At 62.9% G+C, this 54085-nt stretch carries 57 protein-coding genes and 3 pseudogenes (2 of these 60 cut by a window edge); 21 read left to right on the top strand and 39 right to left on the bottom strand.

Features of this window, described 5'->3' with window-relative positions; all coding sequences use genetic code 11:
* Both xseA and HJC00_RS03515 read left to right on the top strand, forming a co-directional pair.
* On the top strand, positions 1 to 1521 hold the 3' portion of the coding sequence (gene xseA / locus HJC00_RS03520; protein WP_210629527.1) for an exodeoxyribonuclease VII large subunit. It extends 60 nt beyond the left edge of the window; only the last 1521 of its 1581 coding nucleotides appear in the window; its start codon lies beyond the left edge, outside the window; it ends in the stop codon at positions 1519 to 1521.
* A 2-nt stretch (positions 1522 to 1523) separates the two neighbouring features.
* A complete protein-coding gene (locus HJC00_RS03515) occupies positions 1524 to 2114 on the top strand; it encodes an NAD(P)H-dependent oxidoreductase (RefSeq protein ID WP_210629526.1) in 591 nt (196 codons plus the stop codon).
* 169 nt (positions 2115 to 2283) lie between these two features.
* Here HJC00_RS03515 and HJC00_RS03510 read toward each other — a convergent pair whose 3' ends face one another.
* Positions 2284 to 2781 carry a MarR family winged helix-turn-helix transcriptional regulator gene (locus HJC00_RS03510; protein ID WP_221122707.1) on the bottom strand — a complete coding sequence of 166 codons (498 nt, stop codon included), beginning with the start codon at positions 2779 to 2781 and terminating at the stop codon, positions 2284 to 2286.
* A gap of 82 nt (positions 2782 to 2863) precedes the next feature.
* Here HJC00_RS03510 and HJC00_RS03505 point away from each other — a divergent pair, with 82 nt between their 5' ends.
* Positions 2864 to 3775: an EamA family transporter gene (locus HJC00_RS03505; protein ID WP_221163622.1), complete on the top strand. Its 912-nt coding sequence runs from the start codon at positions 2864 to 2866 to the stop codon at positions 3773 to 3775.
* Here HJC00_RS03505 and HJC00_RS03500 read toward each other — a convergent pair.
* Positions 3723 to 4976, bottom strand: a complete 1254-nt coding sequence (locus HJC00_RS03500) for an aminopeptidase (protein ID WP_210629523.1) — start codon at positions 4974 to 4976, stop codon at positions 3723 to 3725. The two genes, HJC00_RS03505 and HJC00_RS03500, sit on opposite strands and share 53 nt — an antisense overlap.
* Before the next feature lie 252 nt (positions 4977 to 5228).
* Positions 5229 to 5912: a glutathione S-transferase family protein gene (locus HJC00_RS03495; protein WP_210629522.1), complete on the bottom strand. Its 684-nt coding sequence runs from the start codon at positions 5910 to 5912 to the stop codon at positions 5229 to 5231.
* 79 nt (positions 5913 to 5991) lie between these two features.
* Here HJC00_RS03495 and HJC00_RS03490 point away from each other — a divergent pair, with 79 nt between their 5' ends.
* Complete coding sequence (locus tag HJC00_RS03490; RefSeq protein WP_210629521.1) at positions 5992 to 6435, top strand: MarR family winged helix-turn-helix transcriptional regulator; 444 nt, start codon at positions 5992 to 5994, stop codon at positions 6433 to 6435.
* On the opposite strand, the gene ybaK is transcribed toward HJC00_RS03490, so the two are convergent.
* The 3 genes from ybaK to HJC00_RS03475 all read right to left on the bottom strand — a co-directional run bounded on the left by ybaK (position 6436) and on the right by HJC00_RS03475 (position 8415).
* Entirely contained in the window at positions 6436 to 6909 is a 474-nt protein-coding gene (gene ybaK, locus HJC00_RS03485) for a Cys-tRNA(Pro) deacylase (protein ID WP_221145727.1), read from the bottom strand. It lies immediately after the preceding gene.
* 3 nt (positions 6910 to 6912) lie between these two features.
* A complete protein-coding gene (locus tag HJC00_RS03480) occupies positions 6913 to 7263 on the bottom strand; it encodes an ArsC family reductase (protein WP_210629519.1) in 351 nt (116 codons plus the stop codon).
* A 90-nt stretch (positions 7264 to 7353) separates the two neighbouring features.
* Positions 7354 to 8415: a succinylglutamate desuccinylase/aspartoacylase family protein gene (locus HJC00_RS03475; RefSeq protein ID WP_221163621.1), complete on the bottom strand. Its 1062-nt coding sequence runs from the start codon at positions 8413 to 8415 to the stop codon at positions 7354 to 7356.
* A 290-nt stretch (positions 8416 to 8705) separates the two neighbouring features.
* Between HJC00_RS03475 and HJC00_RS03470 the strand changes: the two genes are divergently transcribed.
* The gene (locus HJC00_RS03470; protein WP_210629517.1) at positions 8706 to 9269 is read left to right on the top strand and encodes a methylated-DNA--[protein]-cysteine S-methyltransferase; all 564 of its coding nucleotides are present in this window, start codon (positions 8706 to 8708) and stop codon (positions 9267 to 9269) included.
* Between the two features lie 31 nt (positions 9270 to 9300).
* Here HJC00_RS03470 and HJC00_RS03465 read toward each other — a convergent pair whose 3' ends face one another.
* Genes HJC00_RS03465 through HJC00_RS03455 form a run of 3 tightly spaced genes read right to left on the bottom strand, consistent with a single transcriptional unit; the run spans position 9301 to position 11343 of the window.
* Complete coding sequence (locus HJC00_RS03465) at positions 9301 to 10035, bottom strand: SDR family oxidoreductase (protein ID WP_210629516.1); 735 nt, start codon at positions 10033 to 10035, stop codon at positions 9301 to 9303.
* 38 nt (positions 10036 to 10073) lie between these two features.
* Complete coding sequence (locus HJC00_RS03460; protein ID WP_221153582.1) at positions 10074 to 10925, bottom strand: oxidoreductase; 852 nt, start codon at positions 10923 to 10925, stop codon at positions 10074 to 10076.
* 43 nt (positions 10926 to 10968) lie between these two features.
* Positions 10969 to 11343, bottom strand: coding sequence for an Atu4866 domain-containing protein (locus HJC00_RS03455; protein ID WP_221145731.1), 375 nt, complete (start codon positions 11341 to 11343; stop codon positions 10969 to 10971).
* A 126-nt stretch (positions 11344 to 11469) separates the two neighbouring features.
* On the opposite strand from HJC00_RS03455, the gene HJC00_RS03450 reads away from it, so the two are divergent.
* The 3 genes from HJC00_RS03450 to HJC00_RS03440 all read left to right on the top strand — a co-directional run bounded on the left by HJC00_RS03450 (position 11470) and on the right by HJC00_RS03440 (position 13947).
* Positions 11470 to 12366 (top strand): LysR family transcriptional regulator, encoded by an 897-nt coding sequence (locus HJC00_RS03450; RefSeq protein ID WP_210629513.1) that lies wholly within the window; start codon positions 11470 to 11472, stop codon positions 12364 to 12366.
* Positions 12367 to 12508: 142 nt separating this feature from the next.
* Complete coding sequence (locus HJC00_RS03445; RefSeq protein ID WP_221145733.1) at positions 12509 to 13363, top strand: helix-turn-helix domain-containing protein; 855 nt, start codon at positions 12509 to 12511, stop codon at positions 13361 to 13363.
* Between the two features lie 38 nt (positions 13364 to 13401).
* Positions 13402 to 13947 (top strand): YbhB/YbcL family Raf kinase inhibitor-like protein, encoded by a 546-nt coding sequence (locus tag HJC00_RS03440; protein ID WP_210629511.1) that lies wholly within the window; start codon positions 13402 to 13404, stop codon positions 13945 to 13947.
* 116 nt (positions 13948 to 14063) lie between these two features.
* On the opposite strand, the gene HJC00_RS03435 is transcribed toward HJC00_RS03440, so the two are convergent.
* Entirely contained in the window at positions 14064 to 14594 is a 531-nt protein-coding gene (locus tag HJC00_RS03435) for a dihydrofolate reductase family protein (RefSeq protein WP_221163620.1), read from the bottom strand.
* Positions 14595 to 14701: 107 nt separating this feature from the next.
* Between HJC00_RS03435 and HJC00_RS03430 the strand changes: the two are divergent.
* A pseudogene (locus HJC00_RS03430) lies at positions 14702 to 15329 on the top strand (GyrI-like domain-containing protein); the annotation flags it as partial.
* A gap of 25 nt (positions 15330 to 15354) precedes the next feature.
* Here the strand turns inward: HJC00_RS03430 and guaA are convergent.
* From guaA to HJC00_RS03415, 3 genes are all read right to left on the bottom strand, one after another.
* Positions 15355 to 16917, bottom strand: a complete 1563-nt coding sequence (gene guaA, locus HJC00_RS03425; protein ID WP_210629509.1) for a glutamine-hydrolyzing GMP synthase — start codon at positions 16915 to 16917, stop codon at positions 15355 to 15357.
* Between the two features lie 112 nt (positions 16918 to 17029).
* Positions 17030 to 17668, bottom strand: a complete 639-nt coding sequence (locus HJC00_RS03420) for a 5'-methylthioadenosine/S-adenosylhomocysteine nucleosidase (protein ID WP_011423682.1) — start codon at positions 17666 to 17668, stop codon at positions 17030 to 17032.
* On the bottom strand, positions 17665 to 18114 hold the full coding sequence (locus tag HJC00_RS03415; protein WP_064707699.1) for a PaaI family thioesterase: 450 nt from the start codon (positions 18112 to 18114) through the stop codon (positions 17665 to 17667). The genes HJC00_RS03420 and HJC00_RS03415 overlap by 4 nt, the downstream gene beginning before the upstream one ends.
* A gap of 241 nt (positions 18115 to 18355) precedes the next feature.
* Here HJC00_RS03415 and HJC00_RS03410 point away from each other — a divergent pair, with 241 nt between their 5' ends.
* Positions 18356 to 19432: a DUF2252 family protein gene (locus HJC00_RS03410; RefSeq protein WP_221153583.1), complete on the top strand. Its 1077-nt coding sequence runs from the start codon at positions 18356 to 18358 to the stop codon at positions 19430 to 19432.
* On the opposite strand, the gene HJC00_RS03405 is transcribed toward HJC00_RS03410, so the two are convergent.
* From HJC00_RS03405 to HJC00_RS03365, 9 genes are all read right to left on the bottom strand, one after another.
* The gene (locus tag HJC00_RS03405) at positions 19414 to 20511 is read right to left on the bottom strand and encodes a DUF1513 domain-containing protein (protein ID WP_221145745.1); all 1098 of its coding nucleotides are present in this window, start codon (positions 20509 to 20511) and stop codon (positions 19414 to 19416) included. The two genes, HJC00_RS03410 and HJC00_RS03405, sit on opposite strands and share 19 nt — an antisense overlap.
* 4 nt (positions 20512 to 20515) lie before the next feature.
* Positions 20516 to 21616 carry an imelysin family protein gene (locus HJC00_RS03400; protein WP_210629506.1) on the bottom strand — a complete coding sequence of 367 codons (1101 nt, stop codon included), beginning with the start codon at positions 21614 to 21616 and terminating at the stop codon, positions 20516 to 20518.
* Positions 21616 to 23391, bottom strand: coding sequence for a di-heme oxidoredictase family protein (locus HJC00_RS03395; RefSeq protein WP_259672184.1), 1776 nt, complete (start codon positions 23389 to 23391; stop codon positions 21616 to 21618). Before HJC00_RS03395 ends, HJC00_RS03400 begins: the two co-directional genes overlap by 1 nt.
* A 43-nt stretch (positions 23392 to 23434) precedes the next feature.
* Complete coding sequence (locus HJC00_RS03390; protein WP_221153585.1) at positions 23435 to 24709, bottom strand: imelysin family protein; 1275 nt, start codon at positions 24707 to 24709, stop codon at positions 23435 to 23437.
* A 202-nt stretch (positions 24710 to 24911) separates the two neighbouring features.
* Entirely contained in the window at positions 24912 to 26201 is a 1290-nt protein-coding gene (locus tag HJC00_RS03385; protein ID WP_221163619.1) for an RsmB/NOP family class I SAM-dependent RNA methyltransferase, read from the bottom strand.
* A 143-nt stretch (positions 26202 to 26344) separates the two neighbouring features.
* Positions 26345 to 26707, bottom strand: a complete 363-nt coding sequence (locus tag HJC00_RS03380) for a septal ring lytic transglycosylase RlpA family protein (protein ID WP_184457978.1) — start codon at positions 26705 to 26707, stop codon at positions 26345 to 26347.
* Between the two features lie 398 nt (positions 26708 to 27105).
* The gene (locus HJC00_RS03375; RefSeq protein ID WP_221163618.1) at positions 27106 to 27975 is read right to left on the bottom strand and encodes an SDR family oxidoreductase; all 870 of its coding nucleotides are present in this window, start codon (positions 27973 to 27975) and stop codon (positions 27106 to 27108) included.
* Positions 27975 to 29126 carry a tRNA epoxyqueuosine(34) reductase QueG gene (gene queG, locus HJC00_RS03370; protein ID WP_221163617.1) on the bottom strand — a complete coding sequence of 384 codons (1152 nt, stop codon included), beginning with the start codon at positions 29124 to 29126 and terminating at the stop codon, positions 27975 to 27977. The genes HJC00_RS03375 and queG overlap by 1 nt, the downstream gene beginning before the upstream one ends.
* A gap of 12 nt (positions 29127 to 29138) precedes the next feature.
* Positions 29139 to 29831, bottom strand: coding sequence for a glutathione S-transferase family protein (locus HJC00_RS03365; RefSeq protein ID WP_210629501.1), 693 nt, complete (start codon positions 29829 to 29831; stop codon positions 29139 to 29141).
* 258 nt (positions 29832 to 30089) lie between these two features.
* Between HJC00_RS03365 and HJC00_RS03360 the strand changes: the two genes are divergently transcribed.
* Positions 30090 to 30887, top strand: a complete 798-nt coding sequence (locus HJC00_RS03360) for an undecaprenyl-diphosphate phosphatase (RefSeq protein WP_210629500.1) — start codon at positions 30090 to 30092, stop codon at positions 30885 to 30887.
* 232 nt (positions 30888 to 31119) lie between these two features.
* On the opposite strand, the gene HJC00_RS03355 is transcribed toward HJC00_RS03360, so the two are convergent.
* From HJC00_RS03355 to dnaN, 8 genes are all read right to left on the bottom strand, one after another.
* Positions 31120 to 31272 (bottom strand): hypothetical protein, encoded by a 153-nt coding sequence (locus tag HJC00_RS03355; RefSeq protein ID WP_041678526.1) that lies wholly within the window; start codon positions 31270 to 31272, stop codon positions 31120 to 31122.
* Positions 31273 to 31600: 328 nt separating this feature from the next.
* On the bottom strand, positions 31601 to 32581 hold the full coding sequence (locus HJC00_RS03350; protein WP_210629499.1) for a complex I NDUFA9 subunit family protein: 981 nt from the start codon (positions 32579 to 32581) through the stop codon (positions 31601 to 31603).
* A 110-nt stretch (positions 32582 to 32691) separates the two neighbouring features.
* Positions 32692 to 32979 (bottom strand): DUF1330 domain-containing protein, encoded by a 288-nt coding sequence (locus HJC00_RS03345; protein WP_221145761.1) that lies wholly within the window; start codon positions 32977 to 32979, stop codon positions 32692 to 32694.
* Between the two features lie 25 nt (positions 32980 to 33004).
* Positions 33005 to 33712, bottom strand: a complete 708-nt coding sequence (gene pyrF / locus HJC00_RS03340; RefSeq protein ID WP_210629497.1) for an orotidine-5'-phosphate decarboxylase — start codon at positions 33710 to 33712, stop codon at positions 33005 to 33007.
* A complete protein-coding gene (locus HJC00_RS03335) occupies positions 33691 to 34299 on the bottom strand; it encodes a histidine phosphatase family protein (RefSeq protein ID WP_221163616.1) in 609 nt (202 codons plus the stop codon). Before HJC00_RS03335 ends, pyrF begins: the two co-directional genes overlap by 22 nt.
* Position 34300: 1 nt before the next feature.
* Positions 34301 to 34900, bottom strand: a complete 600-nt coding sequence (pmtA, locus tag HJC00_RS03330) for a phospholipid N-methyltransferase PmtA (RefSeq protein WP_210629495.1) — start codon at positions 34898 to 34900, stop codon at positions 34301 to 34303.
* Between the two features lie 96 nt (positions 34901 to 34996).
* Positions 34997 to 35902, bottom strand: a complete 906-nt coding sequence (locus HJC00_RS03325; protein WP_221163615.1) for a DUF72 domain-containing protein — start codon at positions 35900 to 35902, stop codon at positions 34997 to 34999.
* A gap of 56 nt (positions 35903 to 35958) precedes the next feature.
* Positions 35959 to 37077 (bottom strand): DNA polymerase III subunit beta, encoded by a 1119-nt coding sequence (gene dnaN / locus HJC00_RS03320; RefSeq protein WP_004673935.1) that lies wholly within the window; start codon positions 37075 to 37077, stop codon positions 35959 to 35961.
* Positions 37078 to 37336: 259 nt separating this feature from the next.
* On the opposite strand from dnaN, the gene rsmI reads away from it, so the two are divergent.
* From rsmI to HJC00_RS03295, 5 genes are all read left to right on the top strand, one after another.
* Positions 37337 to 38254 (top strand): 16S rRNA (cytidine(1402)-2'-O)-methyltransferase, encoded by a 918-nt coding sequence (gene rsmI / locus HJC00_RS03315; RefSeq protein WP_221163614.1) that lies wholly within the window; start codon positions 37337 to 37339, stop codon positions 38252 to 38254.
* Positions 38244 to 38612 carry a YraN family protein gene (locus HJC00_RS03310; RefSeq protein ID WP_210629492.1) on the top strand — a complete coding sequence of 123 codons (369 nt, stop codon included), beginning with the start codon at positions 38244 to 38246 and terminating at the stop codon, positions 38610 to 38612. Before rsmI ends, HJC00_RS03310 begins: the two co-directional genes overlap by 11 nt.
* Positions 38613 to 38729: 117 nt before the next feature.
* The gene (locus HJC00_RS03305) at positions 38730 to 39233 is read left to right on the top strand and encodes a cupin domain-containing protein (RefSeq protein WP_210629491.1); all 504 of its coding nucleotides are present in this window, start codon (positions 38730 to 38732) and stop codon (positions 39231 to 39233) included.
* Positions 39234 to 39320: 87 nt separating this feature from the next.
* Positions 39321 to 40268, top strand: coding sequence for a glutathione synthase (gene gshB, locus HJC00_RS03300; protein WP_210629490.1), 948 nt, complete (start codon positions 39321 to 39323; stop codon positions 40266 to 40268).
* 154 nt (positions 40269 to 40422) lie between these two features.
* On the top strand, positions 40423 to 41955 hold the full coding sequence (locus HJC00_RS03295; RefSeq protein WP_221153590.1) for a YifB family Mg chelatase-like AAA ATPase: 1533 nt from the start codon (positions 40423 to 40425) through the stop codon (positions 41953 to 41955).
* Positions 41956 to 42071: 116 nt separating this feature from the next.
* Here HJC00_RS03295 and cysK read toward each other — a convergent pair whose 3' ends face one another.
* From cysK to HJC00_RS03280, 3 genes and pseudogenes are all read right to left on the bottom strand, one after another.
* Positions 42072 to 43034, bottom strand: a complete 963-nt coding sequence (gene cysK, locus HJC00_RS03290; RefSeq protein WP_221145771.1) for a cysteine synthase A — start codon at positions 43032 to 43034, stop codon at positions 42072 to 42074.
* 145 nt (positions 43035 to 43179) lie between these two features.
* Positions 43180 to 43798, bottom strand: a pseudogene (locus HJC00_RS03285) (LysE family translocator).
* A gap of 114 nt (positions 43799 to 43912) precedes the next feature.
* On the bottom strand, positions 43913 to 44812 hold the full coding sequence (locus tag HJC00_RS03280) for a DMT family transporter (protein ID WP_210629486.1): 900 nt from the start codon (positions 44810 to 44812) through the stop codon (positions 43913 to 43915).
* A gap of 112 nt (positions 44813 to 44924) precedes the next feature.
* Here HJC00_RS03280 and HJC00_RS03275 point away from each other — a divergent pair, with 112 nt between their 5' ends.
* Complete coding sequence (locus HJC00_RS03275; RefSeq protein WP_221145774.1) at positions 44925 to 45389, top strand: Lrp/AsnC family transcriptional regulator; 465 nt, start codon at positions 44925 to 44927, stop codon at positions 45387 to 45389.
* A 111-nt stretch (positions 45390 to 45500) separates the two neighbouring features.
* On the opposite strand, the gene HJC00_RS03270 is transcribed toward HJC00_RS03275, so the two are convergent.
* On the bottom strand, positions 45501 to 46244 hold the full coding sequence (locus HJC00_RS03270) for a hypothetical protein (RefSeq protein ID WP_259672183.1): 744 nt from the start codon (positions 46242 to 46244) through the stop codon (positions 45501 to 45503).
* Between the two features lie 56 nt (positions 46245 to 46300).
* A complete protein-coding gene (gene dut / locus HJC00_RS03265; protein ID WP_221145776.1) occupies positions 46301 to 46771 on the bottom strand; it encodes a dUTP diphosphatase in 471 nt (156 codons plus the stop codon).
* Between the two features lie 90 nt (positions 46772 to 46861).
* Between dut and HJC00_RS03260 the strand changes: the two genes are divergently transcribed.
* Positions 46862 to 48445, top strand: a complete 1584-nt coding sequence (locus tag HJC00_RS03260; protein WP_221099727.1) for a peptide chain release factor 3 — start codon at positions 46862 to 46864, stop codon at positions 48443 to 48445.
* 33 nt (positions 48446 to 48478) lie between these two features.
* On the opposite strand, the pseudogene HJC00_RS03255 reads toward HJC00_RS03260, so the two are convergent.
* Positions 48479 to 48754: pseudogene (locus tag HJC00_RS03255) on the bottom strand (HlyD family type I secretion periplasmic adaptor subunit); the annotation flags it as partial.
* 618 nt (positions 48755 to 49372) lie between these two features.
* On the opposite strand from HJC00_RS03255, the gene HJC00_RS03250 reads away from it, so the two are divergent.
* From HJC00_RS03250 to HJC00_RS03240, 3 genes are all read left to right on the top strand, one after another.
* A complete protein-coding gene (locus HJC00_RS03250) occupies positions 49373 to 49639 on the top strand; it encodes a BON domain-containing protein (protein WP_221163613.1) in 267 nt (88 codons plus the stop codon).
* Between the two features lie 130 nt (positions 49640 to 49769).
* Positions 49770 to 50165, top strand: coding sequence for a DUF1236 domain-containing protein (locus HJC00_RS03245; RefSeq protein ID WP_221153594.1), 396 nt, complete (start codon positions 49770 to 49772; stop codon positions 50163 to 50165).
* 101 nt (positions 50166 to 50266) lie between these two features.
* Positions 50267 to 51040: a DUF1236 domain-containing protein gene (locus HJC00_RS03240; protein ID WP_221163612.1), complete on the top strand. Its 774-nt coding sequence runs from the start codon at positions 50267 to 50269 to the stop codon at positions 51038 to 51040.
* A 296-nt stretch (positions 51041 to 51336) separates the two neighbouring features.
* On the opposite strand, the gene HJC00_RS03235 is transcribed toward HJC00_RS03240, so the two are convergent.
* The 3 genes from HJC00_RS03235 to HJC00_RS03225 all read right to left on the bottom strand — a co-directional run.
* The gene (locus tag HJC00_RS03235; RefSeq protein WP_221163611.1) at positions 51337 to 51738 is read right to left on the bottom strand and encodes a GFA family protein; all 402 of its coding nucleotides are present in this window, start codon (positions 51736 to 51738) and stop codon (positions 51337 to 51339) included.
* 10 nt (positions 51739 to 51748) lie between these two features.
* A complete protein-coding gene (locus tag HJC00_RS03230; RefSeq protein ID WP_210629479.1) occupies positions 51749 to 53275 on the bottom strand; it encodes a S10 family peptidase in 1527 nt (508 codons plus the stop codon).
* Between the two features lie 88 nt (positions 53276 to 53363).
* Positions 53364 to 54085: the 3' portion of an MFS transporter gene (locus tag HJC00_RS03225; RefSeq protein WP_210629478.1), read on the bottom strand. Its footprint extends 568 nt past the window's final position; 722 of the gene's 1290 nt are visible here — the last part of the coding sequence; the start codon falls outside the window, past its right edge; the stop codon is at positions 53364 to 53366.

The following is a 54085-nucleotide window of genomic DNA, read 5'->3' as shown; positions in this document are numbered from 1 at the left end:
CTTTCCGGCTCGATCAAGCGCACCGTCGAAACCGCCTTCGATCAGGTTCGCGTGCGCGGCGAAATATCCGGCTATCGGGGTCCGCACTCCTCCGGCCACGCTTATTTCGCACTGAAGGACGATCGCGCCCGTATCGACGCCGTTATCTGGAAAGGCACTTTCTCGCGGCTGAAGTTCCGTCCTGAGGAAGGCATGGAGGTGATCGCCACCGGCAAGGTCACCACTTTTCCCGGCTCCTCGAAATATCAGATCGTCATCGAGACACTGGAGCCGGCAGGCGCCGGCGCGCTGATGGCGCTGATCGAGGAGCGCAAGCGCAGGCTCGGCGGCGAAGGCTTGTTCGATGCGGCCCGGAAGAAGCGGCTGCCCTTCATGCCGCATGTGATCGGCGTCGTCACCTCGCCGACCGGCGCCGTCATCCGCGATATCCTTCACCGCATCTCCGACCGGTTTCCCGTGCAAGTCCTCGTCTGGCCGGTGAAGGTGCAGGGGGAGGGATCCGGCGAGGAGGTGGCGAACGCCATCCGCGGCTTCAACGCGCTGGACCCCGCCGGCGCCATTCCGCGTCCGGATGTGCTGATCGTCGCGCGCGGCGGCGGCAGCCTGGAAGATCTCTGGAGTTTCAATGACGAGATCGTCGTGCGCGCTGCTGCCGAAAGCCGCATACCGCTGATCTCGGCCGTCGGCCATGAGACCGACTGGACGCTGATCGACTATGCCGCCGATGTGCGCGCTCCGACGCCGACCGGGGCGGCGGAGATGGCTGTGCCCGTCAAGGCGGAGCTCGAAGCGCAGGCGGCCGCACTTGCCGCCCGCCTGCAGGGTTGCATGAACCGGCAGATGGATCAGCGCCGCCAGTCCGTCCGTAGTCTGATGCGGGCATTGCCCTCGCTTGATCAGCTTCTCGCCTTGCCGCGCCGCCGCTTCGACGAGACGGCGGCCGGCCTCGGCCGCGGGCTGGAACTCAACACCATCAACAAGCGTCGCGGCTTCGAGCGCATCGCCTCGCATCTCCGCCCGGATGTGCTCTCCAATCGCATCGCCGAGCGACGCCAGCTTCTGAGCGAGCGCATGGCGCGGGCCGAGCGCACCGTCGAGCGCCTGGTCGATCGCTCGAAGTCCCGCATTGACCGCGCCGAGGCCATCCTCGCCTCGCTGCCGGCCCGGCTGAAGACCGAGACAGACCGCAGTCGCGAGCGGCTCGGCAACCTTTCGCGCCATGCCGATACGGCGATCCGCCACCAGCTGACGCGCGGCCGCGCCGAGCTCTCCGCGCAGGACCGCGTGCTGCAGTCGCTCTCCTACAAGAACGTGCTGAAGCGCGGCTACGCCGTCATTCGCGACGAGGACAACAGGCCGGTCTCGCAGGCGGCCGCACTTTCCGCCGGCATGGGCATCGCCATCGAATTTGCCGACGGCCGTGTCGGCGCAATGACCACGGAAGGCAGCATCTCGCCTGGCGGCGCCAAGAAGCGCAGCACAAAACCGGCGGAACCGACGAAGCAGGGAAGCCTGTTCTAACGATGCGGATCCTGCTGGTGCTCGCCCATCCCTTGTCGGACAGTTTTGCTGCCGCGGTGGCGCACACGGCTCGCCAAGCGCTGGAAGCTTCCGGTCATGCCGTCGATCTGCTCGATCTCTATGCCGAGGATTTCGATCCACGACTCTCCGAGGCCGAGCGCCGTGCTTACTTCGATATGCCCTACGACACCTCTGATGTGGCCGATATCGTTGCCCGGCTGAAGGCGGCCGATGGTCTCGTCCTCGTCTTTCCGCAGTGGTGGTTCAATTTCCCAGCCATCCTGAAAGGCTTCTTCGACCGCGTCTTCGCGCCAGGTGTGGCCTTCACGCATGACGCCGCTGGCGGCCGGATCGTGCCTGAGCTCACCAATATCAGGCTGCTCTATGCGCTGACGACGACGGGCTCGCCCTGGTGGCTGGTGCATCTCTATATGGGCGATCCCGTTCGCCGCCTGCTGAAGCGCGGTATCGCCAACTTCTGTTCGAGGAAGCTTATCTTCCGCATGCTGAGCCTCCACGATATGGACCGCGCCACGGAATCCAGGCGCAGGGCGCATCTGGAGCGTGTCAGCAAGGCGCTCGCCGCCATCTAAAGAGCCTTTCCTGGTCAGATTGAAGCATTCTGCCGGAGGGCTGAAACGGGCCGGCTGATCGACCGGCCGGCTTGGCCGTAGAGCTTGGCTACGACGCGCGCCGGCCGGTCGACCATCCGACTCCGTTTGAGCCAACAGAATGCTTCAATCTGACCAGGAAAGGCTCTTATTATTCGAAATCCGCGAGGAATTTCTTCAGCAGTCGGTCAAACTCGGCCTTGTCCTCGGCCGTCAGGTTGCGCGTCAGCCGCTGCTGGTTGGCGACATGCGCGCCGACCGCCTCTTCGACGGTCGCAAGCCCCTTTTCGGTCAGCGCGATCAGGACGCTGCGCCGATCCTGCGGATTGACGATGCGCTCGACCAGGCCCGCCTTCTCCAGCTGGTCGATCCGGTTCGTCATCGTGCCGGAGCTGACCATGGTCATTTCCAGGAGCTCGCCCGGCGAAAGCCGATGAGGTGCGCCGGAGCGGCGAAGTGTGGCCAGCACGTCGAAGGCCGAGGTGGAAAGCCCGTGCTTCATGAGCATGGCTTCGACTTCGCGGCCGAGATGGGTGCCGAGGCGTTTCAGGCGCCCGAGGATGCCCATCGGCTCGACGTCGAGATCCGGCCGCTCGCGCCGCCATTGCGCCAGAATCCGGTCGACGTGATCTTGCTTCGCTTCACCCATGTGGGATGGATACCACTGCATACCTTGACGTCAAGATAAATTGCGTTATGTTCGAATTTATCTTGATGTAGAGATTCTTGAGATGAAGACAAATTCTCGATACTTGGCGGACGTGCTGACGACCGCTGTCGCCCCCGCTATCTGGGGCAGCACCTATTTCGTCACCACATCCTTCCTGCCCCAGGGCTATCCGTTGACGGTCGCTCTGCTGCGCGCCCTGCCGGGGGGCCTGCTTCTGCTACTGATTGTTCGGAAGCTGCCGACGGGCGTCTGGTGGGGCCGCGCCTTCCTTCTCGGGGCGCTGAACTTCTCGTTCTTCTGGGCGATGCTGTTCGTCTCCGCCTACCGGCTGCCCGGCGGCGTTGCCGCGACCGTCGGTGCCGTGCAGCCGCTGATCGTCATCGCCCTGTCGCGGCTTTTCCTCGGCAAGCCGGTCCGGCCACTTGCCGTGCTGGCGGGTCTTGCCGGCATGGCCGGGGTCGCGCTGCTGGTGCTGACGCCGAAGGCGAGCCTCGATCCCGTGGGCGTCGCCGCCGGTATCGCCGGCGCGGTTTCGATGGCGTTCGGCACCGTGCTGTCACGGCGCTGGGCGCCGCCGGTGTCGAACCTCACCTTCACCGCCTGGCAACTGTCGGCAGGCGGTATTCTCTTGGTACCCTTTGCGCTCTTCCTGGAACCGGCGCTGCCGTCGCCGAACATCGCAAACATTGCCGGCATTGCCTATCTCGGTCTGGTGGGTGCGGCTTTCACCTATCTGCTCTGGTTCCGCGGCCTGTCGCGCGTCGAGCCCTCGGCGATTTCCTCGCTCGGCTTTCTGAGCCCTGTGGTCGCGACCCTGCTCGGCTGGCTGGCGCTCGGCCAGAGCCTGACGCCGGTGCAGATCGCCGGTTTCGCCCTGGTGCTTGCCGGCGTCTGGCTCAGTCAGCGCAAGGTGATGCCGCTCAGGCCCATTCGCCCTGCCGCATCACCGGGACCCGCGAGCCGTCCGGTGTGATGCCGTCGATATCGACCTTGTTGGAGCCGATCATCCAGTCGATGTGGATCAGGCTGGAATTGCCGCCCTGCGCCTTGATCTGCTCCTGGCTGAGGGTCGCGCCGTTGAGGAAGCACTTGGAGTAGCACTGGCCGAGCGCGATGTGGCACGAGGCGTTTTCGTCGAACAGCGTGTTGTAGAACAGGATGCCGCTCGCCGAGATTGGCGAGGAATGCGGCACGAGCGCCACTTCGCCGAGCCGGCGCGCGCCCTCATCGGTATCGAGCACCTTGTTCAAGACCTCTTCGCCGCGTGACGCCTTGGCTTCGACGATCCGCCCGCCTTCGAAGCGCACCTGGATATTGTCGATCAGCGTGCCCTGATGCGACAGCGGTTTGGTGCTCGAGACATGACCTTCGACCCGCAATGCATGCGGCGTGGTGAACACCTCTTCGGTCGGAATATTCGGATTGCAGGTAATGCCGTTCTTCGCGGTGGAGGCGCCGCCGTGCCATTCATGTCCGTCGGCGAGGCCGACCGTCAGATCGGTGCCCGGCCCCCGGAAATGCAGCGAAGCAAAACGCTCGCCGTTCAGCCAGGCGGAGCGCTTGGCGAGATTGGCATTGTGCTCCGCCCAGGCGGCGACGGGGTCGCTGACATCGACACGCGAGGCAGCAAAGATCGCCTTGGCGAGCTTGGCGATCGCGATCGGCTCCGGGTCGTCGGGGAAGACCACCTTGGCCCAGGAGGGGTTGGGATAGGAGACGATGTTCCAGTTGATGTCGAAATTCGAGATCTTTTCCAGCGCCGGCTTATAGGCGGTGGAGGTGGCGCGATTGGCGCGGCCGACCTTGCCGGCATCCTGTTCGGAAAGCAGCATCGGGTTGTCGCCGGCGACGGCCAGGCGGGCCGCCCCGTTGGCATAGGCCTTGGCCATGCCCTCGTAGAGCCAGTCGGAGGCGCGGTCGAAGCTCTCGTCACTGCCATATTGGAAGCGCGCCAGCGTCGTTTCCTCGTCGGAGTAGAAGGCGCTCACCAGCCCGGCGCCGGCCTGATAAGCGTGTTTGGTGATGAGGCGGACAAGCGGCAGCGCCACGACAGGCGCGGTGATCACCAGGTCCTGGCCCTTCTGCAGCTGCAAACCGACCTTGACGGCGACTTCCGCGAGCTTCTCGAGCTTGACGGGATCAACGGTGTTCTGGCTCTGGGGCATGAAAGTCATGATTCAACCTGCCTTCTGTCATCGACGCTAGAGCAATTCCAGGAAAAGTGCGATGCGGTTTTCTCAGGCAAAGCGCAAAGCGCTTTTGCCGGGAATTGCGTAAACAAAAGAGTAGAGCGGTTCTGCGCTTCCGTGAAAGCTGAACCGCTCCAAGAGGCTGAAAGACTTAGACCCGTTTGCGGCGAAAATGAAGCGCGCCGCTGCCGATTCGAAACCGGCCGGCGCGATGCCCGACCGGTTTCAGCGCAAGCGTCAAGCCGCGGCAGGCAGGCCGAGCAGGATCGACTTGTGCTTGTCGAGGAATTCCATCAGCCGCTGCGGATAATCTTCGCCGACGGCGTCTTTCACGCTTCGCCGTTCGCCGAGCGCGCTCCGCCAGCGCGTCACCCGTTCAAGCCCCGCGAAGATGCCGCTATCTCCCAGCCTGTCGAAAACATCGAAATACCGAAAGATCGGCGCGAAAACGGCATCGACGAGGCTGAAGCTGCTGCCGGAAAAATAAGGTCCGTCCGCGAGTGCTCCTTCGAGCGTCGTGAACTTGGCGATCAGCATCTTGCGCTTGGCCTCCAGCTGTTCCGCGTCCGTGGCGGTTTCATAGCCCCAGAGATCGGAAAGCACGGATGAGCCGAATTCCATCCAGCCGCGATGGCGGGCGCGGGCAAGCGGATCGGCAGGATGCAGGGCGGGCCCCGGCTGCGTCTCCTCCAGATATTCGCAGATGACGCTGCTTTCGAAGAGGACGGCCTCGCCGCCTTCTTCGTCCTCGATCCTCAGCAGCGGCACCTTGCCGAGCGGCGAGATCTGCAGGAACCAGTCCGGCTTGTTGGCAAGGTCGATGTTGATGCGCTCGAAGGGAACACCCTTTTCGCGAAGTACGATGGCGGCGCGTTGCACATAGGGGCAGAGATGGTGGCTGATGAGGGTAAGCCTGCTCATGAACGTCTCCTCGTTTTAATAGATGCATTTGCATATAATAGCGCTTGCGGCCTTATGCAAGATAAATGTATTTGCATCTATGATGGAAAAGACAACGAAGCTGAGCGAAGCCGCCACCTCTGCCTGGATCAGCATCATGCGCGCCGGCGAACGGCTGCTCGCCGCGATCGAAGCCGATCTGAAAACGGCCGGCATGCCGCCGCTTGCCTGGTATGACGTGCTGTGGGAATTGGCGCGCTCGAAAGACGGCAAGCTGCGGCCCTACGAGATCGAGGAGCGAACCTTGCTGGCGCAGTATAATCTTTCCCGGCTGATCGACCGGCTGGAAAGAGAGGGCCTGGTCCGGCGCGAGGTCTTCGCCGAGGACGGCCGTGGGCGCTGGGTTGTGATTACCGATGCCGGCCGAACGCTTCGCACACGGATGTGGGCTGTCTATGCGGCAGCGATCGAGGCCCATGTCGGCAGCAAGCTTGCCGAAGACGAGGCGAAGGCGATTTCCGGTCTACTCGCGCGTTTCCTCTAATCAGGCGATCAATGATGCACCGACCGCTTTCAACGCTCTCAGCGCATCTTTCGGATCAAGCCGCACCTGCAGCCCGCGCTGTCCGCCATTGATATAGACCAGCGGTTCGGCGAGAGCGGTTTCCTCGATCGCCGTCGGCACGGCCTTCCTCTGGCCGAAGGGACTGATGCCGCCGACATGGTAGCCGGTCAGCCGCTCGGCATCGGCCGGCTTCATCATATTGGCCGACTTGCCGCGAAAGGCGCTGGCGAGCTTCTTCATGCTGACCTCGCGATCCGAAGGCACCACGACGCAGACCGGCTTGCCGTCCACCTCGGCCATTAGCGTCTTCAGCACCCGCTGCGGCGCCTCAGCAAGGGCTTCCGCCGCCTGCAGCCCGACGCGCTCCGCGCCCGGGTCATAAACATAGATGTGGATGGTGAAGGCGACGCCTGCCTGGGAAAGAACCTGTGTCGCGCGCGTGGTCTTGGACATTGCTCAGCGCCCGAATATATCCGCGTAATTCTCCGGCTTGAAGCCGATCACCAGCTTGCCTTCGGTCTCCAGCACCGGCCGCTTGATCATCGACGGCTGGTCGAGCATCAGCGCGATCGCCTTTTCCCGGCTCAGATTCTCGCGCTCGGCATCGGGCAGTTTGCGAAAGGTGGTGCCGGCGCGGTTGAGCACCGCATCAAGGCCGGCCTGGTCGATCCAGGCTTCGAGATGGGGGCGGTCGATGCTGAACGCCTTGTAATCGTGAAACTCATAGGCGACGCCGTGTTCTTCCAGCCAGCTGCGGGCTTTCTTCATCGTGTCGCAATTCTTGATCCCATAGATGGTGACGGCCATGCCCGATCGTTCTCCCTGTGATGGCAGCGGGATAACATGCGCGAGAGACGGCGCAAATGCCGCCCGGCATTTATCCCGGGCACCGTTTGTTCAACTCTCCAGCGTGCCGGCCTTGCGTGCGGCCTTGCTCGGCCTGGCGCAGACGATCTTCATCAGGTCGCCGCGCCGGCGCACCAGCCGATCCGAGGTTCGGGTCAGGACCAGCCCATCCTGCGGTGCATGCAGATCGATGCTGCCGTCAGGCCGACCGGGCCGGGTGACGATCGTCGCCAGAAGCTCGCCCTCTGCAACCCTGTCGCCGATCGTGCGATGGAAGAGCACGGCGCCGCCTTCGGGAGCGCGAATGATCTCGACATTGTCGAGCGGCACGGCGGGACCGGCAAACATGGCCGGCGCCATTCTGTCGTCGCTCACGATCCCCCGTGCCGCGAGAAAACGCCAGAGCCCGTCCGCATCCCGCTTCGCCAGCAGCGGATCGACGTCGCGCTTGCCGCGCAGCTCGACCGTGACCGAAAGCTTGCCCGGCAGCCGGGATTGTCGTTCACCGGGAACCGCATATTTCCATGCAAAACCGACGGCCTCCTCGAAGGCCGAGCTTTCGCCATCCGAAAGCAGCACCGCCTCCATGTCGAGCGCGGCGGCAAGATCGGCCGCCTCCGGCCAGAAGGCCTCATCGATATAGGCATATTGCAGCGATTCATCGTCGCAGTGCAGATCGAGGACGAGATCGGCGCCGAGCGCCATATTCAGAAGTCGCCGCTTCAGCTGGTCCGTAGCCGGATAATCATTCAGGTCTTCCGTCAGCATCGGCCGATCGGCGACGCTGATCAGCGGAAAATCCCGATTGAAATTGGTACGCGAGCCGAGATCGAAGCGGCCCTGCAAGTCGCCGAAATGCGATTGCGCCGCGCCGATCGGGTTGGCCTGCGGCACGATGGTGATGTCGCCGGCGACCGCGCCTTCGCTTTCCGCCCGCCGCAGGCGCTCGCAAAGGAAATGCAGGAGCGCCGTTCCCGGCAGCTCACCGGCGTGAAGCGCCGCCTGGATATAGGCCTTCGGAGCCTTCGGATTACGGCCCGCAAAACGCAGCACCGGCAGCCGCCACTCCGTTCCCGGCGTATCGCCTGGGATGATGATCTCCGAACCTTCCATGCTGTCCTTGCTCCGCGTTCACCAGCCGACCAGCTTTATGCGCGGAAATCCGGCGAGCGCAAGCCTCACCGGCACCCTTGTCTCAACCGGGGGCAATCCCGAAGAAAAGCAGGTTGCCGCTATGTTGATCTTGCCTTGCCGTCGAGATCACGGACGAACATCAAAAGCGCCTGCTTCATCGGCTTCCAAGCCGATAGGAACAAAAAAAGAACGATTTTCGCAAGAAACGGGTTGAAACCGGGGTCTCGCCATAGGATCCTTTGGGAGATCGTAAATGCGGAGGCTGTGTCATGGCCGAGACGATGCATCACTATCTCATCTTCGAAACCGCTGGCGGCTTCTGCGGCATCGCCTGGAGCGACGCCGGCATCGCCCGTTTCCAATTACCGACGAAAACCGCGGAGGCGACGGAACGGCTGCTGCTGCGCCGCCTGCCGGATGCCCAACCCGGCGCCCCGACGCCTGAGGTGGTGGAGACGGTAGCGGCCGTGAGGCGCTATTTCCAAGGCGAGGAAACCGATTTCTCGGGCGTCGAACTCGATCTTGCCGACCAGAATGACTTCTTCCGGGATATCTATGCGGCGGCAAGGCGTGTTGGCTGGGGCAGCACGACCACTTACGGCGCGCTGGCCAGGGAACTCGGCGCCGGGCCGGAAGCGGCTCGCGACGTCGGCCAGGCGATGGCCAAGAACCCGGTCGCCCTGATTATCCCCTGCCACCGGGTGCTTGCCGCCGGCGGCAAGATCGGCGGCTTCTCGGCGCCCGGCGGCTCGTCATCGAAGGCCCGCATGCTGGAGCTCGAAGGCGTCAGCCTCGGCCCGCCGCCGCCTGCCCAGCAGTCGCTGGGCTTTTGAGCGGCCGGACAATTCCACGGGACGTGGCTGCTCAATGCGGGCTGGCCGTCGGGCGGATGATGATTTCGCTGACATCGACGTCGTCAGGCTGGCTGATGGCATAGAGGATCGCATTGGCGACGGCTTTCGGGCTGATGGTGATCGCCCTGAAAGCCTTCATGGCGTCCCGCGCCGTCGTGTCGGTGATCGTGTCGGCAAGCTCGGATGTCGTCGTGCCGGGCGAGATGACGGTCACGCGGATACGGTCGGTCTCCTGCCGTAGCCCGTCCGAAATCGCCCGCACGGCAAATTTCGTTGCGCAATAGACGGCCGCGGTCGGCGAGACGCTGTGGCCGCCGATCGAAGACAGGTTGATGATCTGCCCCGATCCCTGTGCCTTCATGATCGGAAGCGCTGCCGCTATGCCGTAGAGGACACCCTTGATGTTGACGTCGACCATCCGGTCCCACTCGTCGACCTTGAGCGCGTCGAGCGGCGACAGCGGCATGACGCCGGCATTGTTGATGATGACATCGAGCCGGCCGAATTCGGCCTTGGCGAAGCCTGCAAAGGCTTCCACCTGGACACGGTCGGTGACGTCGAGCTTGCGCAGACGCACCGTTCCACCCCCGGCTTCGATTTCGCCGGCGAGCGCCTCCAGGCGGTCGCTGCGGCGCGCGCCGATCACGACTCGCGCGCCGGCGGCGGCCAGCACTTTTGCCGTGGCCTCTCCAATGCCGCTGCTGGCTCCGGTGATGGCAATGACTTTTCCTTCGATATCAGACATTTCAAACTCCATGAGCAGATTGAGGATTTTCGTGATGGTCAACTCGGAAAATCGGCGCTGAGAGTCGTCTTCGCCCACGCATCGAAATTGGCGCGCAGCGTGTCGAGCCGATCGCGGGCGATCTTCAGGGAAGCTGCCCCGAGCAGCAGACGCAGCGGCGGTTCGCCCGCCTCGAAGGCCGATATGATTGCGCTTGCCGCGCGCGCGGGATCGCCCGGCTGCTTGCCGGAGATTGAGCGGGTGGCCTGGCGCCGCTTGCCCGCGGTCTCGGCATAGTCTTCGATGATCGTGCTGGATTCGACCATCGACCGGCCGGCCCAATCCGTGCGGAAGCCGGCGGGCTCCAGGATCGTCACACGAATGCCAAGCGGCCCGACCTCATGGGCCAGCGATTCCGACAGGGCTTCGACCGCGAATTTCGTGGCGTGGTAGTAGCCGGTCGCGGCGAAGGCGACGAGCCCGCCGAGCGACGAGACGTTGAAGATATGCCCCTGCCGGCGTGAGCGCATGCGGGGCAGAACCTGTTTGGTCACGGCGATCAACCCGAAGACATTGGTCTCGAATTGGGCGCGGATCTCGGCATCCTCGCCCTCTTCGATCGCCGAGAGATAGCCGTAGCCGGCATTATTGGCGAGAACATCGATGGCGCCGAAATGCGCCTCGGCGGCGTGGACCGCAGCGGCGATGGAGCGGCCGTCGGTTAGGTCGAGGGCGAGGGCCAGCGCCCGCTTCCCATGCGCTGCTGTGAGATCGCTGAGCGTATCGGGTCTGCGCGCCGTAACGGCAGCGCGCCACCCGCGCGCCAGGACCGCTTCGGCGAGTGCCCGGCCGAGGCCGGATGATGCGCCGGTGATGAACCAGATGGGTGTGGTGGAAGACATGGTCGTCATCCTTTCCGGCCGTCCTATGCGGCCCTTTCCTGTGCGCGAGCGGTCATTTGCGGCGAAGCACCATGCCGCCGTGATGGAGCGTATTGTCGTCGACGAAATCGCCGTCGGCGGTGAAGCCCGTATCGTCCCAGTATTCAATGTGCGTTCCGGTGACTTCGTAGCGTCCGCGATAGGCGCTCTCCCGGCTTCCGCGGGCCTCGTCGTAACGATTGTCGGGCAGGAGTCCGTGTCGGACGCGGCCGTCGTCGGTGACCCACATTCCGACATAGGGATGCTGCTGCATGGTGTTCTCGCTTGGCTGTTGGAACTTGGTTTTTCGCACGTTCGGGGCGTCGGCCGACCACGCCGGCGTCGCGGTGCCGGTCAGAATGATGGCGGTGAAGAGATGCAGAACTGGGCTGCTGTAAAACTTTCGCATCGCGCCTCCTTTCGAGCGGGGAGCGCTTGGGGCTAGGCCATGCCTTGACCTCGACAGGAAGATAATCTTGGCGAGCCGCGCGATTAAGTTGCCAATGCCGGATGGCTTGGTTAACATTGCTAACCAATGGCCGATGATCTCGAAGGCATTTCAGTCTTTCTCGCCGTAGCGGAGGCCCGGAATTTCCGGCTCGCCGGCGAGCGTCTGGGCGTGACCCGCTCCGCCGTCAGCCAGGCCTTGCAGCGTCTTGAGGACCGGCTTGGTGCGCCCCTGGTTCAGCGCACGACGCGCAGCGTCAGCCTGACCGAGGCCGGCGAAGTCTTCCTTGAGGTGGTTCGTCCCTCGATGCGCCAGGTCAGGGATGCGATGCAGACGGTGCGCGACATGCAGGCGCGCCCGAGCGGCCTGCTGCGGATCACCGTTTCCTCCATCGCCGAGCGCTTCCTATCCGGGACTTTGCTCGCCGGCTTTATGCAGGCCTGCCCGGGCATCAAGCTCGATATCACCATCACCGATGACGAATTCGACATCGTCGAAGCCGGCTTCGACGCTGGTGTGAGACTGGGCGAGGTGATCGAGCAGGATATGATCGCGATTTCGGTTTCGTCTCCACAGAGACAATGCGCCGCCGCATCGCCAAGCTATCTCGAGCGTCACGGTTCGCCTCGCCATCCCCGCGACCTGGAGAACCACGCCTGCATCGGATGGCGGCCGCGCCCGGATACCGCGCCCTATCGCTGGGAGTTCACGGAGAACGACCGCGACTTCGACGTCGCCGTCGATCCCGTGGTCACGACCAATGACATGGGAATGATGATCCGCATCGCCTGCGCTGGGGCCGGAATCACCTTCGGCATGGTGGAAACTTTCGAGCCCTATATCGATCGCGGCGAACTCGTGCCGCTGCTGGTGGAGTTCTGCCCGCCATTTCCGGGCTTCTATCTCTATTATCCCAGGCGCCAGAGGCAGCCAGTGAAACTGCGCGCGCTGGTCGACTATGTGCGCCGGTCGGCCGGTAATTAGGCCTAATCAAGTGCCGTGCCGCTGGCATGGTTGCTGCCGGCATGTGGTTTTGGTATTCCCGAGCACCTAGTCGATGGCCGAGCGGGCGACGTCATGCTGGCCCCTCCGGTCGCCGTTCTGAACATCCGCTGGCGGAGAAAATATGCTCGACGACGTCTTTCCCATTCCGACCAGGGCATTGATCCGCCAGGGTGGGCGAGCCTGCTTCCATCGCCTCGTCACGACCAGCCCGCTGCTGATCCAGGTCCAGTCTGGAACGAAGATCGTCATGTCGGATGACAAGCCTTTGCGCCTTGAGGCCGGCGATTACGGCCTCTTGCCCGACCACCGGCCGTTGACGATGGAGAACATTCCGAAGGCGCCGCAGAAATATCAGACCCTGGCGCTTCCAATTCCGCGACAGCTTTTCGAGGACGCTTATGATAGGATGGGATCGGTCGCCGTGCCATCACGGCCTCTTCCGGCCAGCACCTCGAGGCTGCCGGAGGAAGCTGCTGCCTTGTTCGAATATTGCAGTCAGCCGGGCAATCTGGCGCGGCTTCCGGGCGCCATCGCCAAGGCCCGTCTGATGGAACTCGTCACCTGGTTCGCGCTCTGCGGGGCGGTGCTCGGCCGATGCGAAAGCCCTCGACTTGAGGACCGGCTGCGGCAGATGATCGAAGCTGATCCGGCCGGCGCCTGGACGCTGGCGAATGCTGCGGGCTTGTTCAACATGAGTGAGGCGACGCTGAGGCGGAGGCTCTCCGCCGAGAATACCGCCTTCAGCGAGGTCTTGAGCGATACCCGGATGAACCGCGCTCTGGCGCTTATCCAGACGACGACATTGCCGATGGCGCAGGTTGCGCTGGAGGTCGGTTACGATTCGCCTTCGCAATTTTCCGCACGCTTCAAGGAGCGGTTTGGCGTCAGCCCGCGTCATGTACGCAGCGGCCCCGAGCACTTTGAGCGGATCGGGGCAGAAATTGAGCAGAGCGGGGCAGATGCGCTGGAGCGGTGACGATAGTTTCCCGGCATCGTCAACCAAGGAGAACAACAATGCGTTTGATCACAGCAGCACTTATGGCCGCCTCCGTCTTCGGCGCCACGGCCGCCCACGCCGAAATGAAGCTCACCTCGAAGGATCTAGCCGCCGGCAAGGCCATGGCCGACGCGCAGGTCTTCAACGGCTTCGGCTGCTCGGGCGGAAACATTTCGCCGGAACTGGCCTGGTCGGGCGCGCCCGAGGGTACCAAGAGCTTCGCCGTCATGGCATACGATCCGGATGCGCCCACAGGCTCCGGCTGGTGGCATTGGTCGGTGTTCAATATCCCCGCAGATATTTCGAAGATTGCCACCGGCGCAAGTGGTGGCAAGAAGCTTCCCGCAGGCGCCGTGGAAGGTCACACCGATTTTGGCACTTCCGGATATGGCGGCGCATGCCCGCCGACCGGCGATAAGCCGCACCGCTACCAGTTCACCGTCTACGCGCTCAAGGTGGACAAGCTTCCGCTTCCGGAGACGGCGCCGGGCGCCATGGTCGGCTTCTATGTCAGGGCCAACACGCTCGACAAGGCCTCGATCGAGGTGACTTACGGCCGCTGAAGCTGGCTCTGGATCCGCAACGTCCTTACACAATCAAGGCCGGCCGTGGTGACTGAACCTCGGCCGGCCTATGCGTGCCTTCCGTCTTCGCCGGCAACGTCACTTGCGGCTCCTCATTAGGCAGGAACATAGGTGAGCTTGATCACATTCTCGTCGATCAGATTATGGCTCACAAGACGAAGCGGCGGTCGGGGCCCGGCGAAATATGGTTTGCCGTGGCCAAGCACGACGGGATGCAGGTAGATGTGATACTCATCAATCAGGCCGAGTCCGGTAAGGCTTTGCGCCAGGTCCGGCCCGGCAACTTCGATCTCTCCGTCACGCTCGGCCTTTAGAGCGCGCATCGCGCCCTCGAGATCATCCCCGACAAGGCTGGCGTTGGGGCCGACCGACGTCAATGACCGCGAGACCACCCATTTCGGCTGCTTCCGCCACGCCGCTGCAAAGGCCTGTTCCTCTGCATTCCACCCGGGATGATCCTCATCCCAATAACGCATGACCTCATACGTCCGGCGGCCGTAGACGCTGCCCGCCTGCCTCCGAGCCTGCTCGACGAAGTGGCGGAAGAGGATGGGGCTTGGCCCGAAGGCCGTGTGGTCGACGTAGCCGTCCAGCGACTGGTTCATCCCGAATACGAGCTTGGCCATGCCAACTTCCCTTTTTGAACGGAGCATCCACGTGCGTTCGGCTGCGCACCGATAGGAAACAGGCTAGATCAACTGATTTTAATTTGCAATTGGTTTTTGGCTATACGATGAAGGCCGGCTACACCGCACCGGATGCTTTCGCCCGCGCCTTTCGGCAAAGGTTCGGTCAATCGCCTTCGTCGTTCCGGAAGTCTCCCGACTGGGAGCCGTGGCTTGCGGCCTTCGGACCTCTCGACAACGCCAGGAGCAAGCTGATGCAGAAGACTTTTACCCCCAACGACATGACGATCCGCAATGTGCCGCCCACGCCGGTGGCGATCATGCAGCATCGGGGTGACCCGGCGATGCTCGCCGCCACCATCCAGCGGTTCATCGCCTGGCGCAAGGCCGCCGGTCTGCACCCCAGGACAAGTCCGACCTTCAACGTCTGGCGTTCAGAACGGCGCCCTGCTGAGCCTGCCGATTATAGCGTCGACCTCTGCGTGGGGACCAGCCGGCCGATCGAGGCGGGCGAAGGGATCAAAGCCGGCGAGATCCCCGGCGGGCGCTGCGCGGTGCTGCGCGTCCTCGGCAATACCGATAATCTGGAGGCCGGCACTCTACCTTTATCGCGACTGGCTTCCGGCGAGCGGCGAGCAAGCACGCGATTTCCCGATCTATTGCCAGCGGCTAAGCTTCTTCCCGGAGGTGCCGGAGCATGAGGCGGTGGCGGAGCTGTTTCTGCCGCTGAAATAGCGGTCTCGGAGGGCGGCTTCTGCCCTCATTCCCATTCGATCGTGCCGGGCGGCTTCGATGTGACGTCGTAGACCACGCGGTTGATGCCGCGCACCTCGTTGATGATGCGGGTGGCGGCGCGGCCGAGGAATTCCATGTCGTAGTGGTAGAAATCCGCCGTCATGCCGTCGACTGACGTGACCGCGCGCAATGCGCAGACGAATTCGTAGGTGCGTCCGTCGCCCATGACGCCGACGGTCTGGACGGGCAGCAGCACGGCGAAGGCCTGCCAGATGGCGTCGTAGAGCCCGGCCTTGCGGATTTCGTCGAGATAGATCGCATCGGCTTCGCGCAGGATCTCCAGCTTCTCGCGGGTGATGCCGCCGGGGCAACGGATCGCAAGGCCCGGACCGGGGAAGGGATGGCGGCCGATGAAGCTGTCGGGCAGGCCGAGCTCGCGGCCGAGCGCGCGCACCTCATCCTTGAAGAGTTCGCGCAGCGGCTCGACGAGCTGCATCTTCATGCGCTCCGGCAAGCCGCCGACATTGTGATGCGACTTGATCGTCACCGACGGGCCGCCGGTGAAGGAAACGCTCTCGATGACGTCGGGATAGAGCGTGCCCTGGCCGAGGAAATCGGCGCCGCCGAGCTTCTTCGCCTCTTCCTCGAAGGTCTCGATGAAGAGCCGGCCGATGATCTTACGCTTGGTCTCCGGATCGCTGACGCCTTCGAGCTCGCCGATGAAACGGTCCGACGCATCGACATGCAGGAGGTGCAGATTGTAATGCTCGCGGAACATGGCGACGACATTGGCCGCCTCGTCCTTGCGCATCAGGCCGTGGTCGACGAGGATGCAGGTCAGCTGGTCGCCGACGGCCTCATGGATCAGCAGCGCCGCGACGGAGCTGTCGACGCCGCCCGAAAGCGCGCAGATGACGCGCTTGTCGCCCACCTGCTTGCGGATCTCTTCGACCGCCTTCTGGCGATAGGCCGACATCGACCAGTCACCCTTGATGCCCGCGACATTGTGAATGAAGTTGCCGATCAGCTTGGCGCCGTCGGGCGTATGGACGACCTCCGGATGGAACTGCACGCCGTAATATTTGCGCTTCTCGTCGGCGATGAAGGCGAAGGGCGCATTGGAAGAGGTGGCGACCACCTCGAAACCATCCGGCAGCGCCGTGACGCGGTCGCCATGGCTCATCCACACCTGATGGCGCGAACCGGAGGACCAGAGGCCTTCGAACAGCTGGCAGTCCTTGTCGACGTCGAGGAAGGCGCGGCCGAATTCGCGGTGATGGCCGCTTTCGACCTTGCCGCCGAGCTGCATGCACATCGTCTGCTGACCGTAGCAGATGCCGAAGAGCGGCAGGCCGCTGTCGAAGATGATCTGGGGTGCTCGCGGCGACCCTTCGTCGACCGTCGAAGCCGGACTGCCGGACAGAATCACCGCCTTCGGCTGCAGGCGCTTGAAGCCCTCTTCGGCGGATTGAAAGGGAACGATCTCGCAATAGACGCCGGCCTCGCGCACGCGCCGTGCGATGAGCTGGGTCACCTGGCTGCCGAAATCGACGATGAGAACGGAGTCGGGATGTGCTGTCTGGGTCATGGCGAGGCTTTAAAGAAAAGCGCTTCGCCTGGCAATCCGGGAAATCGGCGGCGTCGAGTTTTTATTGTTCCGATTGTCCCCGCGCGTCGGAGAAGACGCGCGGCGCTGAACTCTAAAACCAGAAAACCCCGTCCTCCAGCGCCGTGAACAGGCTGTCGACGCCGTAGGAGAGCTTGCGATCGACGATATGCAGATATTCTGTCCAGCCGGAGATATGCTGCAGTTCGACCGCACCGTCGGAAATGCCGCGCAGGCCGATCAGCGGCAGCTTGTAGCCCTGACAGGCGCGCAGCACTGCATAAGTCTCCATGTCGACCATGTCGGCGTCGATGTCGCTATAGGCGGCGCCCGAGATGACGTTGCCGCCGGTGGAAAGGCTTGCTTCGGGAATGCCGGGGATGCGCAGCGGCAGCTCGAGCGCCGCGGGCAGGTCGAGAAACGGCGTCCTACCCTTTTCGAAACCGAGCGGCGAAGCGTCCATGTCGCGATAGGAGACCGAGCTCACCTGATAGACTTCGGTCTGCTCCAGTTTCGCCGAACCGGCCGAGCCAAGCGAAACCACGAGATCCGGCAGGTCGTCGGCCGCATCCAGCCGTGCCAGGGTCTTGGTCAGCGCGACCGCCGCCTCGACCGGGCCGACGCCGGTCATCAAGGGTTCGATGCGCGAACGCAGGAAGGAGCCGTATTCGGCCTCCGCCGCCATGACGAAAAGCATGGATTTTCCTGCGACCGACTTCAGCTCGAACTTCATCCTGTGATTCCTTCTCTGCCGCGGATGACCATCATCGTTCCGGTCATGGAGGCGATGAGTTTCGCCGGCCCGTCGCTGATCGCGTAGCCTCGCCCGTCGGCGACGATAATGGTGGAGCCGGGTTTGGTGATTTCGCCGCGAAACAGGAAGCGCTCGCCACGCCCCGGCGACATCAGGTTGACTTTGAACTCGATCGTCAGGATCGAGGCCTCGGGATCGATGAGGCTGTAGGCCGCAAAGCCGCAGGCCGAATCCAGCGCCGCCGAAATGATGCCCGCATGCAGGATGCCGTGCTGCTGTGTCAGTTTGACGTCGAAGGGAAGCTCGATCTCGACGACGCCGTGCTCGACGCGCGTCAGCTCCGCGCCGATCGTCTGCATCGCCGCCTGGCGCGCAAAATTGCGGCGGATTCGCGCGCGGAAATCGCCCCTGTCAGTCTCGCTCATGGCTGCCCCTCTCGAAGCCGGGAAAGTGGCATGACGGGCCGGATTCGACAAGCTGGACCTTGCCGAAATCCGTGCCGATGCCGCCGGAAACCGGAAACCGTGTCGCTGGGGCAACCTTTCGCCGTGCCGTCGCTCCACAAGCCTGCTTCATCAGCACCACCGAAACCGTGCAATGGCGATTGCAGCCTCGCGCGGAGCGCGTATTCTCGCGTCGAACTCGAAATGATGGTGCATCAGCGGCATGACGACGATATCGCAATCGGTGCGGAATTTCGAGAACTGGCTGGCTGGCGAACTCGGCAACGATCTCGTCAAGAAGGATCTGCGGGAGAAGCACAAGAAGATGCGCAGCAACGCGTTCGTCTTCCTGCGCGCCACCTATTGGCGCTGGTGCGAAACCATCCTCGATATCTGCTCGGACCTCGCAGGTGCGCCTGAAGTGCTGGCAGTCGGCGATATGCATCTGGAAAATTTCGGCACCTGGCGCGACGTCGAGGGCCGGCTTGTCTGGGGCGTCAATGATTTCGACGACGCGGCGGTCATGCCTTATGCGCTCGACCTCGTTCGTCTGGCGGCAAGCGCCATCCTGGCGCGCGGCGACAACGGCCCGTCCGTCCGCATGGTCGGCGAACTGATCCTCACCGGCTATCGCAGGGGCCTTGAGAATCCGCTGCCCGTCATCCTCGAGCGCGACTACAAATGGCTCCGCAAGGCATTGGTGCTGCCGAATGCCGAACGCCGGGAATTTTGGGAGAAATACGAGACCCTGCGTCCCGGCGAGAAACCGGCGCCTCCCGCCTATATCAAGGCGCTTACCGGTGCATTGCCATCCGGCTCAGGTCGCTTCGTGGCCAAGCCGCATCGCGCCGGCACCGGCAGTCTCGGTCGGCCACGTTTCGTCGCCTATTGCGAATGGCAGGGCGGGCCGGTTCTGCGCGAGGCGAAGGCGCTGGTGCAGTCGGCCTGGTCGCTTTGCCACGGGCCGCAGCACGGGACGATCCATGCGGACAAGATTGCCGGAGGGCGTATGCGCTCGGCCGATCCTCACTATACCGTCTCCGGGCATATCCTCCTGCGCCGGCTCTCGCCGAACAGCCGCAAGATCGAGATCGACAAGCACCCGGAAATCCTGCTTGCGCCGACGATGCTCGAGCTGATGGGCTTTGAGATCGCCAACTGCCATTCCGACGATCCGACGGCGGCGGTGGCGATCCTGGACGATCTGCGGGTGCGCGGGACCGAATGGCTGCATGAAGCGGCAAGGGCCGCGGCGTCGGCGATCAGTACCGAGCAGAAGGCCTATGCGCGCGTCGGCTGAGAGATCCGAACGATGTGCTGATCCCAGGCGACGGCGCTGCGGGTCGACAGGAAGTCGCCATCATAGGAGGAGACGGCAAAGCCCTCTCTTGCCGGCGCGATGCCCGCGGCATCCGCAATGACCGTCTCGGCCAGCACCTTGCCGGTTTTCGCGTCGATCGTCACCGAGGCGCCGCCTTTCGGGGAGGTGATGCCGACGAGGCCTTCGCTGCGATTGACGGCGATCGCGCCGACGTAGTTGGCAAGCCTGCGCGTCGTCTCTTCCGGCAGCTCGACGAAGGAAAGATCTTCGCCCTTGGCGAAATGACCGACAAGCGGCGGCAGGTCCTTGCGGTGGCCTTCATACTGGCAGGCGAACCAGATGCGGCCGTCGCCGTCGAGGTCGACGTGGCGGGTCGACAGCTGCGACCATTCGGCCGGCAGCACATGTTTTTCGATCAACGCGCCCGTCGCCGCATCGATCAGCACAAGCGATGGCTGCATCGCCCCGAGATTGAGCTTGGTGCGGCCGAAATCCGGATGCGTCTCGATGCCGCCATTGGCAACGATGAGCAGGCGTCCGTCATCGGAAACGGTCATGTCGTGCGGGCCGATGCCGTAGGTCTCGAATTCGCCGATGCGGGTGAAGCGGTCGGTCGCATCGTAGATTCCGATCATGCCGCGGTTGGCGTCGAAATCGTTCTCGCTGGCGTAGAGAATGCGGCCGTCGGGCGAGAAGACGCCGTGGCCGTAGAAATGCCGGTCGTCCCGGGAGCTGATGACGATCGGCTGACCCTTATTCCGCGGATCGAAGATCATCGCATAGGTGCCGGGCCGGCGCGCAAAGGCGACGGTCTTGCCGGTGGCGGCGCTGAAGGCCATGCCGTGAGCCCGGGCGGGAAGCGCCACCTGATCGATGATCTCGCCGCGTTCCGTCACCGTCGCGATGGCAAAGGAGCCGTCGGCGGCGCGAATGCCCGAGGCATAGACGGCGTCCGAGCGCTCCAACGCCATCAGCGACCTTGGCGTCAAGGCCGCAAGGAAGCCGATCCCTGCCGCCTTGACGAAGCTGCGTCGATCGATCGTGGTGCTTCGTATCATCGCTTCAGTCTCCGTCCGAAAAGGAAAAGCCGGCCGACAGGCCGATGGCCGAGCCATATTCGTCGCTTATACTGGTAATCAGCTGGCGGCTGTCGGCAAGCAGCGCATCGAGCTTGGCCTTCTCGGCATCGCTCACGGCGACGTCGATGTCCGGATTGAGCTTCGGCACGCTGTCGAGCAGCGATTTGAAATCCGCGTCGATCGAGGCGGCAACCGACCGCTTGTCTGCCGGCAGAAGCTCGGCCATGCCGGCCTTCTGCCAGAGCGTGCGCAGGCCTTCCAGATTGGCAGCCATCGCTTTCCAGGTGTTCTTCGAACGCCAGTAGATGGCCATGCGCGGGCGCGGCGCGGTGTCCTTGCCCTTGTAGAACTGCTCCAGCCGCTGATCGCGGACATTCTCCGCACCGTGGACGAGAATGCCGAGCAGTGCGGTCACGGCTTCCTTGTTGTCCATGAAATCATTGCTCTGCGGGCCCGGATGTTTCCAGCTCGCCTGCACGCCATCGGGTTTTTCCCAGGCAGCGACGACTTCGCCGGCCTCACGCTGGATATTGCCGGCGACCGCTGCGCCGTAAAGGCAGCGGAAGCCGCCCTTCTGCTTGACGAGGTCCTCCGAGCCGTTGCCGTAGAGCACATATTCCAGCGCTGTCAGGCCCTGCAGCGCCACACTCTTGCCGGCGATCGCATCGACGGTCGCGTCCTTCGGATCGGCCTTGGCGATCAGCGCCTGCACCTGCCTCAAGCCGACACCCTTGCGGTCGGGATAGAACAGGATGTGCTCGAAGAGATTGTCCTGGATAACGGGCCCGGTCTGGACGATCTCGATGATCGACCAGTAGCGGATCGTGTCGTCGAAGGCCGATTTCGCTTTGTCGAGCGTTTGCTGCGTGCCGCCGTCGCAGAGATCCTTCATCGCCGTCGTCAGCCGGGCGGCCGATTGCTGCATGTTGCGATAGCCGGGGCGGATCACCTCGTCGACGGCGCGCTGCAAGACGGCGGGAACGGCATCCTCGTTCAACCCTGCCGGAGGCGCGGCGGTCTGGGCGGCCCCCGATGTGGCGAGGCCGATCAGAGTGAGGCAGAGCAAGGGGTGCCAAAGGCGCATCAAAGTGACTCCAGGAACGTAATCAGGGCCGCCCGGTCGTCTTTAGACAGGGAGGAGAAAGCGTTGCGGGCCTTTTCAGCTTCGCCGCCATGCCAGAGAATCGCCTCGGTGACGTTTCGCGCACGGCCGTCATGCAGGAAAAAGCTGTGTCCGCTGACAGTCCGGGTCAGTCCTATACCCCATAGCGGCGGCGTGCGCCATTCACGTCCACTTGCAAGCCCGACCTGTTGCCCATCAGCAAGGCCGTCGCCCATGTCGTGCAGAAGAAAATCGGAATAGGGCCAGATCAGCTGGAAGGATTGCGCCTCGTCGGGCGTATTCCGGGCGGTGACGAATTTCGGCACATGGCAGGAAATGCAGCCGGTTTCGTAAAAAATCCGCTTTCCCCGCAGCGTGTCGGGAAAGCTCGCCTTGCGCCGCGCCGGCACGGCGAGATTTTCCGAATAGAAAGTCACGAGGTCAAGAACGGGACCCGGGGCTTCTTCTGCACCCAGCCGTTTCTGCACCCCGGTCGGCATCTCAAGGCATTTCTCTTCCGCCTTGGTGCAATCGCCCTGCGCGTCCGGCTGATCGGGCGTCGAGATGCCGACATCGTTGGCGAAAGCATCGGCGCTCTGGTCGCGAACTGTAGCGTTCTGCGCTTTCCAGCCGAACCGGCCGAGCGTGATCTTGCCGCTGCGGTGGTCGCGAACGATCGCCGCCTTGCCCGAAATGCCGTCGCCGTCGGTATCGTCCGGGTCGGCGTGGGCAAGGATGTCAGCCTCGGGAATGGCCTCGATCAGCCCGAGCCCGATCATCGCAGGAGCGACACGCGCCGAGATCGTCGTTGCGGGATCGAGCGGTCCGTAGGCAAGGTTCTTCACCCCGTAAGCAGGCCGGCGCAGCGACACGGTCTCGCCATCACCGAGCGTCACTTTTTCGTCGTGATAGCTGATCGTCATCCGACCTTCGGCAGCAAGGCCCGGAACGGCAAGATCCTGCAACTGATGGCCATAGGCCGGGTCGGGGAAATTGACGACATCCGCCCGTGCTATCGCCTTCTCTTCCACCGGTGTTGCGACGGCACGGGAAAGCCGCAGGACCATCGAGACGGCGCTCGGCCCCCCCTCCGGCGGTTTGCCGCGGCCATCATTGACATGACAGCTCATGCAGGAGCGGGCGTTGAAGAGCGGTCCGAGGCCATCGGAGGCCTGCGTCGACGAGGGAGCGGAAACCCAGAGCTTGCGGAAGAGCGCGTTGCCAAGCCTGAAATTCTGCTCTTCCTCGAAGGGGATATTGGCCGAAATATGCGAGAAGCTGTCTTCGGTGACAGGGTTGATCGAGGTCGTAGCCCCTGCCTGCATCGCTTCATATTGTTCGGCCTTGGAAAAATCCTGGGTCGGCTGCGTGATGTCGGCGACGCGTGCGAGATCGGCCTCGGAAAGGTCGGTGCGTTTCGCCGGCAGGTCGAAGCCGGAGGCGAAAGCGAGGGGCGCTCCCGCAAGGGCGGCGAAGGTGGCGATGCGGAGGGAGAGGCGGAGTTTCGAGAAGAGGCGACCTTTCCGAGCGCCAAGCTCGACGATGCTGGCGCCTGTTTCCCGCTCTACTCCCTCATTCTCTTCCTCGGGTTTAACGCGAGGGATGTCACAGGAATCCAGTGCGCCCAAGTCTTTGGGCGCGGAAGACTCTCCCCTGACCGAGTCATTCACGGCGCCGACACGCCGTGGCTGGATTCCTGTGACATCCGTCGGGCGGAGCCCTGAGGACACAGGAATGAGGGAGGTAATAGACGGCATTTCAGAGTCCGGGCCGCTCCACTGAGAGCGGCCCGCCTTTTGCTTATTTGAAGACGGCGTTAGGATTATCCAAGCTGTCGGAACCTTCAAGCTGAACCGCGCCGAGATCGAGTGCGGCAACAACGCGCTGGATCGATTTCGTCTGGTCGATCAGACCGTCGATGGCGGCCTGGACGACCGCGTTGCCTTCCTTGTTGCCCTCGGCGATCATCTGGTCGTACTTCTCGACCGTCTCGCCGCGCTTTGCCATGGCATTCATCGCATCGAGCGTCTTGTTGAGCTTGCCTTCCATCTCGGCATCGAGCGCCTTGTCCTTGGCGGCGACGAGGTCTTGCAGCGACGGGCCGCTGAGCTTGGTGCCGTCGACGCGGGTATAGTTGCCGGTATAGGCGGCGGCGATGCCGATCGCGTCGTTGAGATGCGAATTGTAGGTATTGTCGGAGAAGCAATCATGCTCTTCCTCCGGATCGTGCAGCAGCAGGCCGAGCTTCATGCGCTCGCCAGCAAGTTCGCCATAGGAAAGCGAACCCATGCCGGTCAGGATGGCGACGAGGCCGGCCTTCGGATCTGCTTCGACGGTCTTCGTCGCCACCCCGTCCGGCTTCCAGTCATCGGTCATTTCCTTGAGGTCGGAAACGAGCAGGGTGGAGGCGGACTTCAGATATTCGGCGCGCCGGTCGCAATTGCCGTGCGTGCAGTTCTTGAGGTCGTAATCGGTGGCCGGGCGGTTGCCGGCGCCCGGTCCGGTGCCGTTCAGATCCTGGCCCCAGAGCAGGAATTCGATGGCGTGGTAGCCGGTCGCGACATTGGCTTCGATGCCGGCGGCTTCGGCGAGCGTGCCGGAGAGGAATTCCGGCGTCAGCTTCGAGGCGTCAACATCCTTGCCGTCGATCTTGATCGTCTTGTTGGCGATGACGTTGGCCACATAGAGCGAGTTTTCGTCGCTCTCGGTGCCGTAGGAGGCGTCGACATAGTCGATCAGGCCCTCGTCGAGAGGCCATGCGTTGACCTTGCCTTCCCAATCGTCGACAACAGGATTGCCGAAGCGATAGACTTCGGTCTGCTGATAGGGTACGCGCGCCTTGATCCAGGCATCCCTGGCGGCCTTCAGCGTCTCGTCGGTCGGCGCCTTCAGGAAGGCGTCGATGGCGGCGTCGAGCGCCTTGGCCGTCGTCAGCGAGTCCTCATATTTGGCATGCGCCACCTCGGCATAATGTTTCACCACGGCGCCAGCATCGGTCTCGGCCTGCGCGGGAAGGGCGAGCAGGGCGGCGGGGGCAATCGCCAGCACGGCTGCGCGGAATGTATTGAGCTTCATAATCCTCTCCTGTGACGGATCTTCCGTCTAATCGGGCTCCGTCTCTTCGCGCAAAAGTAAACTGGTGTCAAACGCTCTAGTTTGGAATGATTTTAAGAATGGCGCGGGCCGGCGCACCCCGGTCTTTCAGGTGCATTTGGCTGAAGATCAGCACTTCACGTCGAAATGACGGGCCCCAGTCTGCGCATGCAGCGGGGGGGCGTCAGCCCTTCCGCTGCATGCGGCAGAAGAAGAAGCCGTCCGTGTCGGTGGAGGCGGGCGTCAGCGTCACGGTCAGGCCATCGGAAGAGTGCGGACGCGGCGCCTGCTTTCCGAACAGGCCGTCCCAGGCGGGCAGGGCGCCGACGATCTCAAAATCAGGGTTCCCGGCCGTAAAGCGGCGCACCTGTTCCTCATTTTCCTGCGGCAGCACCGAGCAGGTGACATAGATCAGTTCGCCGCCCGGTTTGACGAAGCCGCTCGCCTGCGCCAGCGCGTCCTGCTGCTGGGCGGTGCGTTCGTCGAGGTTCTTCGCCGTCAGCCGCCATTTCGTGTCGGGGCGGCGGCGCCATGTGCCGGTGCCGGTGCAGGGCGCGTCGACCAGCACCTTGTCGCAGCGCCCGGCAAGACCCGACAGCCCCCTGGCGTCGTCATGCACCTGGACATTGCGCGTGCCTGCCCGCTTCAGCCGCTCAATGATCGGCGCCAGCCGTTTGCGGTCGGCGTCATAGGCGTGCACCTGACCCTTGTTCTGCATGGCGGCGGCCATGGCGAGCGTCTTGCCGCCGCCGCCGGCGCAATAATCGAGGATCTGTTCGCCCTCGCGCGCGAGCACCAGATCGGCGACGATCTGCGAACCTTCGTCCTGAACTTCGAACCAGCCTTTCTGGAACGAAAGCTCGGCTGTCACGTTGGGAAGACGCGAGGCGCCTTCGCCGGCGGCAATCCGGATGCCGTAGCGGGCGATCTTCGCGGCATGCGCGCCGGCTCTTTCGAGCGCCTTGACCGCCTTGTCGCGCGAAGCCTTCAGGATGTTGGCGCGCAGATCAAGCGTCGGGCGGGCGGCAAGCGCCTGTGCTTCGGCGAGCCAGCCGGCGCCGAAAGCCTGTTCGAAGGAGGATTGCACCCATTCGGGAATATCGCCGCGGATATGCGGCGGTGCGTCCTCGAGCGAGCGGCTTGCAAAGGCGGCTGCGGCCTCGGGTGAAAGCGGCGCCGGCGCGAACTTGTCGTCGGCGAGTTCGGCGGCAAGACTGTCTGGGGTGAAGCCCCATTGACGGAACATGACGGCGTGGGCAATGGCCGCAGCGCTGTCGTCATCCATCAGCCAGGCATGCGAAAGCCGCATGCGCAAGGCGTCGTAGACGATGTTGCCGATTGCCGCACGATCGCCGGAACCGGCGAAGCGATGGGCAAGGCCCCAGTCCTTGAGTGCGTCGGCGACGGGTCGCTTGCGGGCATCAATGTCCGCGAGCACAGAAATCGCCCCTTCGAGGCGGCCACCCAGACGCATTCACATATCTCCTGTTGCCGTGCCGTGTGAACGATCCGCACACAGTGCCGGGCGGATGGTTTACAGGTTTCAACCGCGTGGTAACCGCGATTGGCGGCAAGAGCAAGCGCCGCTGACGGCGCAGGCGGTTGCAAGCTCCGGGCTTAGCTGATCACCTGGTAGCAGACCTTCGCCGTGCCGGAGCTCACCATGCCGATATTCTGTGCGGCGGCGCGCGACAGATCGAGCACACGGCCGCGGATGAACGGACCGCGATCATTGATGCGAACGACGACGGTGCGGCCATTGTTGCGGTTGGTGACCTTGACCTTGGTGCCGAATGCGAGCGAACGATGCGCGGCAGTCAAGACGGCGGGGTTCATACGTTCTCCGGAAGCAGTTTTGGAGTGAAGAGCGTACCATGAAGCACCGCCGCAGCCATTTGCAGCAAAACCTTCCGCCGGAAGCAGGGAAGAGCAGGCCGCAATAGTTGCCGCAGCGATAATAGAACGGCTGATTTTCTTCAAAACGGAGTATCCCTCAACTATTGAACACACGCCTTTGCAGGCGGCGGGGCTTAAATCCGTCGAAAAATGGCAAAAAAGTGCCGCTCACGATCACGGAATGTTGCATTCTGTAATATGTGTGATGCTATTGATAAAATTTCGGAATTTGCCCCATGCGGTCGGACGTAGAAAAAACCTAATGGAATCAGCTAAAATTCAAATGAATTTTCCGACGAAGCGTTAAACTGCGCGGTCCTCACGGAAATCACGAAATTTTTTTCCCGCCTTCGCCATATTTGCTGCCACATTTGAGCAAATTCAAAGGCTGTTAACCATAAGATGCGGCGAGAATTGTTCGTAAGAGTGCCGAAAGTAGGAATTTCCTACTCATTTTGGGTGATAACTCTGGCCGACCGGATCTAACCGCGCCAGCGCCTGTCCAGCCACAATTGTGCAAGCGACATCGGATAGTTCGGGAATGAGAATTCGAAACCGGCCGCCTTCAGTTTTGCGTTGGAAACCCGCTTGTTCTCGCCGTAGAAAGAACACGCCATCGGCGTCAGCTCGGCGGTTTCGAAGGCCTGTTCCGGAGGCGGTTCGACGCCCATCAGCCGTGCCGCCTCGACGATCACGTCCTGCGGCGGCCCCGGTCGGTCGTCGGTGATATTATAGATGCCGCCGAGGCCGCGCTCCGACAGGAAGCGCGCCGCCGCGCCGATATCCTCGACGCGGATGCGGTTGAAGACCTGGTCCTTCTTGATCAGCCGCCGCGCCGTGCCCTTTTCGAGATTGCAGAAGGCGTTGCGCCCCGGCCCATAGATGCCGGAAAGACGCAGCACCGCCGCCGGCACGCCACGCTCGCGGCCCATTGCCAGCCAGCCCTCTTCGGCCTCAAGCCGCTCCTTCGACCGCCCGGAAACCGGCAGGCACGGCGTGTCTTCGCTTACCCAGGCGCCCTGGTGATCGCCATAGACGCCGACGGTGGAGAGATAGCCGATCCATTCGAGCCTCGGCAGCAGGCTCGCGCCGTTTTTATTGAGCAGTCCCAGCAACGGATCGGCCTTTCCAGGCGCGATCGACTGCACGACATGGGTGACATCGGCCAAAGCCCGGACGAGTTCCTCTTCCATCGTCTCGCCATCGAACAGGAATGCCTCGATGCCGGCGCGGCGGAGCGCTTCCATCTTCTCTGCGGAACGGGTCGTTCCGGACACCCGCACGCCGTCGCCGGCGAAGGCCTTGGCGATTGCCGTGCCGGAATAACCGCAGCCAAAGATCATCACATGCATCAGCCCACTCCCGCCAGCCGCCATTCGTTCAGCACATTTTCGTCGCTCTCGTCGGTCCTTTCTGCGGCAAAGGCGGAGAATTCGCCAGCCTCCATCAGCCGGGAAAGCGCCCAGACAGCCATGCCGCGGACCGCCGGGGCGGAATCGCCGGCGAGCGCACGACATTGCGCAATGAGCGCCGTCTCGCCGGAATTGCCGGCAGCGATCAGCACGTTGCGGATGAAACGGTCGCGACCGATCCGTTTGACCGGCGAACCACTGAAGAAGGCGCGGAAGGCGGCATCGTCCAGCGTCAGCAGAAAGGCGATCGACGGCTCCTTCAGCTCTTCGCGCGCCTGCAACTTCATTTCGGAGGCGGAGCTTGCGAACTTGTTCCAGGGACAGGCGGCGAGACAGTCGTCGCAGCCATAGATGCGGTTGCCGATCAGCACCCGCAGGTCGGGGTCGATTGGTCCCTTGTGTTCGATGGTGAGATAGGAGATGCAGCGCCGCGCGTCGATCTGGTAGGGCGCCGGGAAAGCGGCGGTCGGACAGACATCGAGACAGGCGCGGCAGGAGCCGCAATGATCGATCTCCGGCGCGTCGACGGCAAGATCGGCGGTGGTGAACATCGAGCCGAGAAACAGCCAGGAGCCTCGTGTGCGGCTGACGAGATTGGTGTGTTTGCCCTGCCAGCCGATACCGGCCGCCGCCGCCAACGGCTTTTCCATCACTGGCGCGGTGTCGACGAACACCTTCACATCGGCGCCGGCGCGTGCGGCAAAGCGTGTGGCGATCTCCTTCAGCCGGCCCTTGATGATGTCGTGATAATCGCGATTGCGGGCGTAGACGGAGATTGCCGCCCTGTCCGGCTTGCCGAGGACGTCGCGCGGGTCCTCCTCCGGAGCATAATTGAGGCCGAAGACGACGACGGACCGGACCTCGCTCCAGAGCGTCAGCGGATCGCCGCGCCGCTCGCGCGTCTCCGCCATCCACTCCATCGTCCCGTGGCGTCCGGCATCGATGAACTCACCGAGACGCTGTTTGGCTTCGGGGATCGCGTCAGGGCGGGTGATGCGGCAGAGATCGAAGCCCTTGGCGGCAGATTCCGCCCGGACGAACTCGGTCAAATTGTCGCGGCGGCGGCGCTCTTTGTCATCATTGTCGGGCATGAGGCGCCCTCGTCAGAAATCCAGATCGGCATAATGCGAAACCGGCGTCAGGCCGCGCACCCGCTCGGTCAGCATCGGCCGGAAGGAGGGGCGCGATTTCAGCCGCTGGTACCATTCCTTGACGACCGGAGCCTCGGCCCACTCGATCTCGCCGAGATAATCGAGGATCGAGATCGAGGCGGCGGCGGCAAGGTCGGCATAGCTCATCCGCTCGCCCGCCAGCCACTGACGCGAGCCGGCAAGCCAGGTGAGATAACGCATATGCTGGCGGATATTCGCGCGGGCCGTGCGCAAAATCTTCGAATCCGGCGCTCCGCCGCCCTGATCGGCGGTCATCTGCAACTTGTAGACACGCTCGCGGGCGAGCGGCTTCGTCACGTCGTTTTCCATTTTCTGCATGAACCATTCGCTCAGCCGGCGGATTTCCGCCCGCTGGAACGGATCCTCGGCGAGCAGCCGCCGGTCGCGCTTCAAGACCCCGTGCGTCTCGTCCAGATATTCGGAAATGACGCTCGCGCCACAGAGCGCACGCATGCTGTCGTCGACATAGACCGGCAGCGTACCGGCCGGATTGAGCGCCAGGAAATCGCGGCGCTTCTCCCATGTCTGCTCTTCGATCAGATCCGCCTGATAGCCGTATTCCGCCAGGATCAGCCGGACGAAGCGAGATGCGGAGGACATGGGATGATGATAAAGCGTGGGCATCGATACTCGGGCTTTATGATTGCTGTTACAGGACTGTGTGGCAGCTCGTTTATAGCGCCTTAGTCATGACTCATTGGTTGAAGCTATAGGAGTTTGGCCCGGCCAACACAAGCGAATCGGCTTTCACGCCATCTGACAAGGGACAAAACACACGTCTTGCGCACGAGGATAACGGCTGCTTGATCGGCTCAGACGCAGCTCCGAGCATTTCCCGCAGGAAGTGCTCGGTCCGAACGACCTTTAAACCGGAGACAATTTATGGACTATATCAATGCCGCCATTCTCGGTGTCATCGAGGGGATCACCGAGTTTCTGCCGATCTCCAGCACCGGCCATCTCATCATTGCGGAGCAATGGCTCGGCCACCGGTCGGACATGTTCAACATCGTCATTCAGGCGGGCGCCATCCTTGCCGTCACGATCATCTACTGGCGCCGCCTGCTGGATCTGGTGCTTGGCTGGCGCGAGCCCGAGAATCGGGACTATGCCTCCAAACTGATCGTCGCATTTCTCATCACCGCAATCCTCGGCCTCGCCGTCAAGAAGCTCGGCTTTGAACTTCCCGAGACCGCGACGCCGATCGCCTGGGCGCTCATCATCGGCGGCATCTGGATGATCTTTGCCGAATGGGCCGCCGCGCGCCGGCCGCCGCATAAGCAGATCACCTGGCTTGTCTCTATTCTGGTCGGCATCGCCCAGATCGTTGCCGGCGTCTTTCCGGGGACGTCACGCTCCGGCGCCACGATTTTCGTCGCCCTGCTGGCCGGCACCGGCAATCGCGCCGCGGCGACCGAATTTGCCTTTCTCGTCGGCATCCCTACGATGTATGCCGCAAGCGGCTATGAGTTGCTGAAGACCTTCAAGGATGGCGGCGCGGCAGGTGAAGACTGGACGGCGCTCGCCATCGCGTTCGTGGTCTCCACGATCGTCGCTTTCATCGCCGTCAAATGGCTGCTCGCCTATATAAGGAGCAACCGCTTCACGCTCTTTGCCATCTACCGCATCATTCTCGGCGTCCTGCTGCTCGGCATGGCCGCGACCGGCATGATCGCCTGAGGCAGCTGCAACTGCATTCGCGCAACTCCCGGCGCGAATGCATTGCCCTGTCGGAAGTTTGCGCACAAGGACCCGCTCGCCGGCAAACGTCGAGTTTTCAGATCTATCTTGAGGAAGGACGCTCGTCGCCGCTTTGAAGCAGGCAATATCGAGCCTTCATTGCGGAACGCCTGGTTCGGCGTTCCCGACGGCTTGTCTTCGTGGATGCCGGCGCAAGGTGCCGGCCTTTTCGTCAGTGGCTGATCGAAGCCGTCGAGCAAGGATCGACGCCGTAGGCCGGCGAGCAGTCGCCCTTGACCGCCGCGACCGAACCGGGCGCAACGAAGGAGCCTGCCATGATAATCAGCGCCGCACACGCAAAAAGGAGCGCGATTGACTTGCCCATCGATAAATGCCTTTCACAGTGATTGCCGCACGCCTTCGCAGACGTTGAGTCCGTTGGAAGACGCGGGGTTTGGTAGTCAGTGGAATGACAAATAGCAATAAACGTTCCTGCTAAATTTGGCGTTAATTCCACAAAATTTCCGCTGCGCCTTTTATGCAACGCTGCTCGATACAGCCGGCAGGAAAACAGGCCGAGCTTGCGCCGGCATCGCGGCGCCGCGCGCCGTTCAGGACGCGCAAAGGACGCCGCAACTGTTAAGGTGCTGCGGCAAAGCAAAACGCCGCCCGCGGGATCGGCGGACGGCGTTATCGTTCCTCGGGAAAGATGGTCAGGCGGCCTTGCCGGAGCCGGTATACTGGCCGTGCGGACGGTACTGCACGAGATAGGAGCCGAGCACCGATGCCGGCATGGTGGGCGTAATGCCGAGTCCCTTCAATGTGCGGCCTTCCGCCTCGGCCTCTGGGGATACGACGTTGTCGCGCTTGAGCAGGCGCACCTGGTCCGGCGTGATCGGCGGTGTCACAAAGGGGATCAGCGAGGCGATGCTGCCGATCAGCGAAGCCAGGCCGAAGGGCAGGGACACCAGCGGGTTCTTGCGGCTCGTCACCTTCAGCATCATCTCGAGACATTCGCGGAAGCTCAGCACCTCGGGTCCGCCGAGCTCATAGATCTTGCCGCCGGCAACCTTGCCGTCGACGGCGCGGGCGACCGCCTCGGCGACGTCCTCGACATAAACAGGCTGGAATTTCGTCCTGCCGCCGCCGACCAGCGGCAGGACAGGCGACATGCGCGCCATGTCGGCAAACTTGTTGAAGAAGCTGTCCTCCGGTCCGAAGACGATCGACGGACGGAAGATCACCGCATCGGACTTGATGGAGAGAATGGCCGCTTCCGCGCGGCCTTTGGTGCGGCCATAATCCGAATCGGAATTGGCGTCGGCGCCGATCGCCGAAATATGGGTGAGAGTCGCGCCGGCATTGCGCGCCGCTTCTGCAACCGCGCGTCCGCCGAATTCCTGTACCGCGTCGAAAGTGTTGCGGCCGGTCTGATGCAGAATGCCGACGCAGTTGATGACGTGGCTGGCGCCCTCGACGGCACGGTCGATCGAGTTGCGATAGCGCAGGTTCGCCTGCACGAAGGAAATCTGGCCGACATTGCCGAGCGGCTGCAGGAAGCCGGCGAGATCAGGTCGGCGCACGGCGACCCGGATGCGATAGCCGCGCTTGGCGAGCGCCCGCACCACGTGCCTGCCCACGAAGCCGGAGCCTCCGAACACGGTGACGAGCGGCGGCAGGTTGGCAAGGGTCATGGCAGGCTCCTCGAAAGGCTGTGCGGGATGCTGTATCGGCTCCGTCTTAGCCGAATCCCGGCGCGACGGGAAGGCCTATCGCGCTGCGAGTTTTGCGGATGCGAAGGGACTCAGACGCCTTCGACGACCACCATTTCCGCATCCGCCACCTCCTGGCGGATTTTCGCGGCGATCTGGTATTCCGGCGAGTTGTAGCAGTCGACCGCATGCTGCATCGACGGGAATTCTATCACGACGTTGCGGGCGCGCGCCTTGCCCTCGAGCTCGGTGATGGCGCCGCCGCGCGCCAGGAAATTCGCGCCGTATTTTTCGAAGGCCGGTTTGGCCGCCGCCACGTAATCCTTGTAGCGCTCGGCGTCAAGAACGTCGACGCGGGCGATCCAATATGCCTTGGCCATGATCTTCTCCCTTGTGCTTTTGAATTCAGCGGTTTGCCGGCCAGAGCGCGCTCACCATCTCGTTGAGGACGGCGCGGGCCGCCTCTTTCGGATCGGGCGCCTTGACGATCGGCCGGCCGACGACGAGATGGGTTGATCCCGCCTTCAGCGCATCGAACGGGGTCATCACCCGCTTCTGGTCGCCCTTGTCGCTGCCGGTCGGGCGAATGCCGGGCGTGACGATCGCCATGTCGGGACCGACGACCTCCCGCACCTCGGCCGCCTCCGCCGCCGAGCAGACGATGCCGCCCATGCCGGCGACGCGCGCCTGTCCGGCGCGACTGAGCACCAGGCTGTGCGGGTCCTGGCTGTAGCCGGCCTCGGCAAGGTCCTCGGCATCCATCGAGGTCAGCACGGTGACGCCGAGCAGGCAGAGACCGGAGCCGGCCGCCGCCTCCACCGCCGCCCGCATCGCCTTCGGATAGGCATGCAGCGTCAGCATCGACATGCCCATCTTGGCGATATTCTCGACGCCTGACGCGACCGTGTTGTCGATGTCGAGCAGTTTCATGTCGAGAAAGATCTTCTTGCCGCTTGCGGCAAGGTCGCGGGCGAATTCGAGGCCGCCGGCAAAGACCAGCTGATAACCGATCTTATAGAAGAGAATGTCGTCGCCGAGCGTGGAAACCAGTCCTTCTGCCTCGCCGATCGTTGGGACATCCAGGCCGACGATCAACCGCTCGCGTGCATCCATGTGAAGTCACCCCGCCAGTTTTCGATGCACGTCCAGTCGCATGTCAGGCCGAGATCCGCAAGGCTGAAAGCATAGAGATTGCCGCCGCCGGCCGGCTGGTCGCGGTCGCGGGCGATCGGCCGTCCCGCCAGATGGCATTTCAGCAGCGTGCCGACGCCGCCATGGCCGACGAAGGCGATCGGTGCGGCCGCATCATGTGTGGCGAGAACGGCCTTGACCGCCGCGACGATGCGGGCCTGCGCGTCGACGGCGCGCTCCCAACCTTTGAAGCTTTGTTCCGGATTGGCAAAGAACCAGTTTGCCGCCTCTTCGAACTGCGGCGGCGGCAGGAAGCCGGTGGCCGAGCGGTCGTTCTCGTGCATGCCATGGACGATCTCGACGCTGATGCCGGAAGCGGCCGCCAGGATTTCGGCCGTTTCGATCGCCTTCGTCTCGTCGCTGCAGACGATGCGGGTCAGCCGGCTGGCCCAATCGCTCTCGGCAGCTTTGCGGGCGCGGGCGGAGCCGACCTCGGAAAGGCCCCATTTCGGCACCGGAACATTCGCGTCGATCTTGACCTGCGGATGGGTGATATAAAGTCCGAACATCTCAACCGCGCCGGTAGATCCAGAGCTGCGCCGGCGGGATGTTGCGCATGACGAAGTCGAAATGCTGAATGTGATAGCGGTCGGGATTGGCGGCGATCGGCGAGATCGCGCCATAGGAAATCTGCACCACCGGTCGGCCGGCGGGCAGGCGGTCGAGCAGGCTTTCGAGCAGCGAGACGCGCATCGCCATCGGGAAATTCAGCAGCGGAATGCAGGAGATGACGCAATCGAACGTCCGGTCGCCGTAGTCGCCGAGCGTGGTCTGCAGATCGAAAGCATCGCCGTTGATGAAGTGCACGCCGGGATAGGTCCGCAGCAGATGCTGGTGGAAATCCGTCGAATATTCGATTGCGATGAGATTTTCCGGTTTCACGCCGCGGCCGAGGATGGCCTTGGTGATGGCGCCCGTGCCCGGGCCGAGTTCCAGCACCGGCAGCCCCGAATGCATATCGATGACGCTGGCCATGCGCTTGGCGGTAATCGAAGAGGTCGGCACGATCGAGCCTACCGTCTTCGGCCCCTGCATCATGCCCCGGAAGAAACGGATTTCCTCATCAAATCTCTTCCCGAGGTGTTCCTTCACCTTGACCCGTAAGCGCATTCTCCACCCATCCGCACGTTGATTGACTGTCTTACATATGCTGCTTGTCGCTCCCGGGACAAGGATTTTCGCAACGAGGACATCGGCATCAACAGCTCATGCGGCCTTTCGCTGGGTATGAGGCATGAGGTCGGCAAGTCTTTCGCTCAAATGGCCAGCGTCGACAGGGGCGCGCAGTTTCTTATCGGTGTTGTCGAAATAAAGATAGACGTCGCGGCCCTTGGCGCGCGCCGGCAGCGGCGCAACTATCCGCGTCGCATTCTCCGGTTCTCCGCCCTGTGCCCAGGCGCGGATGCGCTCGGCCCATAGATCGAGCGCTTCGTCCTCATAACCGCTGACATAAAGCTGTTCGGAGCCGTGCAGGCGGCAATAGATGAAGTCGGCGGTGATATCCATCAGCAGCGGCCATTTCACCGTATCGGCGCAGACGAGCGCCGCCTTGTGTCGCCGGAGCATCTCGATGAACTCGGCTGAGCGGAAGCTGTCGTTGCGGATTTCGAACGCATGGCGGATCGGCTGGTGTCCGTCGCTTTTGAGCCAGGCCTGTTTGAGGCGCTCGTCATGCCGCTTGGCAAGCGTTATCGCCGCATCGTGATCATGCGGCAGCAACGACAGAAAATTTTCGAAGCGATCAGGATCGAAGAACATATTGGCCGGAAACTGCCAGAGGATCGGCCCGAGCTTGGGGCCGAGCCTGAGCAGGCCGGAGGCGAAGAAATTGGCAAGCGGCGCCTCGATCTCCCTCAATCGCCGCACATGGGTGAGGAAGCGCGGCCCCTTGACCGCAAAGACGAAATCGTCAGGCGTTTCATCCCGCCAGCGGCCGAAGATTTCGGGCCTCTGCAGCCCATAGAAAGTGCCGTTGATCTCGATCGAGCGGAAGTGACGGGCGGCGTAGGAAAGCTCCTGCTTCTGCGGCAGTCCCTCCGGATAGAATTGCCCGCGCCAGGGCGCATAGGTCCAGCCTGAAATGCCGATGCGCACCGCTCCGGTTTTTTTCATTCTGCAATCCTCCTGTTTGACAGGAGGAAAACCGGAAGCGGACGCCTTCGTTCCCGTCAGACGCGCATCGGCATCAAGACGTAGAGCGCGTCGTCACCGGCAGTGTCGCGGATCAGCGTCGGCGAGCCGGCATCGGCCAGCAGGAAGATCGCTTCCTCGCCGGAAAGCTGCGCGGTGATGTCGAGCAGATATTTGGCGTTGAAGCCGATTTCCATCGCATCCGTGTCGTAGCCGACGGCGACTTCTTCCGTGGCGCTGCCGGAATCCGGATTGTTGACGGTCAGCATCAGCTGACCTTCGGACAGCGCCAGCTTCACGGCGCGCCCGCGCTCGGAGGAGATCGTCGAGACGCGGTCGACGGCCTGGGCGAAGGTCGTGCAATCGACGCGCATTTCCTTGTCGTTGCCGGTGGGGATGACGCGCTGGTAATCCGGGAATGTGCCGTCGATCAGTTTCGAGGTCAGAACGATCGAGCCGATCGTCATGCGGATCTTGGCGTCGGAAACCTCGACGGTGACGATTGCTTCCGGATTGTCGACCAGCTTCTGCAGTTCGCCGACCGTCTTGCGCGGAATGATGATGCCGGGCATGCCCTCGGAGCCCGACGGCGCGTCGACATCGGCGCGGGCCAGCCGGTGGCCGTCGGTCGCGACCGCCCTGAGCTTCAGCTCACCATTGCTCTCGATCGTGTGGAAGAAGATGCCATTCAGATAATAGCGAGTCTCTTCCGTCGAGATCGCGAACTGGGTGCGGTCGATCAGCATCTTCAGATCGGTCGCCTTCAGCTTGAAGGAATGCGTGAAGGTGCCGGCGGTCAGATCCGGGAAATCGGATTCCGGCAGGCACTGCAGCGAGAATTTCGAGCGGCCGGACTGGACGGTCATCGAGCCGCCATCGGTGCTGGTCGCCAGCAGCACTTCCGAGCCGTCGGAAAGCTTGCGCACGATGTCGTAGAGAAGATGGGCGGGAACGGTGGTGGCGCCTGCTTGTTCGACGCTTGCCGGCGTCGCCTCGGTGATTTCGAGGTCGAGGTCGGTCGCCTTCATGTCGAGGTTCTGGCCGTCGGCCTTGAGCAGTACGTTGGACAGGATCGGGATCGTGTTGCGACGTTCGACCACACGGTGGACGTGGTTCAGCGATTTCAGAAGGTTTGACCGCTCAATAGTAATACGCATGGGATGCTACCGCTTTCGACCGTGACTGCCCGGGCGCATCGAAGGCCCGAAGAATGCTTTCCCGATTTAGGTCGGGGGAGTGGACGGGCAAAATGGCAGACTTCAGCATTGGATGGCAAGAGGCATGGACGGCCGAGCCCTCGCATTTCAGGTTTTCCGGAGCAATCCTCACAGAAATCCCAACCCTTGCCGAAGCCGCAGCGCTCGCCCATAAAGGCCGATGAACCGGCAAGGCGCCGGCGGCACGAAGGCAAAGGGCATGAACGAGCAAACCACAGCCGAGGACGCCACGAGGCGAAGCTTCCGCCTGCACAACATGGCGGTGCCGGCGCGGCCGCTGGAGCCGGCGCTCTATCTGGTTGCCACTCCCATCGGCAATCTCGGCGACATCACGCTGCGCGCATTGGAAACGCTGGCCGGCGCCGACGTGCTGGCATGTGAGGATACGCGCGTCACCCGCGTTCTGCTCGAACGCTACGGCATCCAGAACCGCCCCTTCGCTTACCACGAGCACAATGCCGACGAAGCCGGCCCGCGGCTCATCCAGGCGCTGGAAGCCGGCCGCTCGGTAGCGCTGGTGTCCGATGCCGGCACGCCGCTCGTCTCCGATCCCGGCTACCGGCTGGCCCGGCAGGCGATTGCCGCCGGTTACCGCGTCATTCCCATTCCAGGCGCCTCGGCGCCGCTCGCCGCCCTTGTTGGTTCCGGCCTGCCGAACGACGCCTTCCTCTTCGCCGGTTTTCTGCCGCCCAAGGACAAGGCCCGCCGCGATCGTCTCGGTGAATTGGCCGCAACTCCAGCGACGCTGATCTTTTTTGAATCGCCCCATCGCATCGGCGCGACGCTGTTGGCTGCCGCCGATGTGCTCGGCCCGGAGCGGCCGGCTTGCGTCTGCCGTGAATTGACCAAGACCTATGAAGAATTCCGCCGCGGCACGCTGGCCGAACTCGCCGCCCATTACCAGCAGGTGGAAAACGTCAGGGGCGAGATCGTCCTCGTCGTCGGTCCGCCGCAGCCGGCGGAAACGTCCGAGGCCGATGTCGAGGCCGTGCTTGCCGACCTGTCGACGTCGATGCCGACGGCAAAGGCTGCGACCGAGGCCGCCCGTCTCACCGGCCTGCCGCGCAAGGCGCTCTATCAGCGCCTGCTGGAGCTGAAGGGCGGCAATGGGCGATAAAGACCCCACTGCCATCAAAAGGAAAGCGCTGCGCCGTGGCCGCATGTCGGAATATGTCGCCGCCGTCTTCCTGATGCTGAAGGGATACCGCATCCTGGCGCTGCGCCACCGCACCCGGCTCGGCGAGATCGATATCGTCGCCCGCAAGGGCGATCTCGCCGTCTTCGTCGAGGTCAAGGCCCGGTATGGCGAGGCTGCGGCCATCGACGCCGTCTCTCTCGCCGCGCAGAAGCGGATCCGGGCGGCAAGCGATCTCTGGCTCGCCCGCCAGGCCGATCACGCCCGCCTTTCCCAGCGCTACGATATCGTCGCGGTCATGCCCGGCCGGTTGCCGCGGCACTTTCCCGACGCCTTCTGAGCGCTTTGCCCGGCCGAGTTTCCGGATTGTTAAAATTTTAGTCCCGGGTTGAACGAGCTCCTTACCTCTCTCTGCTACCCACCATCGCGGTAGGGATTAAGAATTGGGGGTTGTTGCGTGGCCTGGAAGATGATGCTTGCAAGTGCGGTCGGCATGGCTGCGCGCTCGGTGCCTTATATCGCGCTGAAGCCGGCCGGGAAGTCCTTCGTCGCGCATGCGAGCGACCACCTGCCGCTGAAATCGACGCCGATCAATCCCGACTGGATCATCAGCGGCAATCCGGAAGCCCGCACCGCCGAACATTCGCGCGGCCATGACGAGGCGTCGCTGACGGCGATCTGGGACTGCACGGCGGGCGAATTCCGGTGGTATTTCGGCTGGGACGAGACCGTGATGATCCTCGAAGGCGAGGTCCATATCACCGCCGAGGACGGCACGGAACGGACCCTGTGCGCCGGCGACGTCGCCTTTTTCGCAGGTGGAACCTGGGCGAGCTGGCGGGTCGACAGTTACGTCCGCAAGGTCGCCTTCCTGCGCAAGCCTTTCCCGAAGCCTTTGGCAATCGCCTACCGTCTGCGCAACATGCTGCGCAACGGCGGCAGCCAGGGCATCGCCGCCTGAAAATGGCGACTGCCGCAAGCCTTCGATGACCGTTGCGTTTGATGCCGGGCCGACCTACATCTGTCCGGCATTCAGCGAGGGACGGAAATGGCCAAGATCACCAATGTAGCGGTCCAGATGGATCATGTCGCCGGCATCAATATCGCAGGGGACTCCACCTTCGCCATGAGCCTGGAGGCGCAGGCGCGCGGCTACAGGCTCTTCCATTATACCCCCGAGCGCCTGAGCTTCCGCGACGGCAAGCTCTTTGCCAGCGTCGAGCCGATGCTGCTGCGTGACGTCAAGGGCGATCACTTCGAACTCGGCGCGCCCGAGCGCGTCGATCTCTCGACCATGGACGTGGTGCTGCTGCGCCAGGATCCGCCCTTCGACATGGCCTATATCACCTCGACGCATCTCCTCGAGCGCATCCATCCGAAGACGCTCGTCGTCAACGATCCGGCTTGGGTGCGCAATTCACCGGAGAAGATCTTCGTCACCGAATTCGCCGATCTGATGCCGAAGACGCTGATCACCAAGGATCCCGCCGAAATCCGCCGCTTCCGCGACGAGATGGGCGACATCATCTTGAAGCCGCTCTACGGCAATGGCGGCGCCGGCGTCTTCCATTCGACCCGCGACGACCGCAACCTCTCCTCACTGCTGGAAATGTTCGGCCAACTCTTCCGCGAGCCCTTCATCGCCCAGCAATATCTGCCCGACGTGCGCAAGGGCGACAAGCGTATCATCCTTGTCGACGGCGAGTTTGCCGGTGCCATCAACCGCGTGCCGGCCGAGCATGACAGCCGCTCCAACATGCATGTCGGCGGCCGCGCCGAGGCGACCGAACTGACGCCGCGCGAAAAGGAAATCTGCGCCCGCATCGGCCCCGCGCTGAGGGAACGCGGCTTCCTGCTCGTCGGCATCGACGTGATCGGCGATTACATGACCGAGATCAACGTCACCTCGCCGACCGGCATCCGCGAGGTCAGGAAGTTCGGCGGCGCCGATATCGCGGCCCTGCTCTGGGACGCGATCGAGCGCAAGCGCGGCTGAGGCTGCGATCGGGTGCAACCGCGATTACTGCTGCTTATCCGCCTGCGTTCTTTTATTGTTCTTGTTTTAGTCCTGCTTCCGTGCCAGATTGCAACCGCTGGCTTTCAACGGCCACGGGGCGGTCTCTAAGAGTTTGCGGGACAAGGGTGGGCATATGGTCGCGCGTGTCAGTACGGTAGCATTCCAGGGCATCGAAGGCGTGCCGGTCGAGGTCCAGGTCATGATCGCGCCTGGCAAGGTCGGCATGCAGATCGTCGGCCTGCCTGACAAGGCGGTCGCTGAAAGCCGCGAGCGCGTTCAGGCCGCCCTTCACGCCTCCGGCCTGGCGCTGCCGGGCAAACGGGTGACCGTCAACTTGGCGCCCGCCGATCTGCCGAAGGAAGGCTCGCATTTTGATCTGCCAATCGCGCTGGCGCTGATGGCCGCTCTCGGCGCCATTCCCGCCGATGCGCTGTCGGATTTTGTCGTCGTCGGCGAACTCAATCTCGATGGCACGATCGCCGCCATTGCGGGCGCGCTGCCGGCGGCCATCGGCGCCAATGCGCTCGGCAAGGGGCTGATCTGCCCGGCCGAAAGCGGCGCCGAGGCTGCCTGGGCCGGCGCCGAGGTCGATATTCTCGCACCGCGCAGCCTGATTGCCCTTGCCAATCATTTTCGCGGCACGCAGGTGCTCTCCCGGCCGGAGCCGTCGATCCGCGCCAATGCCGCCAACCTGCCGGATCTTGCCGAGATCAAGGGCCAGGAAAGCGCAAAACGTGCGCTCGAGGTGGCGGCCGCCGGCGGCCACAATCTCCTGATGGTCGGGCCTCCCGGTTCCGGCAAATCGATGCTGGCGTCGCGGCTGCCGTCGATCCTGCCGCCGCTTTCGCCCGCCGAACTGCTTGAAGTGTCGATGGTCCATTCGATCGCCGGCCAGCTCACCGGCGGCAAGCTGTCCGATCGCCGGCCCTTCCGCACCCCGCATCATTCCGCCACCATGGCCGCCCTTGTCGGCGGCGGCCTGCGCGCCCGTCCCGGCGAAGCCTCGCTTGCCCATCATGGCGTGCTCTTCCTCGACGAGTTTCCCGAGTTCACGCCGCAGGCACTCGATGCGCTGCGCCAGCCGCTCGAAGGCGGCGAATGCGTCATCGCGCGCGCCAATCACCGCGTCTCCTATCCGGCAAAATTCCAGCTGATCGCGGCGATGAACCCCTGCCGCTGCGGCATGGCCGGTGAGCCCGGCCATACCTGCGCCCGTGGCCCGCGCTGCATGAGCGACTACCAGGCCCGCATCTCCGGGCCGCTGATGGACCGCATCGATATCCGCATCGATGTGCCGGCCGTCTCCGCCGCCGATCTGATCCGCCCGATGGCGGCCGAGGCCAGCGCCGATGTCGCCCGCCGCGTCGCCCGCGCCCGCGAGCTCCAGCAGGAGCGCTTCGCGCGCGCCGGCGCCAGGGATATCGGCACCAATGCCCGCTGCTCCACATCAATGATCGAAAAACTCGCCGAGCCCGATGCGAGCGGCCTGCAACTCCTGCGCGACGCCGCCGAGAAGATGAAATTCTCCGCCCGCGGCTACCACCGCGTCCTCAAGGTCGCCCGCACGCTCGCCGATCTCGACGACAAACCGACCGTTGGCCGTTTGCATCTGGCTGAGGCGATCTCCTACCGGATCGCCGGCGAGAGGTTGACGGCGGCCGCCTGAGCGCAAGCGAATAGGGAGTTGCGAATAGCGACTAGTTAATCGGCTTGCCCGCCGCAAAGCAGGTTACATCCTATTCGCTATTCGCTATTCGCTATTCGCTATTCGCTATTCGCTATTCAGCTCCCCAACCCCTCAAACAGCGCCGTCGACAAATACCGTTCCGCAAAAGACGGTATGATGATGACGATGTTCTTGCCGGCATTTTCCGGCCGGCTGCCGACCTTGATCGCCGCCGTCAGCGCCGCGCCGGAGGAGATGCCGACCGGCACGCCTTCGAGCCTTGCGATGAGGCGGGCCTGTTCGAAGGCCTCGTCGTTGGTGACGGTCACGACCTCGTCATAGATGCCGGTATCGAGGATCTTCGGCGCGAAGCCGGCGCCGATTCCCTGGATCTTGTGCGGGCCGGGATTACCGCCTGAGAGCACCGGCGAATCGGCAGGCTCGACGGCGATGATCTGGATCTCGGGCTTGTGGCTCTTCAGCACCTGGCCGACGCCGGTGATCGTGCCGCCGGTGCCGATGCCCGAGACGACGATATCGACCGTGCCGTCGGTATCGTTCCAGATTTCCTCGGCCGTCGTCTTGCGGTGGATCTCGGGATTGGCCGGGTTTTCGAACTGCTGCGGAATGATGGCGTCGGGAAGGGAGGCGGCGAGCTCCTCGGCCTTGGCGATGGCGCCCTTCATGCCCTTCGACCCTTCCGTCAGCACCAGCTCGGCGCCGAGCAGCGCCAGCATCTTGCGGCGTTCGACCGACATGGTCTCGGGCATGGTGAGGATCAGCCGATATCCCTTGGCGGCGGCGGCAAAGGCGAGTGCGATGCCGGTATTGCCCGAGGTCGGCTCGATCAGCACCGTTTTGCCTGATGTGATCTTGCCTTGCGATTCCAGGCTTTCGATCATTGCCACACCGATGCGGTCCTTGACGGATGCGATCGGATTGAAGAATTCGAGCTTGCCGATCAGGTTTGCCACCACACCCTTTTCCCGCGCCAGCTTGTCGAAGCGCACCAGCGGCGTGTCGCCGATGGTCTCGGTGATCGAGGAATAGATGCGGCCGCGGCCGGGTTTGTGCGACATGGTTCTCTCCCTTTGGACTTCATTCCCTGAAATCGAGGAGGAGAATAGGGTCAAAGACGGAATGAGACCAGAGCGCGTTCGCGCCGGGCGGGGGTGGCGGAGAGAAAATAAGCTTTGAAAACCGCCTCTTGGCGGATGTTTTATTTCAGGCTGCCCGCGTCGCGATGAACGCCGCCGTGCCCGCAAGGATGCCGGCTGCAACCCGGTTCAGCGCCCGCAGGGCGCGCGGCTGTTTCAGCATCGTGCGGGCGCGCGCGGCAAGCAGCATATAGGGCACCAGCACGGTGATCAGCACCACGAAGGTGACGGCGAGCAGAAGCGCATAGTCGCGCAGGGTGATATTGCCGATATCGATCAGCGTCGGCGCCAGTGCGACATAAAACAGCATCGTCTTCGGGTTGCCCAGCGTCACCAGCAGGCCGGAGAGGAAGGACAGGCCGACATTGCCGGATTTTTTTCGCGGCAATATCCTGCGGCAGCAGCCCTGCCGTCCACAGTTTCCAGGCGATGTAGCCGAGATAAAGAGCGCCGGCGACCTTGATGATGAGGAAGACTTCCGCGAAGGTCTGCGCGACGAAAGCCAGGCCCAGAATGACCGCTGTGAGATAGGTCATATCGCCGAGCACCAGGCCGAGGCCCATGAAGAAGGTCTCGCGGAAATTCGAGCCGAGCGCACGCGCTACGATGGCGGTGATGCCGGGGCCGGGAATGGCCGCGGCGATGAACAACGCTCCGGCATAGGCAAGCAAGGCGGCAAAGCTCATGGGGTGGCTCCTCTTCCCCGCCGTTTTATATCCGCTGGGCCGTGCCATCAATCCACCGGCGCTGATGGATGCATCACCAGAAGGAATGCCTGCCGCCGCGTGCCTGCCGATACCTCAGCCCTGAAGCGCCCTCGGCCGCAGCCATCTTGGGCTCCAGCCGAGGTTCATGCCGGCGGCGGCAAGCAGGATGATTGCAGCGCCTGCGATCTGCATCGGCTGCAGCGCGTGGCCGAAGGCCAGCCGGTCGACGAGGATCGCGGCGATCGGATAGAGGAAGGACAGCGCCCCGGTCAGATGAGTCGGCAGCCGCTGGATCGCACCGTAGAGCAGCACATACATCAGCCCGGTATGGACGACGCCGATCGTCACCAGGATCGCCCAGCCGCCGGCATCGCCGGGAAGCTGCGAAAACGTCGTCATTGGCGCCAGCATCAGCATGCCGGTTGCGACCTGGATCAGCGCGATCAGATGTGGCGGCGTTCCTTTCAGCCATTTCGCGGCAAGGGCTGCCAGCGCGTAGAAGAAGGCCGCACCCAGCGCCATCAGGATGCCGAGGCCGTAGCCATCCGATGCCCCGCCGGCCTCAGGTTTCGCTTCGACGATGGCCGCCATGCCGGCAAAGGCGAGCGTCAGCCAGAACAGCTTGGCGGCGGTGATCTTCTCGCCGAGGAACAGCGCCCCCAGCACCAGCAACATGAAGGGCTGGGTGTTGTAGACGGTCGTGGCGATCGAGATCGTCGCATGCGAATAGGAGGCGAAGAGCAGCAGCCAGTTGACGACGATGGCGACGCCGCCGAAGACGGCGATGCCGAAGGCGCGCAGCGTGATGATGCCGGGCCGCAGCAGCCCGAGGGCGCCGCAGACGACGAGCAGCGTCAGCGCGCCGAACAGGCAGCGCCAGAAGACCACGCCGCTGACCGGTTGACCCGACATGACGACGAACCAGCCGATCGTCCCCGAGATCAGCATCGCTGCCGTCATTTCCACCGAACCTCTTTTGATATCGCCGCTCATGGTCGCCTCCGTTTTTGCTGAGGTGATAATATTGCGGCTGTACGCGAAATTATATAAAGATAGGAATGAATTTCCCCGATGTTGCCTAATAATAAAAGGAAAGGAAACGCTGATGCCTAACGGCGCCCAGATGCTTGATGAAATCGATCAGACCATTCTCGAAGCGCTGGCCGGCAATGCCCGCATCTCGCTGAAGGAGCTGGCACAGCAGGTGGGCCTCTCCTCGCCCAGTGCCGCCGAGCGTCTGCGCCGGCTGGAGGAGCGCGGCGTCATCAAGGCCTTCACAATCGATCTCGATCCGGCCGCCGTCGGTTATCCGCTGCAGGCGATCATCCGCGTGCGGCCGCTGCCAGGACAGCTGCACATCGTCGAGCGCCTCATTCAGGAAATTCCCGAGATCGTCGAATGCGACAAGGTGACGGGCGAGGATTGTTTCATCGCCCGTCTGGTGGTGCGCTCGATGACCGAGCTCGACGGCATCCTCGACAAGGTTGCCGAACGGGCAGAGACCAACACCTCGATGATCAAGTCGTCGCCCGTCAAACGCCGTCTGCCGCCGCTTTCACGGAAAAGGTAGATATTGGCTGAGTAGGAGCCGAAATTCGCCATCGACGCGTCTCGTGCGAAAACTCGAGGCGGCGGCATCGACCAATCCACGGTCCTTAGTTGCCTTCCTTGAGAACTCCTCTCAGGCATTTCTCAAGCTGATTTTTTTATCAACGGCGTCCCGACATTCACGAACGGCATATGCTGCCGCCATTTCAGCGTTGATCCTGAAGCCGGGAATCCTTCCGGGACTGAAAGTCGCGGCAGCTCGACCAAAGGCATCGGTAAGTCCGATTGATTGCAGCAGTACTCCATAAAGGCAACCTACAGGATTGACGTCGCGGTCGACGATAACATTGATAACCGGGTTTCCTATTCGGCTCTCATGATAGCATGTCGACGTGTCCGGCTTGCTTCGAAGCGTGTCTATGTCGTGGACTGCTATTTGGCCCAACTTTGCCAGTTCAAGCGCATCACGATCGATGAATACGTTGAGAGTCTGGGTGTTTGGCGGCTGGTTCTGATCGTTGAACGGTGCATACGGCGTTGCAGGCGAGTAATCGATGGATCGACTAGCATCGAAATTGATACCGATTTCCGCGTAAGCCCCGATCGCAGAGAAGACGCGCAAAAGCTCAATCTGTAAGGATTGAACATCGCTCCTCTCCATACCCTTCACGTTGAGGACGATGTTCATTTCGATTGCTTTGTTGATGTCGAGAATCGGCGCTGTCGACTTCGCCATGGCAAAAGCCACGATCTCTTCCACAGACAAAGATGAGCGAATTGACTGAAGCTTTGTTGAATCGATCGCAAGCGCCGGCGTCGCAATCAGCGCTGCCGCTAGACCCATCACTACGCCCCATCGCGCTTTCTTGAATAGCATAAGCGCCCCCACAACGCTGCTCATCAACCGTTCGGCTGCTTCATTCGAACCGTTGATCAAACGCCGGTGGAGCCGAAGCCGCCTGCGCCTCGTATGGTCTCGCTCGCTTCGGTGATCTCCAAAATCCGCGCCCTTGTCACCGGCGCGATCACCATCTGGGCGATGCGCATGCCGCGCTCGATGGTGAAGGCTTCCTCGCCGAGATTGGCGAGGAGCACCTTCACCTCGCCGCGATAGTCGCTGTCGACGGTGCCGGGCGAATTCAGGCAGGTGATGCCGTGTTTGAAGGCAAGGCCGGAGCGCGGCCGCACCTGTCCTTCGAACCCTTCGGGGATTTCGAAGATGAAGCCGGTCGGCACCAGCGTCCGCTTGCCGGGCGAGAGCGTCAGCGGTTCGCCGTCGGCGACGGCGGCGCGCAGGTCCATGCCGGCCGCCCCTTTGCTTTCATAGGCGGGCAGGTCGAGGCCCTCGCCATTGGCCAGGCGGATGAGGTTCAGCGTCGGGCTGAGATCGTGATGAATGGTCATGGCCCATTACTTTGCGCGTGAGCGGCCGGGGTCAATTGCAATCGCGGCCTTTAATCGCTAGTTAAGCGGCAATTCCACAGGATTCACATCATGGCCGAAAGCCTCGCCGAGGCGGTCTCCCGCCGCCGCACATTCGCTATTATCGCCCACCCGGACGCGGGTAAGACGACGCTCACCGAGAAGCTGCTGCTGTTCGGCGGCGCCATCCAGCTTGCCGGCGAAGTCAAGGCGAAGAAGGACCGCATGCAGACGCGCTCCGACTGGATGAAGATCGAGCGTGAGCGCGGCATCTCGGTCGTCACCTCGGTGATGACCTTCGAATATAACGACAATGTCTTCAACATCCTCGACACACCAGGCCACGAGGATTTCGCCGACGACACCTATCGTACGCTGACGGCCGTCGACGCCGCCGTCATGGTCATCGATGCCGCCAAGGGTATCGAGCCGCGCACGCTAAAGCTCTTCGAAGTCTGCCGCATGCGCGATATCCCGATCATCACCTTCATCAACAAGATGGATAGGGAAAGCCGCGACCCCTTCGAGATCCTCGACGAGGTCGAAGAGAAGCTGGCGCTGGATACGGCGCCGATCACCTGGCCGATCGGGCGCTCGAAGACCTTCTGCGGCTCCTATCATCTGGCGAACAGCACCGCCCGTGGTTCCGACACCGAGGTCGAGACGACGCCGGTCAATGGCCCGCAGGCGGTCGCCGACAGGCTGCCGGAAAATGAGCGGCAGGCGTTTATCGACGAGACCGAGCTTGCGATCGAAGCCTGCCGCCCCTTCGACCGCGAGTCTTTTCTCGAAGGCCATATGACGCCTGTCTTTTTCGGCTCGGCGCTGCGCAATTACGGTGTTCGCGATCTCATCAATGCACTCGGAGAATTTGCGCCGCCGCCGCGTGACCAAGTGGCCGATACCAGGACGGTGCATGCGACCGACGACAAGATGACGGCCTTCGTCTTCAAGATTCAGGCCAACATGGATCCCAACCACCGCGACCGCATCGCCTTTGCCCGCATCTGCTCCGGCAAGCTCGAACGCGGCATGAAGGCGCGGCTCGCCCGTACCGGCAAGCAGCTCGGCCTGACGGCGCCGCAATTCTTCTTCGCCTCGCAGCGCCAGCTCGCCGACACCGCCTATGCCGGCGATGTCGTCGGCATCCCCAATCACGGGACGCTGCGCATCGGCGACACGCTGACCGAAGGCGAATCGCTGGTCTTCCAGGGCGTGCCGAACTTCTCGCCGGAGATCTTGCGCCGCGTGCGCCTGGAAGACGCGATGAAGGCGAAGAAGCTCAAGGAAGCGCTGCAGCAGATGGCCGAGGAAGGCGTCGTCCAGCTGTTCTCGCCGGAAGACGGCTCGCCGGCGATCGTCGGCGTCGTCGGCGCCCTCCAGCTCGACGTCCTGAAGGAGCGGCTGATGGCCGAATACGGCCTGCCGGTCTCCTTCGAAATGTCCCGCTTCTCCGTCTGCCGCTGGATCTCGGCCGATCAGCCAGCCGATCTGGAAAAGTTCCTCACCGTCAAACGCGGCGATATCGCCCGCGATCTCGACGGCGATCCCGTCTTCCTCGCCCAGGACGCCTTCTCATTGCGTTATGAGGCGGAGCGTTACCCGGCAATCAAGATGGTCGCCATCAAGGAATATCACGCCGCCAAGGCGGCGTGATTGGGGTTCTTGGAAGCGTGGGCGTTGCGGTAATTTTTCCCGCATCGCCCGGCGAAAGTTTTGTGTGATCGGCTCGGCCGGATAAGAAAGCACGGTTCGGGCACCGGTCCGGATCATCGTCTCGCTCGACATGCCGGGCAGGAGTTTGCCGCCTTCCAGCTTGGAAAGTTCGCTCTGGTCGATCAAAACGGTCGCGGCGAAACAAGGAGCGCAGCTGCGCTCCTCCACCATCATGTCGGCCGATACGATCTCCACGACGCCGTCGAGCAGGTTGTAGCGGGCAAAGGCCGGGAAACTGACGCGCGCCGGCTATCCGGGAGCGACATGCCCGCAGGCATTCCGTGTAGCGGAGGAACCATATCCTATCGGTAGCGCTCTGCCGGGACACTCAAGATCCCTCGGAGGATAACATAAAAATACTGGTCATCTCTGCCGTATCGGTGTTTCTATCACTTGGGGGAGTTGCGGTCGCGCAGACTGCGACGCTTGTCGTTCCTGGCGAGGTCAAAACCTAGGTCATGAACCAGGAAACGCCATCCGTCACTGTCGGCCATACCGCGACAAGGGCTCCGGCAACCTTGCCAAGCGATCGGATCAACCATTCTTTTCTTGACCGCTCGTTGCAAGCATAGGAAGGGCGAAGCTTCGCTTCTATGCCAATCCACTATCCAATCGTTTGCATGAAGAGCCCCTTTACTCTCAAAAAGCGACGCCCGACATGGGTCGACAACGCTTCACCAGCGAAGTTCTGACTGAATACGGCAACATCGCTAAAACCTCTCTCCTTTCAGCAGGGATGAGGAAACCTAGCCTGATCGTGCCGACGGAAAGACGGACCTAAGTCGGACTGGCCGTCTCAGGACGGGCTGCGCATATACTGATTCAAATAACGTGAAGGTCCGCGGAGGGGTGTATCAGGAGGAGGATATGAAGTTCGGCGCCAACAATCATGAGGAGCGTTGCTCGGAAGGTCATCGCTCTGCCTCGATCATCGCAACGATCAAAGCAGCCCTTTCTGCCGATCCGGACATCGACAGCAGCGCCATCGAGATCAGGATGCTCGGCCCTGTCGTACTACTCGAAGGCTATATCACAAAAGCCGCAGACCGTGACAGAGTCATCTCGGTTGCCGCGCTGATCGTGGGCGGGGAGAACGTCCACGACCGGATGCAAAGCCGCTTCCCGACGCAGTAATGGACTGTACTTGCGGGCTAGGACTAAAGTCCGACAACGTCCACGGCACGAAGTCCCGGTGCCGGAACACTTGTTCCGGTTTCAGGTTTGACCCTCCAGCGGAATCAACCGCATCAAAGGAGGAAAACACATGGATATCAAAGCAGTAGGAATTGCCGCTAGTATTCTATTGGCATCGACGTCTGCCTTCGCTCAGTCATCTACGGTGACTGGTGCTGCAGGTGGCGCTGCAGCGGGTGCAGTTGTCGGCGGCCCGGTGGGCGCGGCGGTTGGCGGCATTGTCGGCGGTGTTGCGGGCAGCGTCATCGATCCGCCGCCGCAGAAGGTCGTCACCTATGTTCAACAGGCTCCCGCCCCGACCAAGCGCGTCGTCGTGAAGGAAAAGGTCGTCGTCGGACAGCCTCTGCCGGAGACCGTCGTCGTGACGCCGGTTCCCGATGATCCGAAATATGCATACGCGATCGTCAACGATGAGCGTGTGATCGTCGAACCTTCCTCCCGGAAGGTGATCCAGGTCCTTCAGTGACCGAAGGGCAGCTCCCGCCGCCCCTTCCAAATAATCAGGGCATGCATGTGGCGCATTGGAATGCGGACTGCAGGGCGTGTTCGAACGTTGGAGAATGAATTATGAAAAGCAACCATTTTGCCATGCTCGTGGCAGCACTGTCACTCAGCGTATCGCCGCTGGCGACACTGCCGGCTGTAGCCCAGCAGGACACCAAGAGCGGCAATCAAGCCCAATCCGGTTCCCAGAGCACGGACTCCGGTTCGCAGGCGGGCTCCGGCAAGACCGGCACCGACTGCACCCCCGACGCTTCGGGAGCCTGCCCACAGGGCAAGGCTCAGTCATCGCAGCAGAAGTCCGGCAGTTCGGACACCCAGAAGAGGGCCGAGCAGCCTGCGACCGATAGCTCGACGAGCGGAACTGCTTCCGGTAAGGCTTCAACGGAAACTAAATCCGGATCGCAAGACGCCGGCGGTGGCACCACCACCGAACAGAAGCCCACCGCCAAATCCGGCAGCACCGAGACCAGCGGCGGGGCCACCTCAGGGGCAAAAAGCACCACCACGCAGGGCGGCGATGCGACGAAGCAGTCGACCGACCAGAATGCGACGACAAACAAGAGCTCGTCCGAAACCAACGTCAACATCTCGGTCGAACAGCAGACCGAAATTCGGTCGGTGGTGAAGGAGGTCCATGTAGCGCCGGTGAAGGAGGTTGACTTCACGGTCTCCCTCGGGGTGAAAATCCCGAAGAAGGTGCGGCTCGAACCACTGCCGCCGCGCATGGTGAAGATCGTTCCGCAGTATGAAGGCTATCGCTTCTTCATCCTTGCGGATGGCCGGATCGTTATCGTCGATCCGAATGCTTTGACGATCGTCTACATTATCGAGGCCTGACGCCCGGGTCTTGGCGGCGTTTGCCGATCGACATCTTGCCTCGCTCCATGTCGAGGCAGCCGGCCAACAAGCAAAATGCCCCGCAAATTGCGGGGCATTTTGCACTACCCGTGCCGCCGGCCGGAGGGACTCGACAACGTAGAATAGGATGACATGGTTCAAAGATGGTCAATTAGCTCTGAGTTACTAACCTTATTGCGAAACTTCTCTCGCGCTGAGATCAACTCGATGGATAACCTTAGACCCCAGCGTTCGTTGCCGGTTATAGTTGGGCCCTCGCAACCTCCTTCGGCTAGCTAGTCCTCGCCATCAAACCGCGGCAGCGGCTGAATATTTTCCGCCCAGGCCAGAGCCGACCGGCACCATATCTGTTTCTTTGGCGTCAGGTCCCGCCGCTGGTCGATGCTGCCGAGACGGATACCGATCGAGCCGCCTTCGCCATCGGTTCGATAGAGCGGTGATCCGCAATTCGCACAGAAGAATTGCCGGCTGAGGGCGCCGCTGTCGCCATGTTTCGGATAGCTGCGCGGTTCACCCGAAACAAGCGTGAAGCTTTCCGGTTGCGCCGGCGCGGTGACGCGGTAGGCCGAGCCCGTCAGCCGCTGGCAATCGGTGCAATGGCAGATCGAAACCCGCTCCGCGTCGATTTCCGCCTGATAGCGGATCGCGCCGCAATGACATCCTCCCGTTATATGCATCGGCAACTCCTCAATCCGCCGGCTGTGCGGCCGGGCGGGCGGCATAGAAGGTCTTGGCATCCGCCGTAAAGGCGGCCCGTTCATCGGCACTTGTGTAGAACATATGGCCGCCATGGTAGAGTTTCAGCCCGACACGGACACTGGCGAGCGATGGCGGCAGGTGGTCGACCACATAGCGGCTGACGCTGTACGGCGTCACCAGATCGCTGTAGCCATGTGCGATCAGCAGATGGAAGGCCGCGTTCGAAGCGAGCAGCTGCCTGATGTCGTCGGTGGCGCTCGCCTGGAGGCGTGACCCGCCGCGGCCGCCGCCCCAGTCCCAGCGCCGGCTGATGTCGCTGTCGAGCAGCGAATAGGTCATTTCGGTTTTGAAGCCGAGCTCGTTACGGGCATAATCGGCGAAGGCGCCGCCATAGGCGCGCGTGAAGCCATCGAGGATGGCGTCATCGCCGCGGTCGTAATCGGATTCCGGATAGGGATCGGGCGCCGCGAAGGAAGCATCGTAGGGGCTTGCCACCTGGCCGCCGCCGTCCGAGTGCTTGACGAAGGAATTGCCGAGGAAACCGCGATTGCGGGCGACGATATCCTGCGGAATGCCGGTTAGCCCGGCGATTCTGCCATAGAAGGCTGCGGCATCGGCGCCCGTCGGCGGCGGGCCGGCGAGCGTCGTCAAATAGTCGCCGAGCGCGAAACGCTCCGCTTGCCTCTGCTTCTCCTCGGTAAAGCCATTTTGCCGGTCGAGTTCGGCCGCAGCCAGCGATGGTAGCTCGAGCGCCGCGCCGAGCGCGAACTGGTCGGCATTGAACATCAGCTGCCCTTCGAGCAGCGGCGAGAGCATCACGGCGCCGGCGACGACGATGCCCTGGCTTTCCTGCAGGGCGGAGGCGACCTTGGCGGCGCGGAAACCGCCATAGCTTTCGCCGAGCAGATATTTCGGCGAGTTGGAACGATTATTATGCGCGACATAGAGCGCGATCGCCTTGGCGATGCTCTGGGCATCCGAGTTGACGTTGTAATAGTTGGAGGCGTCGTCCGCCTTCGCCGTCCGGCTCCAGCCGGTCCCGATCGGATCGATCAGCACGAGATCGGTAAAATCGAGCCAGCTTTGCTCGTTATCGACGAGTTTCGCATGGGCGCCGTCACGTGCCTGCGGCCCGAAATCGAGCACTTTGGGCCCGACCAGCCCGAGATGCAGAAAGGCGGAGGCTGCGCCCGGCCCGCCGTTGAAGGCAAAGGTCAGCGGCCGATCCGACCCGCCACCGCTGGCGACATAGGCGGTGTAGAAGATCGCGCCGGTTTGCGCTCCGTCCTGACCGAAGAGATCGAGAGTGCCGGCGGTCGCGGTGTAGGCGATCTTCCGGCCGTCGACCGTCAACTCGTGCTCCGTGACGGAGTCGGCCGGCAGCAGCTTCAGCACGCCGTCGCGCGCACTGCGCTCGACATTTGCCTGGCGCCCGCCGCTTTCCTGCGCTGGGGAAAGGGCAGGCCCCAGCGACGCCATCAACGCGGTGAGCAGAAACAGGGTTCGTATGCGCACGATTTGTCCTCCGGGCGGATGCAGGCTGAGATAGCGTAGCATCCGCGGCTGACGACCGGCATCAAGAGATGGTGATGGACCGGTGGGGCTAGACTTTCTCGACCGCGTGCACATTCACCTCCAGCGCTCGGCCGGCCCTCCAGCCGTTGATCGCGGCCCCCAGCCCGAGCGCGATGAACAGAACCGCGCACCAGGAAAAGCTTCCGGTCCAGCCACGGATGAGGCCGACGATCAGCGGGCCGATTGCGGCGAGCAGATAGCCGACGCATTGCGCCATGCCGGAGAGATGGGCGGCCACATCGGGATCGCGCGAGCGCAGCACGATCGTCGTCATGGCGGCCGCGATCAGTCCGCCCTGGCCGATGCCCTGCAGCACCGCCCACAGCCAGACGCTCGAAAGCGGCGCAAAGAGCAGCCCGAGCAGAGCGGTTACGGCGACGCCGCAGAGGCCGGCATTGATCAATCGCTGATCGCGGCCGCGCACGGCGATATGCGGCACAACGAGGCAGGAGGCCGCCTGCACCATCACCGAGAGCGAAACGATCGCCCCGGCCGTGACGCCGTCGAGCCCGCGTTCGCGCAGGATGGGAACCAGCCAGCCGAAGACGCAGTAGGCAAGCGCCGATTGCAGCCCCATGAACAGCGTCACCTGCCAAGCCAGCCGGTCCCGCCAGAGTCCGTCGACGCGAAAGCCGTTTCGCCTTGCTTCGGCACCGCCGCGAAGGACCTGCGGCAACCAGATGAGGCCGACGGCGAGCGCCGGCAGCGCCCAGGCGGCGAGCGCGCCTTGGAGAGAGCCGCCGAGCGCAT

Source organism: Rhizobium sp. NLR22b, assembly GCF_019685295.1.
Lineage (GTDB): Bacteria > Pseudomonadota > Alphaproteobacteria > Rhizobiales > Rhizobiaceae > Rhizobium.
This window is presented reverse-complemented; position numbering and strand designations above follow the sequence as displayed.

Bases quoted from the DNA above. Each gene is read 5' to 3' on its own strand.
- HJC00_RS03310 (WP_210629492.1), top strand. From the start codon at position 38,244: ATGGGCGATAAAGACCCCACTGCCATCAAAAGGAAAGCGCTGCGCCGT.
- HJC00_RS03345 (WP_221145761.1), bottom strand. From the start codon at position 32,979: ATGGCCAAGGCATATTGGATCGCCCGCGTCGACGTTCTTGACGCCGAG.
- HJC00_RS03360 (WP_210629500.1), top strand. From the start codon at position 30,090: ATGGACTATATCAATGCCGCCATTCTCGGTGTCATCGAGGGGATCACC.
- HJC00_RS03395 (WP_259672184.1), bottom strand. From the start codon at position 23,391: ATGCCGTCTATTACCTCCCTCATTCCTGTGTCCTCAGGGCTCCGCCCG.
- HJC00_RS03445 (WP_221145733.1), top strand. From the start codon at position 12,509: ATGCTCGACGACGTCTTTCCCATTCCGACCAGGGCATTGATCCGCCAG.
- HJC00_RS03450 (WP_210629513.1), top strand. From the start codon at position 11,470: ATGGCCGATGATCTCGAAGGCATTTCAGTCTTTCTCGCCGTAGCGGAG.
- HJC00_RS03410 (WP_221153583.1), top strand. From the start codon at position 18,356: ATGACGACGATATCGCAATCGGTGCGGAATTTCGAGAACTGGCTGGCT.
- HJC00_RS03415 (WP_064707699.1), bottom strand. From the start codon at position 18,114: ATGAGCGAGACTGACAGGGGCGATTTCCGCGCGCGAATCCGCCGCAAT.
- pmtA (WP_210629495.1), bottom strand. From the start codon at position 34,900: ATGCGCTTACGGGTCAAGGTGAAGGAACACCTCGGGAAGAGATTTGAT.
- cysK (WP_221145771.1), bottom strand. From the start codon at position 43,034: ATGTCGCACAAACCCGGCCGCGGCCGCATCTATTCCTCGATCACCGAG.
- HJC00_RS03235 (WP_221163611.1), bottom strand. From the start codon at position 51,738: ATGCATATAACGGGAGGATGTCATTGCGGCGCGATCCGCTATCAGGCG.
- HJC00_RS03365 (WP_210629501.1), bottom strand. From the start codon at position 29,831: ATGCCCACGCTTTATCATCATCCCATGTCCTCCGCATCTCGCTTCGTC.
- HJC00_RS03260 (WP_221099727.1), top strand. From the start codon at position 46,862: ATGGCCGAAAGCCTCGCCGAGGCGGTCTCCCGCCGCCGCACATTCGCT.
- HJC00_RS03335 (WP_221163616.1), bottom strand. From the start codon at position 34,299: ATGTTCGGACTTTATATCACCCATCCGCAGGTCAAGATCGACGCGAAT.
- HJC00_RS03495 (WP_210629522.1), bottom strand. From the start codon at position 5,912: ATGAGCAGGCTTACCCTCATCAGCCACCATCTCTGCCCCTATGTGCAA.
- HJC00_RS03475 (WP_221163621.1), bottom strand. From the start codon at position 8,415: ATGGAAGGTTCGGAGATCATCATCCCAGGCGATACGCCGGGAACGGAG.
- HJC00_RS03355 (WP_041678526.1), bottom strand. From the start codon at position 31,272: ATGGGCAAGTCAATCGCGCTCCTTTTTGCGTGTGCGGCGCTGATTATC.
- HJC00_RS03500 (WP_210629523.1), bottom strand. From the start codon at position 4,976: ATGACTTTCATGCCCCAGAGCCAGAACACCGTTGATCCCGTCAAGCTC.
- HJC00_RS03325 (WP_221163615.1), bottom strand. From the start codon at position 35,902: ATGAAAAAAACCGGAGCGGTGCGCATCGGCATTTCAGGCTGGACCTAT.
- HJC00_RS03375 (WP_221163618.1), bottom strand. From the start codon at position 27,975: ATGCATGTGATGATCTTTGGCTGCGGTTATTCCGGCACGGCAATCGCC.
- dut (WP_221145776.1), bottom strand. From the start codon at position 46,771: ATGACCATTCATCACGATCTCAGCCCGACGCTGAACCTCATCCGCCTG.
- HJC00_RS03515 (WP_210629526.1), top strand. From the start codon at position 1,524: ATGCGGATCCTGCTGGTGCTCGCCCATCCCTTGTCGGACAGTTTTGCT.
- HJC00_RS03460 (WP_221153582.1), bottom strand. From the start codon at position 10,925: ATGACGACCATGTCTTCCACCACACCCATCTGGTTCATCACCGGCGCA.
- HJC00_RS03480 (WP_210629519.1), bottom strand. From the start codon at position 7,263: ATGGCCGTCACCATCTATGGGATCAAGAATTGCGACACGATGAAGAAA.
- HJC00_RS03420 (WP_011423682.1), bottom strand. From the start codon at position 17,668: ATGAAGTTCGAGCTGAAGTCGGTCGCAGGAAAATCCATGCTTTTCGTC.
- HJC00_RS03505 (WP_221163622.1), top strand. From the start codon at position 2,864: ATGAAGACAAATTCTCGATACTTGGCGGACGTGCTGACGACCGCTGTC.
- HJC00_RS03385 (WP_221163619.1), bottom strand. From the start codon at position 26,201: ATGCGTCTGGGTGGCCGCCTCGAAGGGGCGATTTCTGTGCTCGCGGAC.
- HJC00_RS03295 (WP_221153590.1), top strand. From the start codon at position 40,423: ATGGTCGCGCGTGTCAGTACGGTAGCATTCCAGGGCATCGAAGGCGTG.
- HJC00_RS03490 (WP_210629521.1), top strand. From the start codon at position 5,992: ATGATGGAAAAGACAACGAAGCTGAGCGAAGCCGCCACCTCTGCCTGG.
- HJC00_RS03250 (WP_221163613.1), top strand. From the start codon at position 49,373: ATGAAGTTCGGCGCCAACAATCATGAGGAGCGTTGCTCGGAAGGTCAT.
- rsmI (WP_221163614.1), top strand. From the start codon at position 37,337: ATGAACGAGCAAACCACAGCCGAGGACGCCACGAGGCGAAGCTTCCGC.
- HJC00_RS03470 (WP_210629517.1), top strand. From the start codon at position 8,706: ATGGCCGAGACGATGCATCACTATCTCATCTTCGAAACCGCTGGCGGC.
- HJC00_RS03280 (WP_210629486.1), bottom strand. From the start codon at position 44,812: ATGAGCGGCGATATCAAAAGAGGTTCGGTGGAAATGACGGCAGCGATG.
- HJC00_RS03400 (WP_210629506.1), bottom strand. From the start codon at position 21,616: ATGCGCCTTTGGCACCCCTTGCTCTGCCTCACTCTGATCGGCCTCGCC.
- guaA (WP_210629509.1), bottom strand. From the start codon at position 16,917: ATGACCCAGACAGCACATCCCGACTCCGTTCTCATCGTCGATTTCGGC.
- queG (WP_221163617.1), bottom strand. From the start codon at position 29,126: ATGCCCGACAATGATGACAAAGAGCGCCGCCGCCGCGACAATTTGACC.
- HJC00_RS03275 (WP_221145774.1), top strand. From the start codon at position 44,925: ATGCCTAACGGCGCCCAGATGCTTGATGAAATCGATCAGACCATTCTC.
- HJC00_RS03270 (WP_259672183.1), bottom strand. From the start codon at position 46,244: ATGCTATTCAAGAAAGCGCGATGGGGCGTAGTGATGGGTCTAGCGGCA.
- pyrF (WP_210629497.1), bottom strand. From the start codon at position 33,712: ATGGATGCACGCGAGCGGTTGATCGTCGGCCTGGATGTCCCAACGATC.
- HJC00_RS03245 (WP_221153594.1), top strand. From the start codon at position 49,770: ATGGATATCAAAGCAGTAGGAATTGCCGCTAGTATTCTATTGGCATCG.
- HJC00_RS03390 (WP_221153585.1), bottom strand. From the start codon at position 24,709: ATGAAGCTCAATACATTCCGCGCAGCCGTGCTGGCGATTGCCCCCGCC.
- HJC00_RS03465 (WP_210629516.1), bottom strand. From the start codon at position 10,035: ATGTCTGATATCGAAGGAAAAGTCATTGCCATCACCGGAGCCAGCAGC.
- HJC00_RS03435 (WP_221163620.1), bottom strand. From the start codon at position 14,594: ATGGCCAAGCTCGTATTCGGGATGAACCAGTCGCTGGACGGCTACGTC.
- dnaN (WP_004673935.1), bottom strand. From the start codon at position 37,077: ATGCGTATTACTATTGAGCGGTCAAACCTTCTGAAATCGCTGAACCAC.
- HJC00_RS03440 (WP_210629511.1), top strand. From the start codon at position 13,402: ATGCGTTTGATCACAGCAGCACTTATGGCCGCCTCCGTCTTCGGCGCC.
- HJC00_RS03405 (WP_221145745.1), bottom strand. From the start codon at position 20,511: ATGATACGAAGCACCACGATCGATCGACGCAGCTTCGTCAAGGCGGCA.
- HJC00_RS03510 (WP_221122707.1), bottom strand. From the start codon at position 2,781: ATGGGTGAAGCGAAGCAAGATCACGTCGACCGGATTCTGGCGCAATGG.
- HJC00_RS03455 (WP_221145731.1), bottom strand. From the start codon at position 11,343: ATGCGAAAGTTTTACAGCAGCCCAGTTCTGCATCTCTTCACCGCCATC.
- HJC00_RS03240 (WP_221163612.1), top strand. From the start codon at position 50,267: ATGAAAAGCAACCATTTTGCCATGCTCGTGGCAGCACTGTCACTCAGC.
- HJC00_RS03350 (WP_210629499.1), bottom strand. From the start codon at position 32,581: ATGACCCTTGCCAACCTGCCGCCGCTCGTCACCGTGTTCGGAGGCTCC.
- gshB (WP_210629490.1), top strand. From the start codon at position 39,321: ATGGCCAAGATCACCAATGTAGCGGTCCAGATGGATCATGTCGCCGGC.
- ybaK (WP_221145727.1), bottom strand. From the start codon at position 6,909: ATGTCCAAGACCACGCGCGCGACACAGGTTCTTTCCCAGGCAGGCGTC.